This is a genomic window from Geomobilimonas luticola (assembly GCF_018476905.1).
Lineage (GTDB): Bacteria > Desulfobacterota > Desulfuromonadia > Geobacterales > Geobacteraceae > Geomobilimonas > Geomobilimonas luticola.
On the sequence record NZ_JAHCVK010000007.1, the window covers coordinates 57054 to 113318 of the forward strand.

The 56265-nt window shown below is 56.6% G+C and carries 59 protein-coding genes, 1 tRNA gene and 1 pseudogene (2 of these 61 running past the window's edge); 38 read left to right on the plus strand and 23 right to left on the minus strand.

Translation table 11 applies throughout. The features are described from left to right. From trpS to KI810_RS13520, 6 genes are all read left to right on the plus strand, one after another. Nucleotides 1-449: the 3' end of a tryptophan--tRNA ligase gene (trpS, locus tag KI810_RS13495; protein WP_214176090.1), read on the plus strand. The gene continues 535 nt to the left of window position 1, outside the view; 449 of the gene's 984 nt are visible here — the last part of the coding sequence; its start codon lies off the left edge, out of view; it ends in the stop codon at nt 447-449. Between the two features lie 45 nt (nt 450-494). Continuing rightward, nucleotides 495-1298, plus strand: coding sequence for a segregation and condensation protein A (locus KI810_RS13500; protein ID WP_425513903.1), 804 nt, complete (start codon nt 495-497; stop codon nt 1296-1298). A gap of 2 nt (nt 1299-1300) precedes the next feature. Then, nucleotides 1301-1894, plus strand: a complete 594-nt coding sequence (scpB, locus tag KI810_RS13505; protein ID WP_214176092.1) for an SMC-Scp complex subunit ScpB — start codon at nt 1301-1303, stop codon at nt 1892-1894. A gap of 37 nt (nt 1895-1931) precedes the next feature. Continuing rightward, on the plus strand, nt 1932-2735 hold the full coding sequence (gene amrB, locus KI810_RS13510; protein ID WP_214176093.1) for an AmmeMemoRadiSam system protein B: 804 nt from the start codon (nt 1932-1934) through the stop codon (nt 2733-2735). Then, nucleotides 2735-5365 (plus strand): A-adding tRNA nucleotidyltransferase, encoded by a 2631-nt coding sequence (locus KI810_RS13515; RefSeq protein ID WP_214176094.1) that lies wholly within the window; start codon nt 2735-2737, stop codon nt 5363-5365. Before amrB ends, KI810_RS13515 begins: the two co-directional genes overlap by 1 nt. A gap of 258 nt (nt 5366-5623) precedes the next feature. Then, nucleotides 5624-6016, plus strand: a complete 393-nt coding sequence (locus KI810_RS13520; RefSeq protein WP_214176095.1) for a hypothetical protein — start codon at nt 5624-5626, stop codon at nt 6014-6016. Nucleotides 6017-6082: 66 nt separating this feature from the next. Here the strand turns inward: KI810_RS13520 and bioA are convergent, their stop codons facing one another. From bioA to KI810_RS13540, 4 genes are all read right to left on the minus strand, one after another. Beyond that, nucleotides 6083-7447: an adenosylmethionine--8-amino-7-oxononanoate transaminase gene (gene bioA / locus KI810_RS13525; RefSeq protein ID WP_214176096.1), complete on the minus strand. Its 1365-nt coding sequence runs from the start codon at nt 7445-7447 to the stop codon at nt 6083-6085. Beyond that, nucleotides 7440-8165 carry a dethiobiotin synthase gene (bioD, locus tag KI810_RS13530; RefSeq protein ID WP_214176097.1) on the minus strand — a complete coding sequence of 242 codons (726 nt, stop codon included), beginning with the start codon at nt 8163-8165 and terminating at the stop codon, nt 7440-7442. Before bioD ends, bioA begins: the two co-directional genes overlap by 8 nt. 35 nt (nt 8166-8200) lie before the next feature. Beyond that, nucleotides 8201-9190 (minus strand): biotin synthase BioB, encoded by a 990-nt coding sequence (gene bioB, locus KI810_RS13535; RefSeq protein WP_214176098.1) that lies wholly within the window; start codon nt 9188-9190, stop codon nt 8201-8203. A 125-nt stretch (nt 9191-9315) separates the two neighbouring features. Continuing rightward, a complete protein-coding gene (locus KI810_RS13540) occupies nt 9316-11898 on the minus strand; it encodes a coiled-coil domain-containing protein (RefSeq protein WP_214176099.1) in 2583 nt (860 codons plus the stop codon). 255 nt (nt 11899-12153) lie between these two features. On the opposite strand from KI810_RS13540, the gene ettA reads away from it, so the two are divergent. Further along, entirely contained in the window at nt 12154-13839 is a 1686-nt protein-coding gene (ettA, locus tag KI810_RS13545) for an energy-dependent translational throttle protein EttA (RefSeq protein ID WP_214176100.1), read from the plus strand. A gap of 79 nt (nt 13840-13918) precedes the next feature. Here the strand turns inward: ettA and KI810_RS13550 are convergent, their stop codons facing one another. Further along, complete coding sequence (locus tag KI810_RS13550) at nt 13919-14860, minus strand: integron integrase (RefSeq protein ID WP_246525645.1); 942 nt, start codon at nt 14858-14860, stop codon at nt 13919-13921. Nucleotides 14861-15363: 503 nt separating this feature from the next. Between KI810_RS13550 and KI810_RS13555 the strand changes: the two genes are divergently transcribed. Further along, nucleotides 15364-15717 (plus strand): hypothetical protein, encoded by a 354-nt coding sequence (locus tag KI810_RS13555; RefSeq protein ID WP_214176102.1) that lies wholly within the window; start codon nt 15364-15366, stop codon nt 15715-15717. A gap of 840 nt (nt 15718-16557) precedes the next feature. Here the strand turns inward: KI810_RS13555 and KI810_RS13560 are convergent. Both KI810_RS13560 and KI810_RS13565 read right to left on the minus strand, forming a co-directional pair. Next, entirely contained in the window at nt 16558-16884 is a 327-nt protein-coding gene (locus KI810_RS13560) for a type II toxin-antitoxin system RelE family toxin (RefSeq protein WP_246525646.1), read from the minus strand. After that, nucleotides 16871-17128: a type II toxin-antitoxin system prevent-host-death family antitoxin gene (locus tag KI810_RS13565; protein ID WP_214176103.1), complete on the minus strand. Its 258-nt coding sequence runs from the start codon at nt 17126-17128 to the stop codon at nt 16871-16873. Before KI810_RS13565 ends, KI810_RS13560 begins: the two co-directional genes overlap by 14 nt. Nucleotides 17129-17295: 167 nt before the next feature. On the opposite strand from KI810_RS13565, the gene KI810_RS13570 reads away from it, so the two are divergent. The 7 genes and pseudogenes from KI810_RS13570 to KI810_RS13600 all read left to right on the plus strand — a co-directional run. Further along, nucleotides 17296-17589 carry a hypothetical protein gene (locus KI810_RS13570; protein WP_214176104.1) on the plus strand — a complete coding sequence of 98 codons (294 nt, stop codon included), beginning with the start codon at nt 17296-17298 and terminating at the stop codon, nt 17587-17589. Between the two features lie 12 nt (nt 17590-17601). Then, the gene (locus tag KI810_RS13575; protein ID WP_214176105.1) at nt 17602-17970 is read left to right on the plus strand and encodes a hypothetical protein; all 369 of its coding nucleotides are present in this window, start codon (nt 17602-17604) and stop codon (nt 17968-17970) included. Nucleotides 17971-18421: 451 nt separating this feature from the next. After that, on the plus strand, nt 18422-18979 hold the full coding sequence (locus KI810_RS13580; RefSeq protein WP_214176106.1) for a hypothetical protein: 558 nt from the start codon (nt 18422-18424) through the stop codon (nt 18977-18979). Between the two features lie 68 nt (nt 18980-19047). Next, nucleotides 19048-19413 carry a hypothetical protein gene (locus KI810_RS13585; protein ID WP_214176107.1) on the plus strand — a complete coding sequence of 122 codons (366 nt, stop codon included), beginning with the start codon at nt 19048-19050 and terminating at the stop codon, nt 19411-19413. Nucleotides 19414-19496: 83 nt separating this feature from the next. Continuing rightward, nucleotides 19497-19988 (plus strand): hypothetical protein, encoded by a 492-nt coding sequence (locus KI810_RS13590; RefSeq protein ID WP_214176108.1) that lies wholly within the window; start codon nt 19497-19499, stop codon nt 19986-19988. A 297-nt stretch (nt 19989-20285) separates the two neighbouring features. After that, complete coding sequence (locus KI810_RS13595; RefSeq protein WP_214176109.1) at nt 20286-20447, plus strand: hypothetical protein; 162 nt, start codon at nt 20286-20288, stop codon at nt 20445-20447. A gap of 235 nt (nt 20448-20682) precedes the next feature. Next, a pseudogene (locus KI810_RS13600) lies at nt 20683-20913 on the plus strand (IS3 family transposase); the annotation flags it as partial. A 4-nt stretch (nt 20914-20917) separates the two neighbouring features. Here KI810_RS13600 and KI810_RS13605 read toward each other — a convergent pair. Next, on the minus strand, nt 20918-21235 hold the full coding sequence (locus KI810_RS13605; protein ID WP_214176110.1) for an addiction module antidote protein: 318 nt from the start codon (nt 21233-21235) through the stop codon (nt 20918-20920). Continuing rightward, complete coding sequence (locus tag KI810_RS13610; protein WP_214176151.1) at nt 21232-21567, minus strand: type II toxin-antitoxin system RelE/ParE family toxin; 336 nt, start codon at nt 21565-21567, stop codon at nt 21232-21234. The genes KI810_RS13605 and KI810_RS13610 overlap by 4 nt, the downstream gene beginning before the upstream one ends. 136 nt (nt 21568-21703) lie before the next feature. Between KI810_RS13610 and KI810_RS13615 the strand changes: the two genes are divergently transcribed. The 5 genes from KI810_RS13615 to KI810_RS13635 all read left to right on the plus strand — a co-directional run bounded on the left by KI810_RS13615 (nt 21704) and on the right by KI810_RS13635 (nt 25613). Then, the gene (locus KI810_RS13615; RefSeq protein ID WP_214176111.1) at nt 21704-22576 is read left to right on the plus strand and encodes a metallophosphoesterase; all 873 of its coding nucleotides are present in this window, start codon (nt 21704-21706) and stop codon (nt 22574-22576) included. A gap of 68 nt (nt 22577-22644) precedes the next feature. Further along, nucleotides 22645-22902 (plus strand): type II toxin-antitoxin system RelE family toxin, encoded by a 258-nt coding sequence (locus KI810_RS13620; RefSeq protein ID WP_214176112.1) that lies wholly within the window; start codon nt 22645-22647, stop codon nt 22900-22902. Then, nucleotides 22899-23273: a helix-turn-helix domain-containing protein gene (locus KI810_RS13625; RefSeq protein ID WP_214176113.1), complete on the plus strand. Its 375-nt coding sequence runs from the start codon at nt 22899-22901 to the stop codon at nt 23271-23273. Before KI810_RS13620 ends, KI810_RS13625 begins: the two co-directional genes overlap by 4 nt. Before the next feature lie 80 nt (nt 23274-23353). Then, nucleotides 23354-23854, plus strand: a complete 501-nt coding sequence (locus KI810_RS13630) for a DUF3124 domain-containing protein (protein WP_214176114.1) — start codon at nt 23354-23356, stop codon at nt 23852-23854. 13 nt (nt 23855-23867) lie between these two features. Then, the gene (locus KI810_RS13635) at nt 23868-25613 is read left to right on the plus strand and encodes a CBS domain-containing protein (RefSeq protein WP_214176115.1); all 1746 of its coding nucleotides are present in this window, start codon (nt 23868-23870) and stop codon (nt 25611-25613) included. Between the two features lie 84 nt (nt 25614-25697). Here KI810_RS13635 and KI810_RS13640 read toward each other — a convergent pair whose 3' ends face one another. The 3 genes from KI810_RS13640 to KI810_RS13650 are packed head-to-tail and all read right to left on the minus strand — an operon-like array spanning nt 25698 to nt 28060. Next, nucleotides 25698-26513, minus strand: coding sequence for a cytochrome c3 family protein (locus tag KI810_RS13640; protein WP_246525647.1), 816 nt, complete (start codon nt 26511-26513; stop codon nt 25698-25700). After that, a complete protein-coding gene (locus KI810_RS13645) occupies nt 26510-27613 on the minus strand; it encodes a cytochrome b (protein WP_214176116.1) in 1104 nt (367 codons plus the stop codon). The genes KI810_RS13640 and KI810_RS13645 overlap by 4 nt, the downstream gene beginning before the upstream one ends. Nucleotides 27614-27640: 27 nt before the next feature. After that, nucleotides 27641-28060, minus strand: a complete 420-nt coding sequence (locus KI810_RS13650) for a QcrA and Rieske domain-containing protein (RefSeq protein ID WP_214176117.1) — start codon at nt 28058-28060, stop codon at nt 27641-27643. A 191-nt stretch (nt 28061-28251) separates the two neighbouring features. Here KI810_RS13650 and KI810_RS13655 point away from each other — a divergent pair, with 191 nt between their 5' ends. The 4 genes from KI810_RS13655 to KI810_RS13670 all read left to right on the plus strand — a co-directional run bounded on the left by KI810_RS13655 (nt 28252) and on the right by KI810_RS13670 (nt 31703). Then, nucleotides 28252-29196, plus strand: coding sequence for a class 1 fructose-bisphosphatase (locus KI810_RS13655; protein ID WP_214176118.1), 945 nt, complete (start codon nt 28252-28254; stop codon nt 29194-29196). Between the two features lie 17 nt (nt 29197-29213). Beyond that, nucleotides 29214-29477: a hypothetical protein gene (locus tag KI810_RS13660; RefSeq protein WP_214176119.1), complete on the plus strand. Its 264-nt coding sequence runs from the start codon at nt 29214-29216 to the stop codon at nt 29475-29477. A gap of 142 nt (nt 29478-29619) precedes the next feature. Further along, on the plus strand, nt 29620-30201 hold the full coding sequence (locus KI810_RS13665; RefSeq protein ID WP_214176120.1) for a TetR/AcrR family transcriptional regulator: 582 nt from the start codon (nt 29620-29622) through the stop codon (nt 30199-30201). Continuing rightward, the gene (locus KI810_RS13670; RefSeq protein WP_214176121.1) at nt 30198-31703 is read left to right on the plus strand and encodes a TolC family protein; all 1506 of its coding nucleotides are present in this window, start codon (nt 30198-30200) and stop codon (nt 31701-31703) included. The genes KI810_RS13665 and KI810_RS13670 overlap by 4 nt, the downstream gene beginning before the upstream one ends. A gap of 187 nt (nt 31704-31890) precedes the next feature. On the opposite strand, the gene KI810_RS13675 is transcribed toward KI810_RS13670, so the two are convergent. From KI810_RS13675 to gap, 7 genes are all read right to left on the minus strand, one after another. Then, on the minus strand, nt 31891-32142 hold the full coding sequence (locus KI810_RS13675; RefSeq protein WP_214176122.1) for a PEP-CTERM sorting domain-containing protein: 252 nt from the start codon (nt 32140-32142) through the stop codon (nt 31891-31893). Between the two features lie 44 nt (nt 32143-32186). Further along, nucleotides 32187-33083, minus strand: a complete 897-nt coding sequence (locus tag KI810_RS13680; RefSeq protein ID WP_214176123.1) for an exosortase/archaeosortase family protein — start codon at nt 33081-33083, stop codon at nt 32187-32189. A gap of 145 nt (nt 33084-33228) precedes the next feature. Continuing rightward, nucleotides 33229-33315 (minus strand) — tRNA-Leu (locus tag KI810_RS13685). Nucleotides 33316-33393: 78 nt separating this feature from the next. After that, a complete protein-coding gene (gene secG, locus KI810_RS13690) occupies nt 33394-33795 on the minus strand; it encodes a preprotein translocase subunit SecG (protein ID WP_214176124.1) in 402 nt (133 codons plus the stop codon). Between the two features lie 71 nt (nt 33796-33866). Continuing rightward, entirely contained in the window at nt 33867-34622 is a 756-nt protein-coding gene (tpiA, locus tag KI810_RS17360; RefSeq protein ID WP_246525649.1) for a triose-phosphate isomerase, read from the minus strand. A 75-nt stretch (nt 34623-34697) separates the two neighbouring features. Next, nucleotides 34698-35897, minus strand: a complete 1200-nt coding sequence (locus tag KI810_RS17365) for a phosphoglycerate kinase (protein WP_246525651.1) — start codon at nt 35895-35897, stop codon at nt 34698-34700. A gap of 97 nt (nt 35898-35994) precedes the next feature. After that, nucleotides 35995-36993, minus strand: a complete 999-nt coding sequence (gene gap / locus KI810_RS13700; RefSeq protein WP_214176125.1) for a type I glyceraldehyde-3-phosphate dehydrogenase — start codon at nt 36991-36993, stop codon at nt 35995-35997. A gap of 250 nt (nt 36994-37243) precedes the next feature. Between gap and KI810_RS13705 the strand changes: the two genes are divergently transcribed. The 9 genes from KI810_RS13705 (at nt 37244) to KI810_RS13745 (ending at nt 49327) form a co-directional block, all read left to right on the plus strand. After that, complete coding sequence (locus tag KI810_RS13705; RefSeq protein WP_214176126.1) at nt 37244-39316, plus strand: ATP-binding protein; 2073 nt, start codon at nt 37244-37246, stop codon at nt 39314-39316. 159 nt (nt 39317-39475) lie between these two features. Continuing rightward, nucleotides 39476-40246, plus strand: a complete 771-nt coding sequence (locus KI810_RS13710; RefSeq protein WP_214176127.1) for an MBL fold metallo-hydrolase — start codon at nt 39476-39478, stop codon at nt 40244-40246. A 31-nt stretch (nt 40247-40277) separates the two neighbouring features. After that, nucleotides 40278-41573, plus strand: a complete 1296-nt coding sequence (purB, locus tag KI810_RS13715; RefSeq protein ID WP_214176128.1) for an adenylosuccinate lyase — start codon at nt 40278-40280, stop codon at nt 41571-41573. Continuing rightward, complete coding sequence (locus tag KI810_RS13720) at nt 41566-42648, plus strand: mechanosensitive ion channel family protein (protein ID WP_343213505.1); 1083 nt, start codon at nt 41566-41568, stop codon at nt 42646-42648. The genes purB and KI810_RS13720 overlap by 8 nt, the downstream gene beginning before the upstream one ends. After that, entirely contained in the window at nt 42648-45638 is a 2991-nt protein-coding gene (locus KI810_RS13725; protein WP_214176130.1) for a phosphoribosylformylglycinamidine synthase subunit PurS, read from the plus strand. Before KI810_RS13720 ends, KI810_RS13725 begins: the two co-directional genes overlap by 1 nt. Before the next feature lie 40 nt (nt 45639-45678). Beyond that, a complete protein-coding gene (locus tag KI810_RS13730) occupies nt 45679-46506 on the plus strand; it encodes a phosphoribosylformylglycinamidine synthase subunit PurQ (RefSeq protein ID WP_214176131.1) in 828 nt (275 codons plus the stop codon). Nucleotides 46507-46580: 74 nt separating this feature from the next. Next, the gene (gene purF / locus KI810_RS13735; protein ID WP_214176132.1) at nt 46581-47993 is read left to right on the plus strand and encodes an amidophosphoribosyltransferase; all 1413 of its coding nucleotides are present in this window, start codon (nt 46581-46583) and stop codon (nt 47991-47993) included. 1 nt (nt 47994) lies between these two features. Next, the gene (gene pyrE / locus KI810_RS13740) at nt 47995-48543 is read left to right on the plus strand and encodes an orotate phosphoribosyltransferase (protein ID WP_214176133.1); all 549 of its coding nucleotides are present in this window, start codon (nt 47995-47997) and stop codon (nt 48541-48543) included. A 130-nt stretch (nt 48544-48673) separates the two neighbouring features. Then, nucleotides 48674-49327: a YkgJ family cysteine cluster protein gene (locus KI810_RS13745; RefSeq protein ID WP_343213506.1), complete on the plus strand. Its 654-nt coding sequence runs from the start codon at nt 48674-48676 to the stop codon at nt 49325-49327. Here KI810_RS13745 and purN read toward each other — a convergent pair. Both purN and purM read right to left on the minus strand, forming a co-directional pair. After that, the gene (purN, locus tag KI810_RS13750) at nt 49299-49955 is read right to left on the minus strand and encodes a phosphoribosylglycinamide formyltransferase (RefSeq protein ID WP_214176134.1); all 657 of its coding nucleotides are present in this window, start codon (nt 49953-49955) and stop codon (nt 49299-49301) included. The two genes, KI810_RS13745 and purN, sit on opposite strands and share 29 nt — an antisense overlap. An 11-nt stretch (nt 49956-49966) precedes the next feature. Further along, on the minus strand, nt 49967-51016 hold the full coding sequence (purM, locus tag KI810_RS13755) for a phosphoribosylformylglycinamidine cyclo-ligase (protein ID WP_214176135.1): 1050 nt from the start codon (nt 51014-51016) through the stop codon (nt 49967-49969). A 118-nt stretch (nt 51017-51134) separates the two neighbouring features. On the opposite strand from purM, the gene rimI reads away from it, so the two are divergent. From rimI to KI810_RS13775, 4 genes are read left to right on the plus strand one after another with little or no spacing between them, the layout of a single operon-like run. Then, nucleotides 51135-51608, plus strand: a complete 474-nt coding sequence (gene rimI / locus KI810_RS13760) for a ribosomal protein S18-alanine N-acetyltransferase (RefSeq protein ID WP_214176136.1) — start codon at nt 51135-51137, stop codon at nt 51606-51608. After that, entirely contained in the window at nt 51605-52429 is an 825-nt protein-coding gene (locus KI810_RS13765) for a dihydroorotate dehydrogenase electron transfer subunit (protein WP_214176137.1), read from the plus strand. Before rimI ends, KI810_RS13765 begins: the two co-directional genes overlap by 4 nt. 25 nt (nt 52430-52454) lie before the next feature. Then, nucleotides 52455-53372: a dihydroorotate dehydrogenase gene (locus tag KI810_RS13770; RefSeq protein WP_214176138.1), complete on the plus strand. Its 918-nt coding sequence runs from the start codon at nt 52455-52457 to the stop codon at nt 53370-53372. 4 nt (nt 53373-53376) lie between these two features. Then, a complete protein-coding gene (locus KI810_RS13775) occupies nt 53377-54408 on the plus strand; it encodes a KamA family radical SAM protein (RefSeq protein WP_214176139.1) in 1032 nt (343 codons plus the stop codon). Nucleotides 54409-54456: 48 nt separating this feature from the next. Here KI810_RS13775 and epmA read toward each other — a convergent pair whose 3' ends face one another. After that, the gene (gene epmA / locus KI810_RS13780) at nt 54457-55380 is read right to left on the minus strand and encodes an EF-P lysine aminoacylase EpmA (RefSeq protein ID WP_214176140.1); all 924 of its coding nucleotides are present in this window, start codon (nt 55378-55380) and stop codon (nt 54457-54459) included. A gap of 3 nt (nt 55381-55383) precedes the next feature. Then, nucleotides 55384-55947 carry an elongation factor P gene (gene efp, locus KI810_RS13785; RefSeq protein ID WP_214176141.1) on the minus strand — a complete coding sequence of 188 codons (564 nt, stop codon included), beginning with the start codon at nt 55945-55947 and terminating at the stop codon, nt 55384-55386. A gap of 219 nt (nt 55948-56166) precedes the next feature. On the opposite strand from efp, the gene KI810_RS13790 reads away from it, so the two are divergent. Then, a protein-coding gene (locus KI810_RS13790) for an ATP-binding response regulator (RefSeq protein ID WP_246525655.1) crosses the window boundary here: on the plus strand, nt 56167-56265 show its start. 561 nt of this gene lie beyond the right edge of the window; the window shows 99 of its 660 coding nt (coding positions 1-99); it begins with the start codon at nt 56167-56169; its stop codon lies beyond the right edge, outside the window.

The window sequence follows — 56265 nt, forward strand, 5'->3', positions numbered from 1 at the left end:
TGGCGCTCCTGACCGAAACGCCCAAGGTTCTGGGGCTGGACGGCCGGAAGATGAGCAAGTCCTACGGCAACGCCATATTCCTGTCCGAGAACGGCGAAGAGACCCGCAAAAAGGTAATGTCCATGGTGACTGACGTACAGCGTCCCCGCCGTTCCGATCCCGGCGAGCCGGACCGCTGCGTTGCCTATTCCCTCAACCATATGTATCTCCCCGAGGAGAAAAAGGCCGAAATCGTCGTCGCCTGTCGGGGTGCCCAGATCGGCTGCGTGGACTGCAAGAAGATCCAGGCGGAATACCTGGTTGAAACCCTTGCCCCGTTCCGTGCCAAGCGGGAAGAGCTGGCTGCCCGGCCCGGGCTGGTGGGGGAGATCCTCGAGGCGGGGAACCGCCGGGCGACCGCGGAGGCTGCAAGCACCATGGTCGACGTTATGAGCGCCATCAAGCTGTGACCTGGTATGACTGAGCCGGTGTTTGAATCAGTCAGGAGACCAGAAGTGACCAATCCCCCGTCAGAGAGTGCCAATCTCTTCAACGACAACCATGGGTCCGGCTACAATGTGCATGTTGGGGCCTTCGAGGGCCCACTCGATCTTCTTCTCCACCTCATTAAAAAAAATGAGGTGGACATCTACGACATCCCCATCGCGGCCGTAACCCGCCAGTACCTGGAATACCTGGAGCTCATGAAGGAGTTGAACCTCGATGTCGCCGGGGATTTCCTGGTCATGGCGTCGACCCTCCTGCAGATCAAGTCCCGGCTGCTCCTGCCGGTGCAGGTGGACGAGGAGGGGGGGGAGGAAGAGGAAGAGGACCCCCGGGCCGAACTGGTGCGGCGGCTCATCGAATACCAGAAGTACAAGGAAGCCGCCCAGCAGCTGGAGGTGCTCCCGCTTCTGGGGCGTGATGCCTTTGTCCGCTCCAGCGAGCTGCCGGAACTCAAGGAACAGCAGCTTGTCGATGACACCCCGGACGTGGAGCTGTTCGAACTGGTGGAGGCTTTCCGCCGGGTACTGGCAAGCCTTCCGGTCCAGACCTTTCACGAGGTCGGCTCCGAGCAGATCACCATAGCCGACCGGATTAATGATATACTTTCACTGTTGCAGGAACGTGACAGCGTTGCCTTCGAGGAACTCTTTTCGGAAGGGACGACCCGCGACTATCTCATCGCCACCTTCCTGGCCGTTCTGGAGATCTGCAAATTGAAAATGGTGAAGCTCACCCAGGTCAGCAGCTTTGGCACCATCTGGATCACCAGGGCGGTCCAGGACGCTGCCGATGCACACGAAGGGGAGGAATGACCATGACCGGCACCCTCAAGTCGGTGGTCGAAAGCCTCATCTTCGTGGCGGAAACGCCCCTGTCGCTGGACCGCCTCGCGTCGATCCTGGAGGAGCATGAACGGAGCGAACTCCGCGCCGCGCTGGAAGAGTTGCTGGCCGACTATGACCAGCCCGGCCGGGGGATCGCTCTCGTCGAGGTGGCGGGGGGGTACCAGTTTCGCAGCCGGCCCGAACATGCCGACTACCTCAAGCGTCTTTCCAGGACCCGTCCCCCCAAATTCGGACAATCGTCCCTGGAGACCCTGGCGATCATCGCCTACCGCCAGCCCATAACCCGCGCCGAAATCGAATACCTGCGGGGTGTGGACTGCGGGGGGATACTCAAGACGCTTCTGGAAAAGAAACTCATCAAGATCCTCGGCAAGAAGGACGTACCCGGTCGGCCCCTCATCTACGGTACCACGCGGGAATTCCTGGAGCTCTTCAGCCTCAAGAACCTGGCGAGCCTGCCGACGCTCAAGGAGATCCAGGATCTGGCCCAACCGCCGGTCTTCGAGGAGCAGGGGGAGCTTCCGCTGGCTGCTGTGACCGGTGAAGAGGGGACGGGAGAGTAGGGGGGGCGAACTGCCTCCCTGCCGACAAGGAGGGTGTATGCTGCGTCAACCCGCCGTTGCAGGTCAGTTCTACACCGACAACCCCCGGCAACTCCGTGCCGAGCTTGAACGATTGGTTGTCACGGCTGCCGCGAAGGAACGCCCCCTCGGGGTCATCGCCCCCCATGCGGGGTACATGTATTCCGGCGCCGTGGCGGGCGAACTGTACGGTGCGGTCGACGTTCCTGCCACCGTCATCATCCTCGGACCCAACCACCACGGTGCCGGGCGCCGGGCGGCCCTCTCCCCGGCCGCGCAGTGGCAGACCCCCCTCGGCGCCGTAGAGGTTAACTCCCGCCTTTCCGCTCTGGTCCGTCAGCATGCCCCCCTCGTGGAAGAGGACGCGGCCGCCCATCTGTATGAACATTCCCTCGAAGTGCAGGTCCCTTTTCTTCAGTTCGTCCGTCCCGACGTATCCATCGTCCCGCTCTGTCTCGGTTTCGGTGATTTTGCCAGCTGCCGGGCATTGGGGGAGGGGCTTGCTGCGGCCATCCGGGAATACGGCGAGGAGGTCCTGATCGTCGCCAGCTCCGACATGACCCACTACGAATCGGCCACGACGGCGCGCCGCAGGGATGAACCGGCCATGGCCGCGGTTCTCGCCCTCGACCCGCCGGGGCTCCTCCGGGTCTGCCGGCAGGAGGGGATCACCATGTGCGGGGTCGTGCCGGCGACGGTCATGCTCGTTGCCGCCCTGGCGCTGGGGGCCACCGGAGCACGCCTGGTCCGTTACGCCACCAGTGGCGACGTGACGGGCGACAACCGGCAGGTGGTCGCCTATGCGGCATTTACGGTAACCTGATGGACGTCATCACCACCCATGTCAACGCCGATTTCGACTGCCTCGGGGCGATGGTCGCCGCCCGGAAACTTTACCCCGAGGCGCGTCTCGTCTTTTCCGGTTCCCAGGAAAAGAGCATGCGCGATTTCTTCCTCAAGTCCACCAGTTACGCCCTTGACTTTACCCGCCTGAAGGACCTGGAGTTCGACAAGATCACCCGCCTCATCCTCGTCGACTGCCAGCACTCCTCCCGCATCGGCCGCTTTGCCGAGATACTCACCCGGCCGGGCGTGGAGGTCCACATCTACGACCATCATCCCGAATCGTCGGGGGACATTACCCCGGCTGCCGGTATCATCCGCGAGAGCGGCTCCACCTGCACCATCCTGGCAACGCTGCTGCGTGAGCGGGGAATCGAGGTGAACGCCACCGAGGCGACCCTCATGATGCTCGGCATCTACGAGGATACGGGGAGTCTCACCTTTCCCACGATCACGGGTGAAGATTACCAGGCGGCCGCCTGGCTCCTGGAGCAGGGGGCAAACCTCAACACGGTGGCCGATTTCATGACCCAGGAGCTGACCGCCGAACAGGTATCGCTCCTGAACGATCTCCTCAAATCCCTCCAGACCACCACCCTGAACGGGATCGATGTTTCCCTGGCCCATACGTCGGTGGACTACTATATCGGCGACATCGCCGTGCTGGCCCACATGATGCGGGATATGGAGAACCTGGAGGCCCTGTTCCTCGTGGTCGGCATGGGAAACCGGGTGTATATCGTCGCCCGCAGCCGCATACCCGAGGTGAACGTGGGGGATATCCTCCGCGAGTTGGGAGGGGGAGGGCATGCCACCGCCGCATCGGCAACCGTTCGGGAACTGACCCTCATCCAGGTGCTTGAGCGGCTTGAAGAGACTCTCCGGAACAAAGTAAATCCGCGTCGCGTGGCACGGGACATCATGTCCGCGCCGGTCAAGACCATGCCGGCCAGCACAACCCTGACGGAGGCGCGTGAACTGCTGACCCGCTACAACGTGAACGCCATGCCGGTTATGGACGGAAAACGGATGGTCGGCATCATATCCCGGCGCATCGTGGAAAAAGCACTGTACCACGAACTCGGTAGCCTGCCGGTGAGCGAGTACATGCATACGGAATACCTGAAGGGGACACCGGATACGCCCGTCGCCGCCGTACAGGAATACATCGTGGGGCAGAACCGTCGCCTCGTGCCGATTTTTGACGGGGAGGAACTCTGTGCGGTCATAACCCGCACCGACCTGCTCCGCTCCATGTACGCCGGTGAAGCGCTCTATGACCTTGCCCGTGACAGCCTGCCGATTCGGAGCCGGGAGGTGATGCGTCTCATCGACAGACAGCTCGCTCCGGACGTTGTGAAGATGCTCAGGGACCTGGGACAGGTCGGCGAAGAGCTCGATCTGCCGGTCTACGCCGTAGGCGGGTTCGTGCGCGACCTCCTTCTTGGCATCGAGAACTGCGATATCGATGTGACGATCGAAGGGGACGGCATCCTTTTCGCGACGACCTTTGCCGCGAAGTTCGGCTGCCGGGTCAAGAGTCACGTCAAGTTCGGCACCGCGGTCATCGTCTTCCCTGACGGCACCAAGATAGACGTTGCGAGCACGCGACTTGAATATTATGCTTCTCCCGGTGCTCTTCCCACGGTGGAGCGTTCATCACTCAAGATGGACCTCTATCGTCGCGACTTCACCATAAATACCCTGGCCATACGTCTCAACAGCCCGGATTTCGGTGTCCTGATCGATTACTTCGGTGCCCAGCGCGACCTGCAGGAACGCGTTCTCAGGGTCCTCCACAACCTGTCGTTCGTCGAGGACCCGACGCGGGTATTCCGTGCCATCCGTTTCGAACAGCGTCTCGACTTTCATATCGCAAAACATACCGAAAATCTGATAAAGAACGCGGTCAAGATGAATTTTCTTGACAAGCTGGGGGGGAAGCGGCTTCTGTCCGAACTGGTGCACATCCTGACGGAAAACGATCCTCTGCGGGCCGTGGACCGTCTTGCCTCCCTTGGCCTGCTTCGCTTCATTCATCCTGACCTTTTCCTGACGAAACCGGTCCGGCGGAACATGGAAGAGGCGGTCCGTATCGTATCCTGGTTCGAGCTTCTCTTTCTCGATCGTCGTTACGAAAAATGGGCAGTCTATTTCCTCACCCTGACCGGCACGCTTTCCAATGACGAATTCCTGGCCACCTGCAACCGCCTGGCAGTGAACGAGCACTACCGTGAAAAGCTCTTCGAGTCCCGCAGGCAAGCCGGCACGATGCTGGAGATCATGCAGCGGAAAGTGGCGCGCGGTATTCCGGTACTCCGGAGCGACATCTACTTCTGGCTCAAAGCCCTGCCGGTGGAACTGCTTCTGTTCATGATGGCCAGCACCACCAGTGCCGATGTAAAGAAATTCATTTCACTCTACATAACCCAGCTCCAGAACGTGCGCACCATGCTCAACGGCAAAGAGCTGCAGCGGCTCGGTGTGCCGGCAGGCCCGCGGATTCGTGAACTGCTGGATGTACTCCTCACGGCACGCCTCAACAATGAGGTCCTGAGTCGTGAAGATGAAGAGCGCCTGGTCAGGAAGCGGGTCGGCAGAGTGTTGTGATTTTGCAACACTCCGTGAAACGACTGCACTATGGTAACATGCCGATATAACTGATTAAAATTGACTTTGCTGGGATTTGGCGGGCGAAATGGCGTGTATGCTGCCGGCGCCCGTAATGGTCGTAGGGGGCACACCCCGCGTTCTCATGAAAAAACGCGCGTAACGTCAGGAGGTTATGGCACTGCAATATTTTAAGATGATTTTTGGCCCTGGATTTGCATTCCGTTCGGATAGAAAATGAGCGAACCGGGGGGGCACATGAAGGAATTCAAGCGAGCAGTACTGGTTATCGTTTCGGCAGTCCTGCTCACCAGTTGGAGTGTCCCCGCCCACGCCGCTGACGGTGTTTTCAGGGATATTTTCGAAAACGCCTTCTATGGCGGGTTGGCTGGCACCCTGGTGGGTGGAGCGCTTCTCGCATTTACCAAGCGACCGGGCGACCACCTGGACTATCTTTCTGTCGGTGCTGCCACCGGTGTCATTGCCGGCACGGCCTACGGAATCGCAAAGTCCTCACGGGCCCTGGCTGAAATCGACAACGGCAAGGTAAGGCTGGCAATGCCGACCATCATGCCTGAGTTCCAGGAAGCCAGTGCCAAGGGGGGATCGACGGTCATGCTCAAGGCTGAACTCATCAGGGGGAAGTTTTAAGGCTCACCGTTTCGAACCCATATACATGAAAAGGGGTGTCTGCATTGCAGGCACCCCTTTTTTTGTTCAGGGGTCGGTAACGGCCCGGATGGAGGTCTCAATGCCGTCCATGAGGAACTTCAGTTCGTCGAGGGTGATGACGAGGGGGGGGAATACCACGATGGTGTTACCAAGCGGCCTCAGGAACAGACCGTGTTTTTTTGCCTCCTGGCAGACCCGCATGCCGACCCGCTCTTCCCAGGGGTAAGGCTTCTTGTCGGCTTTATTCCGGACCAGTTCGATCCCCCCCAGCATGCCGCATTGCCGGACGTTCCCCACGTGAGAAAGTTCTTCCAGCGCTGTAAGTCGTGCGCGTAAGTAATCGATTTTAGGTGGTAAGGAATCGAGCAGGCGGTCTGTTTCAAACAGGTCGAGGCTTGCCAGCGCCGTGGCGCAGGCGATGGGGTTGCCGGTGAAGGTATGGCCGTGGAAAAAGGTCTTCAATTCGCGGTAGTCGCCAAGGAAGGCGTCGTAGACCTTCTGGGTGGCCATCGTTGCAGCCAGCGGAAGATAGCCGGCGGTAATCCCCTTGGAGAGCGCCATGATGTCGGGCGTGACCCCTTCCTGCTGGCAGGCGAACATGGTGCCGGTCCGCCCGAAGCCGACCGCCACCTCGTCGGCGATCATGAGGATGTCATGGCGGTCACACAACTCCCGCACCCGTTTCAGGAAGCCGGGAGGGTGGACGATCATGCCGCCGGCCCCCTGGACGAGGGGCTCGATCACCAGACCGGCGGTCTCATCGGCATGTGCCGCCATGAGCCGTTCCAGTTCCGCAAGACAGAGACGGCCACACATATCCGAATCCTGTTCCGGGCAGAGTTCGCAGCGGTAACAGTAGGGGGAGGGGGCCAGGATGGTCGGGAAGAGGAGGGGGCGGAACACGCCGTGGAACAGGTCGATGCCGCCGACGCTCACCGCGCCGATGGTGTCGCCGTGATAGGCGTTGACGAAGGAGATGAACTTCGTCTTCCGGGTGGCGCCCCGGTGCTGCTGGTACTGGAACGCCATCTTGATGCCGATCTCCACGGCGGTGGAGCCGTTATCGGAATAGAAAACCTTGCAGAGGCCGGCAGGGGCTATTTCCACCAGGCGTTTGGCGAGGATGGCCGCCTGGTCGTTGGCAAGGCCCAATTGGGTCGAGTGCTCGATACGGTCGACCTGCGCCTTGATGGCGTCGTTGATCTCCCGCCGGCAATGGCCGTGGACATTGGTCCAGATGGATGCCACCCCGTCCAGGTAGCGGTTGCCGTCGCTGTCGACGAGATAGCACCCCTCTCCCCGGGTGATCACGACGGGGGGCTCCGCTTCCCAGTCCCGCATCTGGGTGAACGGGTGCCAGACGTACTTCCGGTCGTACTCCTGCAGGGTTTTCGTGTCCAGGTCAGGCAATGCCGATCTCCTTCAATAGAAACGTGGTGAGGATGTGGTTGCCGACCACCTCGGCGAGCTCCGCAACGAGCTGCTGCTGGTCGGTCGCTTCCCTAGCCGGGAAAACGCCGAGGACGGCTGTGCCGCAGAGTGAACCGAGGAGATGGGGGGCATACTCTTCAGCCGGACCCGGCTGGACCGGGTAGTTGTTGATGACGACCCCTTTGACGGTAAGTCCCATCTGACGGGCAGCGAAGGTGGTCAGCAGGGTGTGGTTTATCGTCCCCAGGTTCGGCCGGGCGACGACGAGAAGCGGCAGCGACAGGTGTGCAGCCAGGTCGGCGATGAGAAGTCCGCCGGCCAGGGGGACCATAAGCCCGCCGGCCCCCTCGACGATGACGAAGTCGTGGCGGGCAGCTAGCCGGTCGTAGGCGGCCTTGATGGTGTGGAAGTCGATCCGTATCCCGTCCCGTTCTGCGGCCATGGAGGGGGCGAGGGGTTCGCGGAGGAGATAGGGGGTCGCGTCCCGGTCATTGGCGTCGGTTCCGGCAGCCCAGCAGAGGAGTTGGGCGTCCTCCGAAACGAGTCGGCCATCCACCTCCCCGCATCCGCTGGTGACCGGTTTTATTACTCCGACATCGATTCCACGCTGCCGCAGAAGACGAGCGATCACCGCCGCTACGACGGTCTTGCCGACCCCCGTGTCGGTGCCGGTTATGAAGATACCTTTAGCTGACATTGAAATCCTCGTAACCCTTCAAGGATGATTCATCGCTATTCGCAGCAGCTGGCCACATCGAGCTCCAGGTCCCTGAGCATCTGCCAGTCCTGTTCAGGCGCGCGGCCGGTGGTGGTGAGGTAGTTGCCGACCATAGTGCCGCTGGCGCCGGCCAGGAACATCCATGACTGGAGGTCGCGCAGGTTCTGCTCCCGGCCACCGCAGACGGAGATCTTCCGGTCCGGCAGGATAAACCGGAACAGGGCGATGGCGTGGAGGCATTCCATGGGGGTGATGTTGCGTGCCCCTGCGAGCCGGGTCCCTTCGATGGGGTTGAGGAAATTGAGCGGTATCGAGTCGACTGCCAGCTCACGCAGGGTGAGGGCCAATTCCACCCGCTGCCGGACATTTTCCCCAAGGCCGAAGATGCCGCCGCAACAGACGTTTAGTCCGGCTCGCTTGGCGACCCGCACCGTCTCCACGTCCTGTTCGTAGTCGTGGGTGGTGCAGACGCTGGGGAAGAAGCTGCGGGAGGTTTCCAGGTTGTGATGGTAGGTCTCCACGCCTGCTTCCTTGAGGGCTGTTGCCGTAGCGTAGTCGATGATGCCGAGGGAACAGGAGGGGGTTATGCCGGTTTCCCGGCGGATCCGCCGCACGGCGCGACAGATCCGTTCCAGCTCATCCCCGGTGCCGATGCTGGTGCCGCTGGTGATGATGCCATAGCAGCTGGAGCCGTTCTGCTCCGCCTCTTTGGCGCAGGAAACGATCTTCTCCTCATCCACCAGGGGGTAGACGGGGGCGGCGGTCGTGTGGTGGGCCGACTGGGCGCAGAAGCTGCAGTTTTCGGGGCAGCGCCCCGATTTCGCGTTGATGATCGAGCAGAGAAAGACCTTGTTTCCGACGAACCGTTCCTTGATCCGGCTTGCAGCGCTGAAAAGGGCATAAAGGCCGGTACCGGTAACATCGCAGAGGCTGAAAGCTTCGGACTCGGCAATCTGTTCTCCGGCAAGGATGCGATCGGTCAAGGCATTGATAGTATGGTGCATGGCACTCCTCCGCAGATTCACTTACCATACTCCGGAGAGAGTTGTCAACCTTGAATGGGTAAATGGTTAACGAACGGCTGTAAGGAATTGCCTGACTGCTACGGGGAGTGGGGCGTCCGGAAGTGTCAGGATGCCGCCTGGGAAAGCCCGGTGATTTTGTTCAGTGCCTTAAGGCGGTGCTGTTCGTCGCCGGGGAGTTCGACCTCGTCCATCATGAAACCGACATGCTCGGAGAACGTGACGGCGTCTTGGACGATCTTCCGGCAATTGGACTCGTCGGTCGGCTGGAAGCTGGGGGCGTAGACGAGGACATGCTTGTCCTCGGAGAGCTGGAGCGCTACATACACTTTCCAGGCTTTGCCTTGATGGAGCGCACACAGAAACGCCGTGCACTTCTGGGCCGAAAAGCCTTCCGGTGTGATCCTGGCATTGTTGATGGATTTGTAGAGCGTGGTGATTTCAGCCGGTGATGTATATGAAATGCAGCTCTGGGAACGGTCTAACTTGAACGTGGTTATGGGATCGTTTGAGTGACCGAAGAAATCCGCGCCACTCCCCTCGGAGGATGAAAACTGCCCAAAACCGGCATTGCCTGAAAGGGCTTCGATGGTTGCCTGGCGCCGCTGTTCGGCTTCCGCAGCAGCGATAGGATCGAAATCCGCTTCCTGCTCGACGGAAGCAGCCTTGTCCTCCGAACGGGACTCTTCATCGGCTTTTTTCGCCGCTTCCCACTCCGCCAGCTGGCGCTCCCATGCCGCTTTCTTTTCGGCCTTGAGCCTCTCCTCCGCGGTCAGCTCGGCTTCCTGCCGCTCTTTCTTTTCCTGCTTGATGGCCCGGTGCGCCCGTTCGGCCGCCGCCAGTTCCGCTTCGGCTTTCTCCTGCTCTGCCTGCTCCGCGGCAGCTTTTTCGGCCGCCGCCTGTTCCGCAGCCCGGCGCTTCTCTTCGATTTTTGCCAGTGAAAGCCGTTCCTGCTCTTTTGTCGCCCGTTCAAGTTCTTCCTGTCCGACATCTTCGGCAGCAGGAATTCCACGGGCAGGCTCGATGTCCGGTTTTGCCGTCGTCCTCTGAATCGACGCAGGAGGGGGTTCAACCGCCTCTTCTTCAAGCATTTCCGGCTCTTCCTCCGCCGGCTGACCGTCCTCCGTCGTGGCGTCCGTCGTGGGGGGAGTGTATCTGCCGCTCAGAACGGCCAGGATCGCCGACCGTTCCTCGTCGGCACGACCCGCGGCCCGTCGCGTGATCTCTGCCTTTTCGGCGGCGGCGGCTGCCATCTCCGTTTTCATTGCCGCCAGCTCTTCTGTGGCCACGCGGATTGCCGCCGTCTTCTCGGCGAGGAGGCGCTCCTCTTCCTCCGTTTCGGCAATCAGCTGCTCCCGCAGGGCCAGGGTCTCCTGAAGCTCCTCCGCTGTGGAGCTTTCCAGGGTGATGCTCTGTTCAAGGAACTGCTGGTTCTCCATCTTTTGGGAGGTCAGGCGCTCGATTTCCTCTTTGAGTTTATCGATTTCCCGGCGTGCCGCCTCACCTGCATCCGCCTTTTCCCTACCAAGCTGCTCCATTTCGGCGTTTTCGGCGGTCAATCGCTCGACCTCGGCGCGCACCTCGGCCACCTGTTCGAAGATGGCCTGTTCCGCAGAAGACGCTTCGTGGAACACTTCTTCATGTTCTGCCGTCACGCCCAAGAGGCGTTCCAGTTCGGCGGTGATGGCGGCGAATTCTTCGGCAGCGGCCTGTTCAGCTGCTCCCTTCTCCGCCGCCAGTTGCTCCATCTCCCTCAGTTCCACGGTCCGGTGCTTCAGGTCGGTCCGGGCCGCTTCAAGTTTCTCGGCCAGCTTCTGCTCGGCAATCTCCCGTTCGGCGATGAGACGCTGCTGTTCCGCCGTCGCCGCCAACAGGCGGTCGAGCTCTTTCGTGATGGCGGTCAGTTCTTTCGAAGCGGCCTTCTCGGCAGCAGCCATCTCTTCCATGTGCCGCGTGTGGTCGGCGCTGATGGAAGATAACCCCGCAGCATCGGCCTGGGCCTGTTTCAACAGTTCCGAGGTCGTGGCAATGGAAGCCTGAACGGCCGCAAGGTCCCGGGCCTGTTCCGCCGCGGCCTTCTCACGTTTCGCCTCGGCGGCTGCCTGCTCGGCAACTGACCGTTCCAGTTCCTTCCGTTCTTCCTCAAGGCGCTTCCGCTCCGATTCGGCAGCCTTCTGTTCCGCGGCGAGCTTTTCCTGTTCCGCTTTTTCCTCGATCCCCTGGTCCGGTTTTGCCGCCGGTTTCGCCTGGGGACCTGCACCGCCACTCCCTTGCGGTTCTGCGGCTGCCGACGGTTTAGGCGCGGTCTTTCTAAGCGAGCCGGGGGGGACGAGGATGCGGACATCCTTGATGATAACTTCCCGCAGGGCCTTGCTGTATTTAAGGTTGATCTCGCTCAGCTGGAATCCCATTTCCTCCACATCGGCGATGACTTCCTTGAGGGTTTTTGCATATGCCGTCATGCTATCCGGCTGTTTCGCAGGGGTATAGATGAAGATCTTGTTGTCCCTCGAAACAAGTCCGACATAGATGCGGGGAGTTTCATCCTGCTTGATCCCGCAGAGAAAAGCGGTGCACGGCTGTTTTGACAACCCCTCCGGCGAAGCTATGGCAGCCGTGGAACGGTGCACTTCCAGTACTTCGTCTTCAGCAGCTTCGATCGCTTGCAACGACTTGTCGAGGGTAAGCATGGTCGCACTCTCTGGAATGGTTGTCAGGGATTCAGCTCCCCATCGTCATGAACGATAGTGAACTGAGCCGCTATTTACTGGAAAAATAGCAAAGTGACGGTGGCAAGTCAATTCGATATTACTCTGTGCATCTTTTCGCTGACACTATGCCGGAACCATTGTTACAGGGGATCCCGCCGGGTCTAATTTTGGCTTGCATCTGTCCGAAGCTGCTGATATTTTGGCGCGACACAATCCAAGGAGGATGCGAGATACATGAGCAACGAAGGAAACAAGGTCATCTACTCCATGATCGGAGTGAGCAAGTTTTATGACAAGAAACCGGTACTGAAGGATATTTATCTCTCCTATTTCTACGGCGCCAAGATCGGCGTGCTGGGGCTCAACGGTTCGGGAAAGAGTTCGCTCCTCCGGATCCTGGCCGGTGTGGATACGGAGTACAACGGCAAGGCGGTCCTGTCGGCCGGCTATACCGTCGGTTTTCTCCCCCAGGAGCCGCTCATGGACGAGGAGAGAACCGTCCGTGAGGTGGTGGAGGAGGGGGTGCAGGAGACCGTCGACCTGGTGAACGAATTCAACGAGATCAACGCCCGCTTCGCCGAGCCCATGTCCGACGACGAGATGGCCAAGCTGTGCGACCGGCAGGCGGCGGTGCAGGAGAAGCTCGACCACCTGGACGCCTGGGACCTGGATGCCCGGCTGGAGATGGCCATGGATGCCCTTCGCTGTCCCCCCGGCGACACGCCGGTCAAGGTTCTCTCCGGTGGCGAGAAGCGGCGGGTGGCCCTCTGCCGCCTTCTCCTCCAGAAGCCTGACATCCTCCTCCTGGACGAACCGACCAACCACCTGGACGCCGAATCGGTCGCCTGGCTGGAGCACCACCTGCAGCGCTACGAGGGGACCATCATCGCCGTCACCCACGACCGCTACTTCCTGGACAACGTGGCGGGGTGGATCCTGGAACTGGACCGGGGGCAGGGTATCCCCTGGCAGGGGAACTACTCTTCCTGGCTGGAGCAGAAACAGGCGCGCCTGTCCCAGGAGGAGAAGACGGAGAGCGAGCGGCAGAAGACCCTGGCCCGGGAGTTGGAGTGGATCAGGATGTCCCCCAAGGGGCGCCACGCCAAGGGGAAGGCGCGCATCGCCTCCTACGAGCAGCTTCTCACCCAGGAGAGCGAACGGCACGCCAAGGATCTGGAGATCTTCATTCCACCCGGGCCGCGGCTGGGTGACGTGGTCATCGAGGCGGCAGACGTGTCCAAGTCCTACGGCGACCGCCTCCTCTTCGAGGGGCTCTCTTTCCGCCTCCCCCCCGGCGGCATCGTCGGGGTCATCGGTCCCAACGGCGCCGGCAAGACCACCCTGTTCCGGATGATCACCGGCCAGGAGACGGCAGACTCGGGCACCTTCAGGACCGGCGAGACGGTCAAGCTTGCCTATGTGGACCAGAGCCGCGATCAGCTCGACCCGGAGAAGTCCATATGGGAAGAGATCTCCGGCGGTCAGGACATGCTCCAGCTCGGCAAGCAGCAGGTCAATTCCCGCGCCTACGTGGCCCGCTTCAACTTCTCCGGCGCCGACCAGCAGAAGAAGGTGGGGCTGCTCTCCGGCGGGGAGCGGAACCGGGTCCATCTGGCCAAGATGCTCAAGGATGGCGGGAACGTCATCCTCCTGGACGAACCGACCAACGACCTGGACGTGAACACCATGCGGGCGCTGGAGGAGGCGCTGGAGAACTTCGCCGGCTGCGCCGTGGTCATCTCACACGATCGCTGGTTCCTCGACCGGATCGCCACCCACATTCTCGCCTTCGAGGGCGAAAGCCAAGTGGTCTGGTTCGACGGCAACTATTCCGAATACGAGGAAGACCGGCGCCAAAGGCTCGGCGCTGCCGCCGACCAGCCCCACCGGATCAAGTACCGGCAGCTGACGCGGGCTTGAGGTGGGCAGACAGTGTGAAGAACAGGGAAGGGGCCGTGCAGGAATGCGCGGCCTTTTTCATTCGGATGCCGGCGATACGTCAGAAATCCAGCGGGCTTCGTGCCTCTTTGATGGTCCTGACCGGCACACAGTGGGTGTAGATCATTGTTGTTTTAAGGCTGGCATGGCCGAGCTTGGTCTGGATGGTGCGGATGTCGTAACCGGCCTGCAGGAGGTGGGTGGCGAAAGAGTGGCGGAAGGTATGGGCCGTAACCCGTTTGGGAATGCCGGCCTTGCGTACTGCGAGGTAGAGCGCCTTCTGCAGCCGTGATTCATGGACATGTGCCCGCCGCCGCTCGCCATTCTCCTCCACCAGCGCCAGCTCCTTCTGCGGAAAGAACCACTGATGCACCAACTCCTTGGGTGCCTTGGGATATTTTTTCTCAACGGCATCATCCAGAAAGACTCCGTCGTACCCCTCTTCCAGATCCTTAGCATGCAGATCGTTCACCCGCTTCATCTGTCTCTGAAGTTCATCCCTGCTCGATTCCGGCAGCGGCACGGTCCGGTCCTTCTTCCCCTTGCCGTGCACCGTCAACACACCCGCATCGAAATTGAAATCCCGAACCCGGAGTTGCAGGCACTCGAACAGTCGAAGGCCGCAGCCGAACAAGAGTTTCACGATGAGGTTGTAGGGATAGTAGAGATGGGCAAGGATGCTGTCGATCTCTTCCCGGGAGAGCACAACCGGAATATAGAGCGACTTCTTCGCCCGTGGTACACCGCGCAGCTCACCGAAGTCGCGCTTCAGGGCATGGCGAAAGAGAAACAGAAGAGAATTGAACGCCTGGTTCTGAGTAGATGCGGCTACATGGCATTTCACCGCCAGAAAGGTGAGGTACTCCTTAACATCATCGGTAGTCAACTCCTCCGGCGACTTGTTCTTCAGGAAGCGCTGGAACTGCCGCGACCATTTGGCGTATGTCTGAAGTGTTTTGCGGGAATAATGGCGCACTTTGATTTCATCCGCCAACTTCGACATGACCTCATCCCACTCGGGTGACGTGGATTTTTCTTGGTAGCCGGCCGTGTTATAGAACGACTTGCCGGGAATAGTCCCTTGCCGAGATTGCTCTGTGACTTCAGTGCGCCGGTTCTGAGGCTGCGCTGTTGTAACATCCAGTGCCGGCGGTTGGCTCGCCGCTCCGCCCCGAACCATAGCCAAAAAGAGTGACACAGCCTTCTTCGCCTGTGTACGCTTCTCCTCCGATTGCCCTTTCTGGTGAAGCTTGTTCAGGAACAAACGAATCCGCTCGTCCTCATCCCCAGTAATCTGGTACTTCTCGCAGAAATCAAGGAAGTAACGCAGCCACTTCAGGCAGTCGGCAAAATCACAGTCTGTGACGCCGTTGATGACACAATACGACCGGTACTGTTTGAAAAGATGGTTCGGTAACAGAATCATCATAATTCCTTGAAATTTTTTAATTCATGTATTACCAGAAATTGAGTATACTTTGCGACACATTTTCGAAAGGGGGCACGATGAAAACTCGCCTCTGCCTCAAACCGGGTCAACGTGGCACCAAGCGTCTAACCGATAAATATGGCGATGCACTTGTGTGCGTCCGCTTCAGATATGATGCAGCAACCCGGCAGCGACTGAAAACCGTAGAACTGATAGTCGAGCGGACAGAATGGCAGCCACCTCCACAGAAATTTACGGCGGACTCACTTGTTGCAGTAAAAATCGAAGGCTATGAAACCGACCTCCGCAAACAAGTCAAAGAAGCCGGTGGGAAATGGAAACCTGATCAGAAACTTTGGTATGTGCGATACGGCAATATTACAGGGACAGCCCTCGAAAAGCATATACATATAGATGCAATGGATAAGTAGCAAAAAACCGAAAAGCATCTACCGGTATATGCAAAAATGTTATATACCTGTAGATGCTTGCATATACATGTAGATGCTTGCGTCTAAATATAGATACACCGGTCTAACCGGTCAATAACGAGTTGGCTGGAGAAAATATGAAATTGTTGCCATACGATACATTTGACCTAGTTGTGCCTGAACCATTGCCACAGGTGAGAGAAAGACTTATGGAGAATGTTGGGCCGCGGAGTTTCTGGAGTATTTTCTCGTCAGCTAAAGAACGGCCATTTACCGGCAAAGTCGAGGAAAACACATTTAAAATCTATAGAATAATCTATACCATTTGGGACAATATCAACGAGCGATTGTATATTTTGACAAATTATTGAAATTAATGCCTGACAGGCAGGCAACAATAGAGTTCAGAAACAAAGCCACTGCGCAACTCAACCTTCAAACAGTAGGTTAAGTACAAATGTCCAACCCGCGGCGGCACGCGGTCTTCGCTACGCTCCGCCGGTGCGCCTTATGACGTTGGCAGGAAAACAAATGAAACCGAAAGAATCAAATCAAAGCGGTATTGCTCTTATCGAGCTATTGCTCATCATTGGAATTGTTCTTACCGTCCTCCGATTCGTTTTTGCACACAAGATAGTAGAATGGGAAGACAACGTAGTTCGGTTTTTCGGTATCGACCCTATAGCATATCGTCTAGCGTTCGGAGCCGGGTTCATCTGCTTCATCGTGTTTGTTGCCGTACAGAGGAGAATGAGTCGAAAGAAAAACAAGCGGATAATTGGAAAAGATTAAAAACGTCTCGTTATGCGGGGGTGTAATGGTCACTGGCAAAACAAAGCATCATTTCCCTAACAATCTAAGCATTGCAGCGTGATAAGCCGCCAAGTCTTCTCTGCGGTCGATTGCCAGCACAAGGACGACAAGGACATCGTCCTCAACCAGATAGACCAAGCGGTATCCTTGTTTGCGCAACTTGATCTTGTAACAGCCACGCAAGTCGCCATGCAACTCCGCACCTGGCATATGAGGTTGCTCCAGACGTTTTTTTAGCGCCTTGCGCAGAGGTTCCTTTATGCTGCCGTCAAGGGTCTGCCATTCCTTGAGAGCATCTGGCACGAATTTGAGGCGGTATATGGTTTCCCCTTTGTCGGCTTTAGACGGTGTCAATGTCTACCTCGACACTCCGATCTTTTTGTGAAAGCCGATGCCGGACAAGCTCTGTCAGATCCCGGTCAGCAAGGGCTTCGACCAACATTTCGAAGATTTTAGGTGTGACCATATAAAATGCCGGTCGGTTATGGTTAAGGATCGCCACCGGTTTTTCTCCGGCGACGCGGAGTACCTGCGACGGATTTTTCTTGAATTCCGACATGCTAATAGAAAAATCGGCGTAAATGGTGTCCATGTTCATAATTGCCTCCTTTGTTCAGCTCTAAATATAGAGCTAATTACAGCGCTTTTCAAGCCATTATTTGTCTATGAAAGGCCATAACTTATACAGAGCAGAAAAAACGATGCCAACAATCGGGAAGACCGGTGAACCCGGTCACCCTCATCACCGTTGGGCGAGGAAAATAAATGCCACCAGAAATTCCAAATCCAGATGATCCGATAACGCCACGAATAGTTAAATGGATCGTTTTCCCTATACTTGTAGCCTTTCTTATTTCAATGGCTTTCGATCTGCAAATCAATCAATGGAAATGCAGTAGAGAAGCAAAAAGGCAAGGATACCTTGAAGGTGAGTATTTCCCGGCATACAGATTCACCCCAGCCAGTTGCGTATGTAGAAAGAAAATCCTGCCAGACGGAACGGTAGATGTTTACGCAAAACTGGTGATTGATCTTCAAAATAAGAAGCTGAGCTGGTAAAGGCGAACTATCATGATTTGTCCACTGTGCAAAACGGAGTACCGAGAAGGTTACTATACCTGCGCTGATTGCTCCGTTCCTCTTGTAGAAAAACCTGAAGAGAATCAACCTAAAAAAAATCAAAAGGAAGAATTTTACGAAGGTGAATTCGTTGAAGTATTTCAGACGACAGATCAATCCGACATTTTATCTGTGAAACTAGCCTTCGACGAAGAACAGATTCCGAACAACTTCTCGGGTGATTTCTTCCTCGGATACCGCCCAGGACTGCTTGCTCGTTTTTTCGTGCCGACTGAGTTTGAGTTGAGGGCTGTGGAGGCCCTTAGAAAGTTGACCCTGAACACGGATGCCCAACGAGACCAGTGGACCCGACCGCGATAAACCCGCGCCGGGTCACCGGCCGAGCCGTTGGGTGAATATAAAAATGACAATCAATGAAACCTTAAATATCGGCAACAAGATCTGCGTCACCGCCGCAACTATTTTCCCATTAACGACGGCATACATGCTTCTGATCCTTCGTCTAAACGGAGAAAATCCTATCCTCATGTTTGCGCGGAGCAAGTACTCCGTAAGCTTTGACCTGAAGCTATTTGGATACATGCGGCAACGATATATTGAAATCAAAAAAGGCAGAGTAATTCCATGTCTGAATCTGATTTCGTGGTACGTCTTCTGGACCGCATTTGTGGTGAACTTCATCTTGCAGGTTATAGCTATGACAAGATGACACCCAACCAGGGCCTTAGACGCCGACCGTGGCTGAGAAGCGCCCCGGCGCGGGTCAAGGCCCGGCCCGTTGGACCACAATAAAATAGATTAGGATTTATAATTGATTGAACTAAGCCCCATAAAGAGAAAAAGAATATTAGCTGAACCTGAATTGTTACGAATTGATATGCAAAGGACAAAGAGTGCAAAGGTGCCACGATCCGTGATGATCGTACTTTCATTGGCATATGCATTGTTTTATTTGTGGGTCATGAATTACGTATTCCGAACTATTTCTGATCTATCCATGGACAATTCATTTTACATATTTGCTACTGTTTTTATCACGTTAAGCTTTGTTTGCATTGGAGCATTTGCAATAGCTTTATCATCACGACAACCGTTGATTTTTACGAGTGTTGGTATTACTGGCTGCGCTTTAATGGCAATCAAGTACGAACAGCTTGATGGATATAATTGGGAGAAATGGGAAAATTCAAAAACCACATTAATTTTGCTTCCCAAAGGAATTTTCAGCGAAGGCTCATGTCGCTCTAGAACAGGAGAATCAACTTTTGGAGCCTATGGGTATTTCTTTGATAATGAACAAATTAGGACAGCAGAGGAAATTTTAGAAAAGGCTGGTGTAGTTAAAGTTAATATCAGGTCATGGAGATAGAAAGACAGGTCCAACACTCGGCGGCACACAGGCGCTGACGCGCTGGTGCGCCTCATAACGTTATGCCAATGAATATGAATAAGACCATTGAAATTCTCAAAAAACCAGCTGTAATCCTTGGCACGTTCATTCTGTTCAAAGGAACCCAGACAGTTTATGCCTATGCCACGGGAGTGAGACCCGGCAGGCTTCCAACTCTCCATCTACTGGCCTTTGTGGTTATGGCAGCCGTTTCTTATTTTGCCATCAAAGGAAAGAAGACGGCAGAGTGGATTATGGGATTATACCTTCTAGCTCAGATAATCACTGTGTTTTGGGCGGTATTTCTTATTCCAACAGAGCAGTTATTACTAAAGGTTACGGCCATTATTTTAAGCACATACTTTGTTTATGGTGGGTGGATAATAGTCAAAATTGCCAAGGACAAAACCTGAGGCATAACCAGGCCCTTGGACGCCGACCGGGGCTGAGAATCGCCCCGGTGCGGGTCAAGGGCCGGCCCGTTGGCTGAGGAATAATGAAAGACGGAATTTTTAAAAAAGAAGCAAAGTTCATGGTTGGCATGTATGTCCTGATTCCAGTTGTCGGAATCATTGCAGCCATTGCCATCCCATTTCTGAAAAAGAATACCGCTTGCGATAACTCAATTGTTTCTATTTACACATCTCCTGATGGATCGAAAAAGGCCATTCTCTTTGCGCGGGACTGCGGAGCAACAACGGATTTTAGTACCCAAATTTCTATACTTCCATCCAAAGAAGAACTGCCAAATGAAGGCGGAAATGTATTTGTTGCTGACTCGGACCACGGAAAAGCTGCAACTGGGCAGTGGGGAGGTCCAAAAGTGACTGTATCTTGGCAAAACGGAAATAATATCCTTGTGAATTATGCCGACAAGACGAGAATTTTTAAAAAACAAGAGCAAGTTGAAGGCGTCCACGTTACATATTCAGAGGGAATCTCAGCAGCCAACCAGAAAGATACACCTGACCATAAACCCGTCAGGTGATCTTCCGCCCCCGTTGGCATGACTTGGAATGAAGAAAAATGAAGAAGAGTGAAAAACGACAATTTGCCTCCAAGCAGGAGGCGTTTTCTAGTATTTATTTGTGGGTCACTATACCTGTTGCATCTATCTTTTTTGGATTCTTTGCAGTCAGTAGAGCTAGCCACGCATAACCACGTCCTTGGACCTGCCCGATGGCAGGTCAAGGCCGACCCCGTTACCAAGAGAGGCGAGATGGAAGGCAATACTCCAACGATCTGTCAGACATGTGGCAGCATCGAAATCGCAAGGAATATCACGGTGTCACAATCCGTCGAGGTTGGGGGCACGGGGCTGGAGTACAAGACCGGCATGATAATCAGAAATACCGAGCCACTGCTTGCCGATTTGTGCAAGAACTGCGGCACCGTGGTGCGGTTCCACGTCAAAAACCCCGACAGGAACTGGATCACCAAGACCTGACCTTGTTACCCAAGTGGAGGCGTATCCATCTGAAATTCAAAAAGATTGAAGCGAAGTTCAACAACTCGGCGGCAGACGGTCAGCACAACTAACACCGCACATCCGCTGCGTCTCAGTCCCGTTGGCAGAGGGGAAAATGCCAAAAAAATAAAATTTTTGCTACTGATCTCAGGTGCCGTTGCTATCTTATTTCATCCCACTCTCGCGATATACGTTGATGGGATTACAATAAAAACTGAGCCGTCGAGGAAACTGCTATGATAACGCCGTCGCGGAAAGTTTTTTCCAACTGCTTAAGCGCGAGCGGATCAAGCGTAAGACATACAAAGATCGAGAAGAAGCAAGACAGGATATTTTCAACTACATCGAGATGTTCTACAATCCAATCCGGCGCCATAGTTACACCGATGACCTTTCACCGGTGGAGTTTGAAAGACGCCATTTTCTGAAAACCTCGAGTGTCTAAAAAACTAGGGGCGATTCAATGCCCCGACCTCATGCATCGGTTGAATGGTAATGGTCAGACCCATGCCATGAAGAACATTAAAAAGACTGGTTAGCTCCGGATTGCCACGTTTGGAAAGCATCTGGTACAGACTTTCGCGTTTTACATGTGATTTTTCAGCCACTGCCGCCATGCCGCCATGTGCCTGAGCCACTTCCCGCAAGGCTAGCAACATCGCTGACTTATCACCCTCTTCCAAAACTGCATTCAGATATGCAGCGGCATTTTCGGGAGATTTCAGCCACTCATGAAGATCGGATTCGTAGTCGGTCATATGTTTCATTTTCGTTGCTCCTGATGGTTTTTCCAAAACCGTTGGGCGCTTTCTATGTCGCGCTGTTGAGTCCGTTTGTCTCCGCCGCACAGAAGGAGAACAACCGTTCCATTGTCAATCGCGTAATAAACACGGTAACCGGGGCCATGATCTATCTTCAGTTCCACAACACCATCACCGACGTTGCGGACTGAACCAAAATTTCCTGCTCTTACCCGCGTCAAGCGAGCGCGGATGCGTACGGCAGCGACTTGATCACGCAAATCATTTAGCCATTCTCGGAATGGTTTGTTCCCGTGTTCGTCGGTGTAATACGCTATTCTGAATGGCTCTGTTTGCATTGCCAATAATGTAAGTTATATCTTACAGCATGTCAAATGATAAATAGGCGGGGTTTCCAACCATCGGCACGACCGCCCCAAAAAAACGGGCGGTCAGCCTCAGCCCCGTTAGCCAGAACTCAAATAAGAGAAGAATTTGAACCGACGTAATTTTTTAAAATATTCATTACGAGGCTTGATTGTCGCCACGCTTGGAAAGGGGTATTACAATTCCACGGCAGCGCAGGTCGAACTTGTGCGAGTTCCGGTAAGAATCAAGCAGTTGCCGACTCCGCTTCAAGGGCTCAAGATCGGCCTTTTGACAGACTTTCATTCATCATTCATCGTATCTGACGGGCTGATAAAGGCCTCTGCCGACTTGGTGATGTCGGAACGCCCTGACGTTATTGTACTTGCGGGGGATTTCATCTCAGGTTCCACCAAATTCCTTTCAGGTTCCATCGGTGAGTTTAAACCCCGGTACCTGGAACGCTGTGCAGCCGCACTCTCTCATTTGAAAGCTCCTCTCGGAATTTATGGCGTTTTGGGAAATCACGACTTTTGGAGCGGTTTGGCGGCGGTCGGGGCAATCTGTGATACACTCAGCAAGCGTGTTGGCGTGACGTGGCTCAGGAACACCAGTGTCGAGCTGAATAAGGCGGGAGCGACCTTTCACCTTCTCGGTGTCGACGATTATTGGGAGTCAAGCTGCTCCCTTGCGGCAGCATGCAAGGGAATTAACGGAGATTCGATCAAGATTCTTCTCAGTCACAACCCCGACATCAACGATGATATTTCACTTTCGAATGAGCGTATTGATTTAGTGTTGTCAGGCCACACTCATGGCGGCCAGATTGTTGTACCGTTTCTTGGCCAGCCTGTTATGCCTTCGAAGTTCGGACAGAAATATCGCCAAGGGTTGGCAAGGGACGGAGAACGACAGACGTACGTATCCCGAGGCGTGGGATGTTTACTTGCGCCGATCAGGCTGAACTGCATGCCCGAGGCAACGGTGTTGACGCTATTCTAAGGCAACCAGCGCCAAGATCGGCCGGAAAATAAGTTTGCTGATATGTTAGCAATATGTTAACATAAATCATGTTCTCCATTGAATACTCAAGAGCCGCCCGAAAGGCGTTAAAAGCCATGCCACGCAACACAGCGCGGCTTATCCTGGAGAAGATCGAGTCATTGGCGATCGACCCAATGGCGCCGAATAACAATGTCAAGAAACTTACCAATCATCCCGGCTACCGGTTGCGGGTAGGAGACTGGCGGATTGTCTATACGATTCACGAACAGGCCCTGTTGATAGCCGTAGTGCGAATCGCGCCAAGAGGAGATGTTTACCAATGAAAGCACAGATTATTGAAAAGAATGGCCACCCTGAGTTTGCCGTGATTCCTTACGAAGATTACCAACATTTTCTTGAACTGCTTGAGGATGAAGCCGACGCACATTCAGTTGCCGAATTTCATGAAGCATATACCGCCGGACGGGAATTCACGGTGCCCGACGAGATCCTGCGTGCTGAGCTTGCAGGAGAATCACCGATTAAACTCTGGCGTGAACATCGCGGCCTGACCCAGCAGGAACTTGCAAATCGGGCAGGAATAAGCAAGCCATACTTATCGCAGATCGAAACGGGCAAGCGGCAGGGTACGGTTGAAACGCTCTCGGCAATAGCTCGTTCCCTGGACGTCCCACTTGATATCTTGACGGACTGAAGAGCAGTAAAGGGTCAGTGCAGGAATCCCGGGTAAACGCAAGGATGATGCTCCCTGTAAGCTTTTTAAAGGAGGAATTCATGATATCCCGTCACCTTTCTGGAAAAATACTCGTTGCGGCACTTTTCTGTCTTTCGCTCGGCTTTTCGTGGTCCCGACCGTCCTCCGCCGCCTCGGAATACCGACTTGCCAAGGGGCAGACCCTCTATGTGCCGGTCTACTCCAACATCTTCAGCGCCCCCCGAAAAATCCCGTTCAACCTGGCGACGATGCTGAGTATCCGGAATACGGATATGTCCAACTCCATCACCCTTCAGTCAGCCGACTATTACGACACCAAGGGGAAGCTGGTGCGACGCTACTACCAGCAGCCCGTTACCCTCGCTCCGCTGGAGTCCACGTCCATTTACCTACCCGAGGATGATACCGTCGGCGGCACCGGCGCGAATTTCATCGTGCGCTGGTCGGCGAGCCGCGAGGTGAACGTCCCCATCGTGGAATGCGTTATGATCGGCATGAAATCGGGGCAGGGGATTTCCTTCGTGAGCCCCGCCCAGGAAATCAGGGAAACCGTCAGGTAAAGGATCGATACGAATGTCCATTGCGCTTCATAAGACGAAGATCAGCCAGATAGTCTCCCGCGACGTCATCACCGTCCCCCCCGACACACCGCTTGTCGAGGCCGTCACCATCATGGCGAGCTCGCGCATCAGCTGCCTCGTCGTGGCGGCCAGGAAAAGGCCGCTCGGCATCTTTACGGAACGGGACCTGGTGCGGGTGGCCAACCGGCGGGTACGTATCGGCAGCCAGCCGATCGGCGACCTCATGACCAGCCCGGTGGTAACCATCCATGGGAACCTGAATGTGTACGAGGCATACAACCTCATGCTCTCCAACAAAATCCGCCACCACGTGGTGGTGGACCACGGGGGGAGACTGCTGGGGGTGATGAGCCAGTCGGACCTGATCAATATCCTGGGGCTCGAGTACTTCATGGAGATGCGGAAGGTCGAGCAGGTGATGACGCGGAAGGTGGTAACCGTCAGTCGAGAGGTGACCCTGGCCCACATCCTGGAGCGGATGGCGGGGCCGGGAATCAGCTGCGTGGTGGTGGTCGATGATAATTCCCCGGTCGGTATCGTGACGGAGCGGGATATGGTCAGGCTGGTTGCCGATGGCGTGGCACTGGATACCACCCCGGTCGGCATGGTCATGAACAGCCCGGTGATGTCCGTCCCGATCGGAACGACAGTCCACAAGGCCGCAACGGTCATGAAACAGAACCGGTTCCGCCGGATACTGGTGCTCGACCCCGCGGGGAGGATCGAAGGGATCATCACCCAGTCCGATATCATCAAGGGGCTGGAAGGGAAATACGTCGAATCCCTGAAGGAGATCATCCGGGAGAAGGAGGACATTTTCCAGCAGACTGCCCGGGATCTCCTGGACAAGACCATCTACCTGGACAACATCCTCAGCTCGTCCATCGACATGGCGATTGTCGCCACGGACAGCGAGTTCAGGATCAAGTACTTCAACCCGGTGGCGGAAAAGGTGTTCAACTGCAGCGCCAGCCACGCCATCGGCCGGACCGCCATGGAACTCCACGAACTGGAGGGGGTCGCCCCGAACCGCCTGTTCAAGGCCCAGGAGATCATACGGAAGAAGGGGAAGCATCTCTTCCCCATGGAAATGAACCGGAATGGCCACTCCCGCTACTACGACGGCAGCCTCTCCAGTATCCTGGACAAGCAGAAGAAGCTGGTCGGATTCGTGCTCATGCTCCGGGATGTGACGGAGAAGCGGGAACAGGAGAAGACCATACACCATCTGGCCTACCACGACGCCCTGACCGGCCTTCCCAACCGGGTCCTCCTCAACGACCGCCTCTCCCAGGCACTGACCGGTTCGAAACGCAACGGTACCCGGGGCGCGCTGATGATTCTCGACCTGGATCGCTTCAAGGATATCAACGACACATTGGGGCACGGGACGGGGGACATGCTGCTCAAGGCGGTGAGCGGCCGGCTGCAGAACATCCTGCGCAAGAGTGATACGGTGTCGAGGATGGGGGGAGACGAGTTCGTGCTCCTGCTGCCGGCCATCGCTTCGGCAGCCAGCGCGGACGTGATTGCCGCTAAGATCGTCAAGGCGTTCCGCAAGCCGTTCGTCTGCGACGGTCATACGCTCAAGGTGACCGCAAGCGTGGGGATCGCCGATTTCCCCGACGACGGCGAAGACGAAGAAACCTTGATGAAGAACGCGGATATCGCCCTGTACCGGGTCAAGGAGCAGGGGCGGAACAACTACCAGAGGTACATGATGGTGCGGAAGAAATAGCGCGGACGCGAAGGGATTCCTGCGGTGAACGAACCGGGGTCGCCGGCAGTGCCGTCCGACCCCGGTTTCGTGCTGCTACCTGCGTCAGTCGCAGGTTTTGCGCAGCAGATGGAAGAGAAGAGCCGCCACAAGGGCGGCGGCGACAACGAAGGCGCCGGCGATTTTCCGTTTGGCGCGCTGCTCGTCGATCTTTTGCAGTGTCTGGTCCAATTTCCCCAGTTCCCCCTGGAGCTTCGCCGACTCGTTCGTCACCCGGGCCGTGTTGACTTCATGGAACAGGCGGTGGTACGTGTTCCGAAGGGCGAACAGACTCTTGTCCGTCGCTTCCGTATCCACTCCTTCCCCTTTGAACCGGGCGAGCCGCTCCTCGATCGCCACGATCAGCCGTTCGGTCTTTTCCATGGCAGCCTTGATGTTCGCCGCCCGTTCGTAGGGGTGGCAGCGACTGCAGCTCTTTTCGTTGATCAGGTCCAGGGTGACTTTTTTGATGTCATGGGCACCATGGCAGGTGACGCAGGTCGGACCCCCTTTGCCCAGAGCTCGTCCGTGGGCGCTCTGCAGGTAGTCGTCACGGATGCCGACGTGACAACGGCCGCAGAAGGCGGGGACGTCGGTCTCTTTCGGCACGCCGAGGAATCCCCGGGCAGGACTCATGGCGTTGGCGGCATCCTTCGGGTCGCCGCCATGGCAGTCGTGGCAGGAGATGCCATTCTCGGCATGGATGCTGGCCTGCCAAGGCTTCACTGCCTTGCTTCCGGGGCCGGTCTGGGCTGAGTGGCACTGCAGACAGACGGTTTCCTGGGCTCCCCCCGGCAGGGGGAAGGCAAGCATGAAGCAAAGGACCAGGGCGAAACGGAGGGGAGGGGGGACGTTGCCCACCTTCGGGGAAGTACGGTTCATGAGTAGTGCCCCCAGATCATAAGAGCGATATAGAGCACGATGCCGCCGATGGCGCAGGCTAGGAAGAGAGGACGCTTCAGGGGATGCTTTTCCTGTCCCCGGTCGATGAAGGGGAGAAGGGCCAGAAAGGTCATGGCTGCCCCCTGGACTGCAATGCCGAGAAATTCGCTCGGGAAGAGTTTCAGGGTCTGGTAATTGGGGAGGAAGTACCACTCCGGCTTGATGTGGGCCGGGGTCTGGAAGGGATCGGCCGGCACGAAGGCGGTGGCGGGGAAGAATATGTACGGATCAAAGAACACTACGCCGAGAAAGAGGGCGCAGTAGACAGCGATGGAGGTCAGGTCCTGGAGCGCGTAATGGGGGAAGAACGGAATCCCTCCCGGATGGCTTTCGTAGCGGTAGCGATCCCCAAGCCACCTGTTGGTGGTCTCCTGCAGGCCGAATGGCGGCGTGGAGACGCCGGTGCGCTGGAGGAAGAAGATATGCGCGCCGACGAGGGCCGCGATGGTAATGGGGATGACCGCCACGTGGAGGGCGAAAAAGCGCCCCAGGGTCGGCGGTCCGACAAGTTTCCCCCCCCGCAGGAATTCCACCAGGTACGGCCCGACCACCGGTACGGCCCCCACGCTGTTGGTCGCCACGGTGGTTGCCCAGAAGGAGAGCTGGCTCCAGGGGAGGAGGTAGCCGGTGAGGGATATCCCCATGACCAGGTTGAGGAGGATGAAGCCTGAAAGCCAGTTCATCTCACGCGGACTTTTGTAGCTCCCCATGAAGAGGACCGACAGCATGTGGAAGAGGAGGATGAGGACCATCATGTTGGAGCCAACAGCGTGGCACATCCGGATCAGCCAGCCGAACGGCACCTCGTTCATGATGAAGGTGACGCTCTTGAACGCCTTGTCGGCGTCGGGGACGTAGTAGATGAGCAGGAGCATCCCGGTCACCACCTGCATGGCGAAGATGAAGAGGAGGATGCTCCCCATGGAGTACCAGACGTTGATGTTGGTGGGGAGGAGGTAGCCGGTCAGCTCCTTTTCCACCAGTGCCCCGGCGCCGATACGGACGTCGACCCAGGTATAGATGCGTTTCGCGAGATTCATGCATCCTCCGCGTTAATGACTTTGAATTCAGCCGACGGTGATGGTGCCGTTGGCAGCGGTGACGGGAATCGTTTCGAGGGGTTTGGGAGGGGGGCCTCCCAAGACCTGGCCGGCGGCGCTGAACCTGCCGGCGTGGCAGGGGCAGAGAAACTCTTCTTTTTCCTTCTGCCACTGCACCACGCAGCCGAGATGGGTGCAGACTGCGGAAAGTGCGACCAGCGCGCCGTTCTTCTGCCGGATTACCACGGCGGTCTTGCCGTTGTATTCAAAGAACTTGGCCGCTCCTTCGGGAACTTCGGCAGCGGGGAAGGTTACGGTGCGCCGGGCACTGCCATCCCTGCGAGGTGCCAGATACCGGATGAGAGGGTAGAGAACAGCCCCGCCTGCGCCTGCAAGCAGGCCCCCCAGGCACAGGCCGAGAAATTTCCTTCTGCTGCGTGCATCCATGTCTGCTCCTCTGCTGATTGACCTGACAAGTGCGGCAGAATGGCGATCGACAACTGCCGTCCTGTTATTGAATATCATGCGGGTCCATGAAGTCAAGTCAGACGCCGTATTTGCGGCAGTTTTTGCTTGCGTTGGCCGGCCATTTACTTTAATTTTACGGTCACTATAATTTTATCGGGGAGGGATTACGAATGCCGTACAGCGAACCGGGCAAGACCAAGTTTCAGACCGATCTCAGGCGCCATCTGCGCGCAAAGAACATAGAGGACAATCTCGTCCATCTCATCTGCGAGATAGCCGAGGCGAGCAAGTACGTCATCAACGCTGTCCGGACCGGTGACCTGGGGGTGGCGGGTACGTCGAACCTCTACGGTGAGGAACAACTGGCCCTCGACGTTCTGTCGGACCGGATCATGCGCAAGCGGCTGATCCACTCCGGCGTGGTCTGCAAGATCGCCTCCGAGGAGATGGACGAGATCTACGAAGTGACGACCGATTCCGACGGCATGTATTCCGTGGCCTATGATCCCCTGGACGGATCCTCCCTGGTGGACGTCAACCTTGCGGTCGGGACCATCGTCGGTATCTATGCAGGTTGCGACCTGCTGCAGGAAGGACGCAAGCAGGTGGCCGCCATGTACATCCTCTATGGACCGCGGGTTTCCATGGTATACTCGGTAGGGGATGGTGTTCACGAATTTACTATGAACCACCTGATGGAATTCACCCTGACCCGGGAAAATATCAGGATGCAGCCGGAAGGGAACATCTATTCTCCCGGCGGATTGCGGAACAAGTACAGCGAGGGGAACGAAAAGTTCATTCGCTACCTGGAAGCGAAGGGGGCAAAGCTCCGCTATTCCGGAGGATTTGTTCCGGACATCAACCAGGTATTGCTGAAAGGGAAGGGGATTTTCATGTATCCCGCCCTCAATGGTTCCCCCAATGGCAAGCTGCGCCTGCTGTTCGAGCTCAATCCCATGGCGTACCTGGTGGAGAATGCCGGTGGCGCGGCCAGTGACGGCAAGCGGGCGATTCTCGACATCAAGCCGGAAAGCCTCGACCAGCGCGCTCCGATCTACATCGGCTGTTCAGAAGATGTGAGCAAGGCTATGGAATACGCCAACGGCAATTGATTGCAGGGAGGTGACCCATGGAAAAGGAACAGGCTCCGCAGCGGCTCTGCAGCGAAATTCAGCTCTTCGACCTGTGCGACAGGGATGTATGTGCCCACAAGGATGGCCGCTATTGCACCAAAGGCGACATCCTCGCCAAATTCGAAGCGATACGGGAGGAGGACGACCGTTCTCCCGAGCAGTTTATGGCGGACGAGCTGGACGAGGTGGAAGGGGCTGACGATCTTGGGTACGACGAAGCCTATGGTGTGGACGAATATGGCGAAGAGGATGAAGAATAAGGGGACGGAACGGTTCCCGGCACTTCCAGCGGTCGGATCGTAACAAAAAAATGGCACCCCTTGGAGGGTAGCCATTTTTTTGTTAGAAGGGGAGAGGGAAAAGAGCTTGACATCGAAACCGATTGACTGAACAATCGTTCACATGAACGAGCGTTCAAGAGAATCTACGCGCCAGCGCATCCTGTCGGCAAGCCAGAAGGTGTTTGCCGAGCATGGCTACACTGGTGCCAACATGCGGCTCATTGCCCAGGGTGCAGCGGTAAGTGTCGGTTGCGTCTATCTGTACTTCAAATGCAAGGACGAGCTCTACCTGACCCTGCTTGAAAGCTGGATGAATGAGCTTGATGCCCGGACTACCGATGCGTTGGAAAACATCGTGGAACCGGCGGAGGCTCTTGCTGCGTTCATCACCACCGGGATTGTTTATGCCCGGGAGCACAAGGAAATGGTATTATTGCAGGGTCGCGATCTCGGTTTTGCCCGTGGTCTCGAAATGAAGCAGCAGTTCCTGAGAAAGCGACGCTCCCTGATCGAGGATATCGTCAGAAAGGGGGTCGCGACCGGCATATTTTGCGACTGCGATCCCGGTGAAGCGGCGAAGCTCATCTTCTGCAGCATGCGGGGTTTCATCGTCACCATGATGATGGGCGAAGAAGCGCTCTACTCTCCCGAAGCGGGAGTTGAACTGTTGCTGAACGGATTATTGAGGAGGGATACGCCGTGAATAAATATATCGTGACCGTACTCTGCCTGGCATTCATGTGCGGGGTTGCCGGGGCCGACGAGACGCCATACCCGTTGGGACTGAAGGAGGCGCTGCGTCTGGCGGTAGAGCGGAACCTCGACCTGCGGGCCCAGCTTTACACGCCGGCCATGAACGAGGCGGACGTGCGGTTCAACAGGGGCATCTACGATCCCCACATTCTCCTTACCACGGGGTACACCGACGAGCGCACCATTCCGGTCAGTACGGTTACAACGGGAAGCATCGACAAACTCCACCAGCGGACATTTACCGTCGATCCGGGAATAAGTCAGCTGTTTCCCACCGGCGCCACCCTGGGGCTGACCTTCAGCAATTATTACTCGAATACGAACAGTCAGTCTTCGTTTACCAGAAACAGTTACTGGCAGTCGGCGCTTACCCTGAATGCCACCCAACCGCTCCTCAGGAACTTCGGCCGGGAAGCGACCGAGGTCGGCATTGCCGTTGCCCTGGGGACGAAGGAAGGGTCGGTGTACCGCTACCAGAGCCAGGTACTTGCAACGGTCCTTCAGGTAATAACCGAGTATTACAGGCTTTACTACGACTACGAGAATCTTGAATCCAAGAGAGTTTCCCTCAAGGATGCCCAGAGACTCCTGTCCGACACCAAGGCACGGGTCAAGGCCGGGGTTCTGCCGGCCATGGAGGTCCTCAATGCCGAGTTTGGCGTTGCCTCCCGGGAGAAGGATCTGAATGACGCCGAGCGGGCGGTACAGGACGAATCGGATGTGCTCCGTCTCCTTCTTCAGCTGAATGTCACTACCGTCATTCAACCCACGGACAGACCGGTCAGCGGGCAGATCGCCATTAGCGAGAGCGATGCGGTCCAAAAGGCCCTGGCCAATCGTCCCGAACTCAAGGAGGCGCGAACCGGGATTAAGACCAGCGAAATCCAGGCGCGGGTGGCAAGGAACAACACCCTGCCCAACCTTAATCTGGCCGCGAGTGCCGGTCTCAATGGACTGGGGAGCGGTTACGGCAGAGACATGGACAGGCTGTCAAGTGGCGACTATCCTGCCTGGAGTGTTTCGCTCCAGTTCGATTATCCCCTGGGAAATACCGCAGCCGAGAATGCTTACATAAAAAGCAGGCTCAGGGTAAACCAAGGCGAAGCCCAGCTCCAGAGCCAGCAGGAGTCCATAACCAACGAAGTGCGAGCAGCGATTCGCGCCCTGGCATCCACCCATAAGCAGATCGAGGTCACCGAGCGTGCCCAGGCCTACGCCGAAGAGAACCTGCGAGCCTATATCCGCCGGAACGAGGTGGGGCTCGCTACCATCAAGGATGTTCTCGATGTGGAGACGACGCTGGCAACGGCTCGCAGCAACCACAACAGGGCGCTGGCCGACTATAACATCGCCATGAATCAGTACTGGAAGGCGACCGGCGAACTGCTTGAGCGGGAAGGTATTATCGTGACCGACAATCATGCCAACGGGTTGTACGATAGCGCGCGATAGGAACGCCTCGAGTACAAACTGAGAGGTTAATGGTTATGGTGAATGGAAATCTACTGTTTCAGGACGATCATGCCTGTGGTTTGACAGGTAATTGCAGTTTGGCTGATAGGCAATAATTCAAGCAAAGAACACGAAAAGGCCGGCAACTCCGGCCTTTTCGTGTTCTTATTCATGTTGATCAAAACTACTATTTTCGTCTTTTAAGAGCGTAGAATATACCGGCACCAGCAATACCAAGCCCCAAAAGTGAAAGAGTAGCGGGCTCGGGCACCTGGTATCCGCCGCCACTGTTCCTTCCGATATTGTTATTCCCTGGAGGAAGACGTCCCATGGCATAAGCCTCCATCGTTGTGTCAATGTTCAACAATGGCACAAACCCTCCTCCCATAACCATCATGAATACGCCACCCGTCAGACAAGCATTCAATAATTTTCTCATGACTACACCTCCTGTCCTCATAGTACGATAGTGGTTGGTAAGCCCTAGGCGCATTTTCTTAGTATTTTGTATGTATTCTCACCCCCTTGTGATAAACGTGCTTTTTCCGTTTTCCTCAGCAGCCATAACACAACTGACATAAGAAGAAGAGCCGTTGCAAAGAAGACAATCCCTCCGCTTCTGTGCAGCCATCCATCGACAAGTATGCTTTTGTCCAGATATACTCCCATAACAGAGAGAACAGAAATACGCAGGCCATTTTTTATTATGCTGATAGGCACGACGGAGAGCACAAGAATGATACGCTGCCAGGATTTGTCGAGAAAAAGATACGCTGCCAGAGCAGTGGTAACGAGAAGGGCGAGGGTGGAACGAATGCCGCTACACTGTTGTGCTACCTCGACACTCAATGTCGGCAAGTGGAAAACGAATCCATCCCGTATATGGGGAACGCCGATGAGTTTGAAGATACCCTCGACCGTCTCGCAGGAACCAGCTTGTAGCAGGTAAACGGCCTTGTCCATTGCCGGTGACGGCACCGGGATCATAAGGAGGAAAAATAGCAGAGGTGCTGCTGCGTGTCGAATAGAGTTGAAGCCGAAAAAGAGAGCAAATCCCCCGATCCAGCATGTAATAGCCGATAGCGAAGCCAGTGAAAGTGCGTTGTTTGTGGTGAGATGGGGAGAATAATGAATACGGATAGCGTGAATAAGGATGCCTGCCATGATAATTATGGCACCTGCCACGAGCGAATAGTCCCGCGATAAAGGTTGAGTTTTTCTTTTTGCGTAGACCAGATAGGCGCTTATAAACGGAATGCATGCAATGTGGGAATAGTACTCTGCCCTCAGGGGGGTGCCCAGAAGAGCTTTTAACGCGGCATAAAAAAGCAGAAAAACCGCAATGCTATAGATTGTAAAAACTACATTTCGTGTATGCATGAGATTAACCCCTGCATGGCTGGGCCCAGATTAACGCTTTCTAAAACATTGTATCACCTGATTTCCGATGGTCAACCGATAGAGATGGCTACAAAACTAGAAAAAAAGAAGGGGTTACGGTTTTCCGTAACCCCTTCTTTTTTATTGGTGCGGTAGAATGGACTCGAACCATCACGGGGTAACCCCCGCCAGCCCCTCAAGCTGGTGCGTCTACCAATTCCGCCACTACCGCAAACAAATTTTTTTGATTCACAATACCGCCAAGAGTTGTTTTTAATACCATTAAGATGCGACTGCTGTCAAGTGTAAATTACTTATTGGGTGCCTGCGGCGCCACAGTCCCTTGGGGATTCTGCGGTGTACCCTGGGGTGCAGGGGGGGCAGACGGTTGTTTTGTCTGCTGAGGAGTCTGTGCAGGTGCGGCAGGAGCCTGTGGAGCAGCTTTCTGGGCAGCTTTCGAGGACATGATGGAAGAACTGCCGGTATGACCGCCACGATATGCCAGTACAAGCGAGGTGAGCATAAAAATAATTGCAGCACCGGTTGTCATCTTGCTCATGAAAGTGCTGCCACCACCGGCGCCGAAAACCGATTGGCTTCCGCTGGCACCGAACGATGCACCCATCTCAGCACCCTTGCCGGACTGGAGAAGGACGACGGCGATCAAGGCGATGCAGACAGTGATGTGAATGATAACAAGAAAAATGGTCATATGCTCTTTCCCTTACGATTGATGTGCGACTTTTCTTTCTATCATAGTACATCCTAAATTAAAAGCTAATTTTAGGCCTGATGGTTGACAATGGCGGCAAACGACTCGGCATTAAGGCTCGCACCGCCGACCAGGGCACCGTCGATATCGGGCTGGGCCATGAGCCCCTTGATGTTGTCCGGCTTGACGCTGCCGCCATACAGGATCCTCATGGCGTCAGACACTGCAGTCCCATAAAGCCCTCCCACAACGCCTCGGATGAACGAATGCGCATCCTGGGCCTGATCGTTTGTGGCGGTTTTGCCGGTACCTATTGCCCAGACCGGTTCGTAGGCAATGACGACCTTGGCGAGCTGTTCGCCACTCAATCCTTCAAGACCGCCGCATAGTTGTGTTTTCAGGACGTCGAGCGTCTGCTCCGCTTCACGTTCAGCCAAGGTTTCACCGATACAGAAGAGGACAGTCAGTCCCGCGTTAAGGGACGCTTTTATTTTTTTATTGACGGTAGCATCGGTTTCACCGAAATACTGCCGTCGTTCGGAATGGCCGATAATGACATGGGTGCAACCGGCATCGACCAGCATCTTGGGAGAGACTTCGCCGGTAAAGGCGCCTTCCTCTTCCCAGTAGCAGTTCTGGGCGGCAAGGCTGACCGGGGAGCCTGCAATGGCTTGTTTGACGCTCGCGAGCACGGTGAAAACCGGCGCAACGACAATTTCCACACGGCTATTATTTACCACCAGCGGCTTGAGACCGTTGACCAGTTCAAGGGCTTCCGGCGTGGTTTTATAGAGCTTCCAGTTACCCGCAATCACAGGTTTTCTCATGGTTCCTCCCGTTAGTGAGTCGTATGGCACGGAAAAAGAAGGAGCTGAGTCGCTCGCTTCCCGCAACAGTTCAATCTATTTGTGGCCGTTTTCTTCCAGCACTTTGATCCCCGGAAGTTTTTTCCCTTCCAGCAATTCCAGGAAGGCGCCACCCCCTGTGGAAATGTAGCTGATCTTGGCATATTCGCCGGCGCGATGCACGGCCGAGTCCGTATCGCCGCCGCCGACGATTGTGAGGGCATAGGCATTTGCCACTGCGGAGACCATGGCAAACGTGCCGCGGGAGAATGCGTCCATTTCAAAGACCCCCATGGGGCCATTCCAGATGATGGTCTTGGCATTCTGCAGGGCTTCGGTGAAAAGAGTTACCGTGGCCGGGCCGATATCGAGCCCCATCCATCCCTCGGGAATTTCCTGGACCGGTGTGACCTTGGTCTCCGCTTCGGGCTTGAACTGGTCGGCAGCCACGCAGTCAACGGGAAGGTAGAATTTGGTCCCGGATTCACGGGCCTTGGCGAGGACACGGGTGGCCGTTTCGAGGAGTTCCTCTTCCACCAGTGACTTCCCTACGTTGTAGCCGAGGGCTTTGAGAAAGGTAAAAGCCATGCCGCCGCCAATGATGATTTTGTCGACCTTCCCGAGCAGGTTTTCCAGCACTTCCAGCTTGCCGGACACCTTCGCCCCGCCGAGGATGGCGACGAGAGGGCGAATCGGGTTCTTCATCGCCTTGTCGAAGTAGTTCATCTCGTTCTTCATGAGAAAGCCGGCCGCTACTACCGGAAAGAAGCGGGTGATCGCTTCAACAGATGCATGGGCGCGGTGGGAGACGGCAAAAGCGTCGTTAACGTAAATTTCGCAGCCGTTGGCAAGGGCGCGGGCAAAATCCGCGTCATTTTTCTCTTCCCCTTCGTAGAAGCGCACGTTCTCCAGCATGAGGACATCACCCGGTTGCATGGCATCGATCATCGTCTTGACCTCATCGCCGATGCAGTCGGAAGCGAGCTTCACCTCTTTGTCGAGAAGCCTGGATAGGCGCTTGGCCGTGGGGGCCATAGAATACTTGGCTTTGCGTTCCCCTTTGGGGCGGCCGAGGTGGGAAGCGAGAATGACCTTAGCGTTGGCGTCAAGTGCGTAATTGATAGAAGGGAGAACTGCCCGTATACGGGTGTCCTCCGTGATGTTCTGATGTTCGTCGAGGGGGACGTTGAAGTCCACTCGCATGAACACTTTTTTCCCCGCGAGATTTTCAATTTCATCGAGATAGCGTATTGACATAAGTCCCTCCTGGAATGTGTGGGATAGAGTACATCGATGGTAGCGGACAAAAAGAAAGGGGGGAGCTGTTAGCTCCCCCCGTCTTTGCTCGGCAATGCTAACCGTTTATGAGTTTAAGAAGATCAACGACCCGCTGAGAGAAGCCGGCCTCGTTGTCGTACCAGGAGAGGACCTTGACCATGTTGCCGTCGAGAACCTTGGTGCAGCTGGCATCGACGATGGAGGAGAGGGAATTGCCGTTGAAATCGATAGAAACGAGCGGTGCTTCCTCAAATCCTAGGATTCCCTTGAGAGCACCCTTGGAAGCCTTTTTCAAAGCCGCGTTCACTTTTTCCACATCGGTCTTTTTCTTCAGAGTGACGACCAGGTCCACAACAGAAACATTGGGGGTCGGGACGCGAATTGCCATGCCGTCCAGTTTCCCTTTCAATTCGGGAAGCACCAGGGATACCGCCTTGGCGGCACCGGTTGTGGTGGGGATCATGGACATGGCGGCTGCCCGTGCACGGCGCAGGTCCTTGTGGGGAAGATCGAGTATGTTCTGGTCGTTGGTGTAGGAGTGAACCGTGGTCACCAGACCTTTTTCGATACCGAAAGTTTCATGGAGGACCTTGGCTACGGGAGCAAGGCAGTTGGTGGTGCAGGAGGCATTGGATATGATGTTGTGCTTCTTGGGATCGTAGAGGTTGTGGTTTACCCCCATGACGACGGTGATGTCCTCGCCGGTGGCGGGGGCAGAGATGATGACTTTCTTGGCACCTGCCTTGAGGTGAAGTTCGGCCTTCTCTCGGGCAGTGAATAGCCCCGTGGATTCGAGGACTACGTCAACCTTCATCTTTTTCCAAGGGAGTTCTTCCGGGTTCCTGACCGCGAGTATCTTGATCGGCTTGCCGTTGATCACCAGTTCATCGCCTTTGGCTTCGACCTTGGCATTCAGGATGCCGTGGACAGAGTCATACTTCAGCAGGTGGGCAAGGGTTTTTGCATCGGTCAGATCGTTTATGGCGACGATCTCGATGCTCTTTTCCTTGAGTGCTGCGCGGAACACCATCCTCCCAATCCTGCCGAAACCGTTGATCGCTACTTTCAAAGCCATTACTGCCTCCTTCTGTTAGTATTTGCACTGAAACATAATGCCAACTAAAACAATCAGGTACGCATAACCAAGGCATAATAAACAAATTGGTCTTTCTAGGTCAAGATTTTTTAAGGCACGGTGAAAAATTGGTTAAATGCCCATATATTTTTCGTCATTATGGATAGTTGGGCAAATTTAGTTGCCATTTGGCAAAAAATTTATGTTAAGATTCTCTTTCAGTCTAGATGCGGAGCCAGTCTTTTCATACATGAAGAATTCCCTCGAAAAACGTATCATCCTGTTTTCCTTCATCATTCTGTTCCTGACAATCCTTGCCGAGTCGGGCATGGGGATAGCCGGGGCGCGGCGTGATTACGTGAATTCCCTCGTGCTCAGAAGTGCGACCATTGGCAATTCTCTCAAGGGCAATGTGGAAAAGGTTCTGGGGCTTGGTCTCGATATCAAGGACATGGTCGGCATATCCGAAAAGTGCCAGGAGTATGTGCAGGATAACACCGAGATAGCCTACTGCATCATTACCGATATGGATGCAACCCCTCTTTTCCTCAGTGACCCGGCGTTCAAGTCCCTCCGTCTCAACCTTATTCACAATTATTTTGTTTCCAAAGATGGCAGGCAAGTCAATGTCATCGGTCAGAACGCGTATTATTTCGATACGGTAACCCATATCAACACTCCCGATGGCAAGCCCGTGGCCCAGGTGCACGTGGGATTCAAGCAAAGCGTGGTATCGGACAGGGTCAGTGCCAGCATACTTCGCTCCCTCTTCATTTTTCTCATATTTTTTCTTCTCTCCTTTTCACTGGTTGTTCTTTTCGTCAAACGGAGCATTATGCAGCCGATTTCAACGCTCCTTTCCGGTGTGAAGAAGATCTCCGACGGTGACCTGAGCACCCGTGTTAACGAAATCCCCATCTATGAATTCAATGAATTGGCGAAAAATGTCAATTCCATGGCCGAGTCTCTCAAAAACCGTGAAGAAGAAATACAGAAAGGCTACCTGGAGCTTGAGAGCACCCACAATAAACTGCACACGTCCTATCTCAGGCTGGAAAGTCTCAGCCTTGAACTGGAGCGCTCGGAGGAACTCTACAAATCCCTGATGGAAGATTCGGGAGATGCAATCGTTGTCGTTGGCGGTGATGAATCGGTCAAGATAGTCAACAAAATGGCGGAGGAATTCTTCGGCTATTCGTCCCAGGAACTCGAGGGGCTCCCGTTGACCAAATTCTTCCTCCTCATCGGTATCGGCGACATTCCCCGGGTGCACAGGCTCTTCAAGGATTCTCTCAGTGGCAGGCCGATGGATGTGGAAGTGAATCTGGTCAGGAAAGAAGGGTACCAGGTCGTTGGCAGGATCCACGTAAGCAGTGTCAAAAGCGGAGGGGAGCAACTTGTCCAGGCCACCTTCCGCGATGTGACCAGGGAACGGGAAACCATGCAGAATCTGGAAAAGAGCGCCGCAGACCTGGCCAAGCTCAACAAAATGAAAGACTCATTCCTTGGCCTTGCTTCCCACGAGCTGAAAACACCCCTTACGGTCATTATGGGCTATTCCGAACTGATAATGACCGACATGGTTGACAAGGCTGACAAGACCGTGATCGAAATGGTCGGCAATATTGCCAATGCCGCCACTCGTCTCGACAATATCATCAAGGACATGGTTGACGTATCTCTCATCGACGAACGGCGTCTCCAGTTGAAGCTTGAAGACGTCAATGTGAACCGTCTGGTGGAAGCGTCCCTCAATGAAATGCGTTTTTTCTTCTCCATGCGCAAGCAGGAGCTGGTAGTGAACTTTGACGAATCGATACCGACCATCAAAGGGGACGGGCTTCGCCTCATGCAGCTGCTCTCCAATGTTCTGGGGAATGCCATCAAGTTCACTCCCGATGGGGGTAAGGTGATCATTTCCACCAGCGCCAAGTTTCTGCTGAGGAGCAAGCAGTCGGCCTCCGCCGAGGGACAGGCTCCCGTGGTCAATATTGGCAAGGAGCGCCACCTCTATGTGGAAATCATCATCGAGGATACGGGCATCGGTATCGACCGGGATGACCAGTTGCGTATTTTCGACAAGTTCTACGAAGTCGGGAACATCGAAGAGCACAGTACGGGCAAAGTTGCCTTCAAGTCCAAGGGTGCCGGACTCGGTCTTGCCATAGCCAAGGGAATCGTAGAGATGCACGGCGGCGAGATATGGGTCGAATCCTCTGGTTGCAACCCTACGTCCTTCCCCGGTTCTTCGTTCCACATACTTCTTCCCCTCAATCCGGTCGTTGGCGATGCCACTCTCGACTACCTGAATCTTCTCCGCTGATTCCCAAGATTAGCCTTGAATCTCCCCTCGCTTTCCTGTATAAAAATGGGCTGGCTCATTAAGTTCACATCGGTGGCCCCAGTGCTGCTAACTCAGCGTCGTTAGCGGCTAGAGCGGGATTTATGCAAGCGGTCTGGTCGTCAGTTCATCGGAGGGGTCGTGCAGGTTTGCCTGCTTGCCAGTGGCAGTAAGGGAAATGCCATTTTTATCGCTGCCGGCGCCAGCAAGCTGCTTGTTGATTGCGGGCTCTCCGCCACCGAAACCTTGAATCGGCTTGCAGCAATAGGGGTCGAGGGTTGCGAACTCGATGCCGTTCTCGTCAGTCACGAGCACACGGACCATGTCAGAGGCGCCGGCACTCTCGCACGCAAACTGAAAATCCCCCTGTTAGTCAGTTACCCAACCTGCCGGGAAATCCATACATCGTTACGTAAAACCGAAGTCATCGAATTCGAAGCGGGTTATCAATTTACCTTCAGGGATATCCTCATTGATCCGTTTCCCATTACCCATGACGCCTGCGACCCGGTCGGATTTCTCATCGAAGCTGCGGCTGGAAGGGTGGGGGTGGCAACCGATCTGGGCATTGCGACACGCCTCGTAAAAGACAAACTACAGGGGTGCCGGGCGCTGGTCGTCGAATCGAATCACGACGAAGAGATGCTCCTCAACGGTCCCTATCCGTGGCATCTCAAGCAGCGTATCAAGTCACGCCACGGGCACCTTTCCAACAACGATTCGTCCGAACTTCTCGCGGATCTGCTTCATTCCCGGCTGGAAGCGGTGTTTCTCGCCCATCTTTCCGAAGTCAATAACGATCCGTCCGTGGCGCTTGACGTTGCGACAAGGCTGATCGACTCGCAGAATCTCTGCGCACCCCGGATCGTCGTGGGGGAGCAGCACCGTCCCAGCGACATCTGGGCGGCATAGTCATATTTTACCCGCATAAAGGAGAGCACCCGTGATAGAACGTTACAGCCGTCCCGAAATGACCCGCATCTGGGAAGCCCAGAACCGCTACCAGAAATGGCTGGATGTCGAGATTTATGCCTGCGAGGCCCATGTCCAACTGGGGAACATTCCGGCAGACGCGGTAGAGAGGATCAAGGCCAAGGCGCGATTCGATGTGCCCCGTATCGACGAGATCGAAAAAACGGTCAAGCACGATGTCATCGCCTTCCTTACCTCGGTTGCCGACTATATCGGCGACGATTCCCGCTTCGTCCACCTCGGCCTTACCTCCTCGGACGTGCTCGATACCTCTTTTGCCATGCTTCTCCAGGAGGCGAGCGACCTTATCATCGACGACATACGCCGCCTCATGGAAACCATCAAGAAGCGCGCCTACGAGCACCGGAACACCCCGATGATCGGCCGTTCCCACGGCATCCATGCCGAACCGGTCACCTTCGGCATCAAGATGGCCCTCTGGTACGATGAAATGCGGCGCAACCTCCGGCGGATGGAGGCTGCGAGGGAGACAATCTCCTATGGCAAGATTTCCGGAGCGGTCGGTACCTTCGCCAATATCGACCCCCGTGTTGAGGAATATGTCTGTGCCCGGGCAGGACTCAAGCCGGCTCCCTGTTCGACCCAGGTGATTCAGCGTGACCGCCACGCCGAGTTCTTCTCCACCCTGGCGATCATCGCTTCCTCCATCGAGAAATTCGCCGTAGAGATCCGCCACCTGCAGCGAACCGAGGTTCTGGAGGCGGAGGAGTTTTTCAGCAAGGGGCAAAAGGGCTCATCCGCCATGCCCCACAAGCGTAACCCGGTCCTATCCGAAAATCTGACCGGTCTGGCCCGCCTCATCCGCGGCTATGCGGTATCCGCCTTCGAGAACGTTCCTCTCTGGCACGAGCGCGACATCTCCCATTCGTCGGTGGAACGGATTATCGGACCCGATGCAACCATCCTCATGGATTTCATGCTCAACCGCACCATCGGCCTCATCGGCAACCTGGTGGTCTATCCTGACAACATGATGAAGAACCTCAATCTCATGGGGGGACTTTTCAATTCCCAGCGCGTCCTTCTCAAGCTGGCGACAGCCGGGGCCTCGCGTGAGCGGGCCTATGAACTGGTCCAGCGCAACGCCATGAAAGTCTGGGAACAGAAGAAGGACCTCCAGGAAGAGCTTCTCAACGATCCGGACGTACGGGGATTTCTCTCCGAGTCGGACATCCGCGACTCCTTCGATCTGAGTTACCATCTCAAGCATGTGGATACCATTTTCACGAGGGTGTTTGGTGAATAGAATTCTCGATTTCTATCGACTGCAGGAGACCGACGGCCTGTACCTGTACTGGCTCAAGGAACTCCTCGTGGCCGTCGTCATCTTCACGCTGTTCTACGGCCTGTCCTGCCTGGTCCGTTTTATTCTGGCATCGGTGCTGCCACGGCTGACGGCTGCGACCAATACCGATCTGGACGACCGGATTCTGGAACGGGTCAGTCCGCCACTGACACTCTTCGTGGTCTGTACCGGCGCCTATTATGCCGTACGCTATTTGCAACTCCCGGCAAAGGTGCAGATGATTGCCTCCGGTGCCATATTCGTCGTCAATGTAATCATTTTCACCAATATTGCCTATCGTGTTATCGACGAAATAATGAACTGGTATGCCACCACCCTCGCCGAAAAGGGGAGAGAGGGGCTGGATCGGCAGCTTATCCCCCTTGCTGAAAAAATACTGGTCATATTTCTCGTCGGCACGGCCCTCATCATAACCCTCAAGCACTTCAATTACGACGTCCTCTCCCTGGTGACCGCACTCGGCATCGGTTCGCTGGCCATCGGGATGGCGGCCAAGGACACGCTTGCCCACGTGATTTCCGGGTTTACCCTGATGATCGACCGCCCGTTCCGGATAGGGGACCGTATCCAGCTCTCCGGTGGCCAGATGGGCGATGTTGCGGATATCGGCCTGCGGAGCACCAAGATCCGGACCCTCGACAATACGCTGCTCATCATCCCCAACTCGGACCTCTGCAACACTATTCTACTCAACCAGGCATTTCCCGACATCCGCGCCAAGGGGCGAGTGTCGCTCGGCGTCTCCTACGGCAGTGATGTGGAGCTGGTAAAGCAGCTTCTGGTTGAAATAGCCCTTGAGATTCAGGACGTCCTCCGTGACCCGGCCCCGGAGGCATTTTTCGTTTCCTTCGGAGACAGTGCCCTCAACATGGCGCTCTTTTTCTGGGTCGACGATTACGGTAAGCTCTTTGCCACTTCCGACAAAATCAACTCGCTCATACTGCAACGTTTCCGCGACAGGGGGATCGTCATACCGTTTCCGACGCGGACGGTCCATATGGAAAAGGGAGAATAATGACCAGACGAATTGAAATCGCCCTCAGGGTGCAGGTTCGCGACCCCCGTGGTGAACGGATCAAGCGGGAGATCGAGCATTTTCTCCACCTGCCGGTTGAGCGGGTGCGTACCATTGACGTGTATACGGTGGATGCCGCGCTGAGCGATGCCGAACTGCAACAGGCCGCCGCCGGCCCTTTCTGCGACCAGGTGATCCAGGAGTGGCATCTCGACACTCCCGCAGCCAGGGACTTTGATTACCTGGTGGAGGTCGGTTTGCGACCCGGCGTCACCGATAATGTGGGACGAACCGCACGGGAAGCGGTGGAATACCTGACGGGGAGGCCATTCCAGCCGGGTGAGGGGGTCTACACCTCGGTACAGTACCTCCTGAGCGGAAAGATTACCCATGCCGACGTGGAGCGTATCACCACGGGGCTCCTCTGTAATACCCTCATCCAGCGCTATACCATTCTCGATGCGGCGACGTTCGCAGCCCAAAGGGGAGTGCCCGTTTTTGTCCCGAAAGTACTGGGGGAAATAAAGACCGAGGTCAGGGAGATCAATCTCGAGGTCACCGACCAGGAACTCATGCGTATCAGCAAGGACGGCGTCCTTGCCCTGACCCTGGAAGAGATGCAGATCATCCAGGCCCATTTCCGTGATGTGCAGGTTCTGGCGGCGCGGCAGAAGATGGGCCTCGGTCCGCGACCGACCGATGTGGAACTGGAGGCACTTGCCCAGACATGGTCGGAGCACTGCAAACACAAGATATTCGCCGGTACGGTGCAGTACGAGGATGAAGAGGGAAACCGCCAGGAGATCAAGTCCCTCTTCAAGTCGTTCATCCAGCGGACAACGAAGGATGTGCGGGAGAAGCTGGGAGACAGGGATTTCTGCCTGTCGGTATTCAAGGACAACGCGGGGGTCATTCGGTTCAATGACGACTGGTCGCTGGTGTTCAAGGTGGAGACCCACAACTCGCCATCGGCCCTGGATCCCTACGGCGGGGCGCTAACCGGGATCGTCGGCGTCAACCGTGACCCGTTCGGTACCGGGCAGGGGGCGAAGCTCATTTTCAACACCGATGTATTTTGTTTTGCCGACCCGTTCTACGACAAGCCGCTGCCGTCCCGCCTGCTGCATCCCCGGCGCATTTACGAAGGGGTTGTGGAAGGTGTGGAGCACGGCGGCAACAAGAGCGGCATTCCGACGGTCAACGGTTCGCTGGTCTTCGACGGGCGTTTTGCCGGCAAACCCCTCGTCTTCTGCGGGACGGCCGGTATCATGCCGGCCACCATCAACGGCAAGCCGAGTCACGAGAAACATATCGAGCCGGGGGACCTGATCGTCATGGCAGGGGGGAGGATCGGCAAGGACGGCATCCATGGTGCCACCTTTTCCTCCGAGGAACTGAACGAAAACTCGCCCGTATCCGCCGTGCAGATCGGCGACCCCATAACCCAGAAGCGGATGTTCGACTTCCTCATCCGGGCGCGGGACAAGGGGTTGTACAACTTCATCACCGACAACGGGGCGGGGGGGCTTTCCTCGTCCATCGGAGAGATGTCCGGTGAGTGCGGCGGCTGCAGAATGGATCTAGCCAAGGCTCCCCTCAAGTATGCCGGTCTCAATCCTTGGGAGATTCTCATCTCCGAAGCCCAGGAACGGATGAGTCTCGCCGTGCCGCCGGCCAAGATCGACGAGTTCACAGAGATGGCCAGACGGTTCGGCGTGGAGGTGTCGGTGCTTGGCGAATTCACCGACTCGGGGTATTTCCACATCCTGCATGGCGAGCGGACCGTAGCCTACCTGCCGGTCGCTTTCATGCACGAGGGGCTTCCCCCCATGCAGCTTCCCGCCAAATGGGTTCCGCCACGGCACGAAGAGCCGCGCGTCGTGATTCAAAATGATTACACCGCCGACCTCAAGCAGCTTCTCGCCTCTCTCAACGTCTGCTCCAAGGAGTCGGTGGTGCGTCGCTACGACCATGAAGTCCAGGGGGGGAGCGTGGTCAAGCCGTTCACCGGCGCAGCCAATGATGGCCCTTCCGATGCCGCTGTGGTCCGGCCGGTTCTCGATTCCTTCGAAGGGGTTGTGGTCGCTCACGGGATATGCCCCCGCTACAGCGATATAGACACCTATCACATGACCGCCAACGCCGTCGACGAGGCCCTGCGCAATTATGTGGCGGTGGGGGGCTCTCTTGACCTGGTGGCCGGTCTCGACAACTTCTGCTGGTGCGATCCCGTCCTGTCGGAGAAGACGCCCGACGGGGATTACAAGATGGCACAGCTGGTACGGTCAAACCAGGCGCTCTACGACGTCTGCATGGCCTATAACCTGCCGCTCATTTCCGGCAAGGATTCCATGAAGAACGACTTCTACGACGGGTCGGTAAAGATATCCATCCCCCCCACGCTTCTCTTTTCGGTAATCGGCCGGATCGAGGATGCCCGCAAGGCTGTCACCATGGACGTAAAGCGCCCCGGCGACATCGTTTACCTGCTCGGCAAGACGGGGAACGAACTGGGGGCATCGGAATATCTGGCCCTCAAGGGGTTCGTCGGCAACCGGGTGCCACAGGTGGATACGGCAAAGGCCTATAAACGCTACCGTGCCTACCATGAAGCGGTCATGGCTGGTCTCGTGGCGTCCTGTCATGACCTTTCCGACGGCGGACTGGCGGTAGCTGCCGCGGAATCCGCCTTTGCCGGCGCCTGCGGCATGAATCTCGACCTCACCAGGGTTCTCTGGACGGGTGACGACGGGGAGCGAAACGACGTGACACTCCTCTTTGCCGAATCGGCCTCCCGTCACCTGGTCACCGTACGTCCCGAGAATCGTGGGGCATTCGAGGCGGCCATGGGGGGGAACTGCTTTGCCTCCATCGGTGTCGTGACAGCCGAGCCGGTTCTGACCATAACCGGCATCGACGGCGGGACCGTGGTAAGGGCGGGTCTTGCGGAGCTCAAGGAAGCCTGGCAAAGGACGCTTAAGGACCTGTAACAATCCTTTTTATTCAAGGATTAAACGTGTGGGGTATTTCATGGTAAAGACGAGAGCGATAGTCATAACCGGCAACGGGACCAACTGCGAGGTGGAAGCGGCCCACGCCTGCCGTCTCGGGGGATTCGATGAGGCGGTCATCGCCCACATATCTGATCTTCTTTCCGGCGACCTGCGGCTGGACGACTTCCATTTTCTCAATCTGACCGGCGGGTTCCTCGACGGTGACGACCTGGGGAGCGCCAAGGCTCAAGCCAACCGCTTCAAGTACGCACGGGTGGACGACCTGAGCGAGCACCTCATCGATCAGCTGCTCCGCTTCATACAGGCAGGTAAACCGATCCTCGGCGTCTGCAACGGCTTCCAGCTCATGGTGAAAATGGGGCTCCTCCCCGCATTCGACGGCAACCTCCTGCAGCAGGTGGCGACACTCACCTTCAATGACTGCGGCCGGTTTCAGGACCGCTGGGTCTACCTGAAGAACAACCCTGCATCCCCGAGCATCTTCACCCGCGGCATAGACCGCGGCATATATCTTCCGATCCGCCACGGCGAAGGAAAATTCGTCGCGGCATCGTCAGAGATCATGGACCGCATCGAGGCGAACAATCTGGCGGTCCTCAGGTATTCCGGTCCGGACTACGAAGAGCCGACCATGGCGTTCCCGGAGAATCCCAACGGTTCCGAGCACGCCATTGCCGCCATCTGCGACGAAAGCGGACTCCTCATGGGGCTCATGCCTCATCCCGAGGCGTTCGTGCACCGGACCAACCACCCTCGCTGGACCAGGGAAGAACTTCCCGAAGAAGGGGACGGTCTGATACTGTTCCGGAACGCGGCGGAGTACGTGCGCAGCAAGCTGGTGTAGCCTGAGTTTTTCGAGAAGCTCGTCTGTCACTGTAGGATGAGTCTGATTGTTTCCCTGAACAAACGGAGTGAGCAATGAAACTGTACTGTCCCGAAGAGGAATGTGGAATTTTCGGAATCTTCGGCCATCCTGAAGCGGCCAACCTGACGTACCTCGGGCTTTATGCGCTCCAGCACCGCGGCCAGGAGTCCTGCGGCATCGTTTCGTCCGATGGAGCCAGTCTCCATGCCCACAAGGGGATGGGGCTGGTTGCCGACGTGTTCGGCAACCAGGAGATATTCAAGCAGCTCCCCGGTGAGGGGGCGATCGGTCATGTCCGGTACTCCACAACCGGTTCTTCGGTGATCAAGAACGTTCAGCCGATCATGGTCGATTATTCCCGGGGTTCCATTGCCGTTGCCCACAACGGCAACATTGTCAACGCGCAGATCATAAAGGACGAACTGGAGGCGTGGGGGTCGATCTTCCAGACCACCATGGATACGGAGATCATTGTCCACCTCCTTGCAACCTCCAAGACCAGTTCGCTTCTGGAGCGGATTGCCGACGCTCTGCAGCGGATAAGGGGAGCCTACTGTCTCCTCTTCCAGACGGAAACGCGCATGATCGCTGTCCGTGATCCCCATGGCTACCGTCCCCTCTGTCTGGGTAAACTGGGAAATGCCTACGTGGTCGCCTCCGAAAGCTGCGCCCTCGACCTGATCGAAGCGGAATTCATCCGGGAGATAGAGCCGGGAGAAATCGTCGAGATTACGAAGAATGGCATGACATCCCATTTCCCCTTCAAAAAGGTTGCCCCCGCTCCCTGTATCTTCGAATTCGTTTACTTTGCCCGCCCCGATTCCACCATTTTCGGCAAGAATGTCTATCTGGTGCGCAAGGAACTGGGCCGTCAGCTGGCACGGGAGTTCCGCATAGAGGCGGACATGGTCATCCCGGTTCCCGATTCCGGTGTGCCGGCTGCCATGGGATACGCCGAAGAGTCGGGAATCCCCTTCGAGCTCGGGCTTATCCGTAACCATTACGTGGGGCGCACGTTCATCGAGCCCCAGCAGGCAATCCGCCATTTCGGCGTCAAAATAAAGCTCAACCCGGTACGGGAACTCATCAAGGGGAAACGGGTGATTGTCATTGACGATTCCATCGTGCGCGGCACCACGTCGCGCAAGATCGTCAAGATGGTCCGCAATGCAGGGGCCAGCGAAGTGCACGTCCTGATATCCTCGCCTCCCACCAGTTATCCCTGCTACTACGGTATCGACACACCAAACCGGAAGGAACTGATCTCCTCGTCCCATACCGTTGACGAAATCCGGCGATACATCACCGCCGATTCCCTCGGGTATCTGACACCGGAGGGGCTGACCCAGGCGGTCGGAACGGAGAACACCAGCTACTGCCGTGCCTGTTTCACCGGCGATTATCCCATAAAATTCCCGCAACTGCGGCCCGAGCCGCAACTGGGGCTATTCGAAAAGGAGTCATGAGATGACGGAACGGGAAAAACTCAAGAGCATCATCAAGGAACTGTCCTACGAGAAGCGGAAGGTGACACTGGCATCGGGCCGCGAGTCCGATTTCTACTTCGACGGCAAGCAGACCACCCTCCACGCCGAAGGGGGGTTTCTGGTCGGCAGGCTGTTCTACGAGGCGATAAAGGATGTCGACGGCGTCCAGGCGGTTGGTGGCATCACCATGGGGGCCGACCCCATCGCTACCGCCACCTCTGTCGCTGCGCTCCTGGACAAGAAACCGCTCCATGCCTTCATTATCCGCAAGGAGCCCAAGGGGCACGGTACCGGTCAGTGGCTCGAAGGACGCAAGAATCTTCCCAAGGGAACGAAGGTAGTTATCGTTGAAGACGTAGTCACCACCGGCGGTTCTTCCATGAAGGCTGTGCGCAGGGCCGAAGAGGAAGGGCTTACCGTTCTCGGTATCGTTACACTGGTGGACCGGGAAGAGGGTGGACGGGAGAACATCGAAAAGGAAGGGTACTGGCTCAAGGCGATCTTCACCAAGAGCGAGGTCCTTGCGTAATATCAGGTAAAGGTTGAGGAAAAGGTAAAGGAGAGGCGGCCAGTATGGTCGCCTCTTTTTATGGTGCCAACATAGTATGAATGCAACCATTGACAATATATTAGTACGTTATGGATTGCTCCTTCGAGAAGTGGATGAATGGTTCGGGCGCTGTCATGCTGCCCGACCCGAGGCCGTTGCCTGCCGGCGGGGCTGCGCAGAATGCTGCCGGTCTTTGTTCGACATTACGCTGCTCGATGCCTGTTACCTTAAGAAGGGGTTCGACGGACTTCCCGTTAACGTCCGGGAAACCGTGCTGATCGAGGCGCGGAAGCAGTTGCAGCGTCTGCGGGATGTCTGGCCGGACCTGGATGTACCTTACATTCTCAATTATCGTCCGGAGGAAGCATGGGAAGAACTCATGCCCGACGACGACGAAACCCCCTGCCTCCTCCTTGGCGCCGACGGCCGCTGCCTGGTATACGACCATCGCCCCATGACCTGCCGGCTCCACGGACTGCCGCTGATTGACACTTCCGGCGAGGTGATGCACGACGAGTGGTGCACCCTCAACTTCGTCGGCCTTGATCCGCTGGCGATGCCGGAACTGCAGTGGGAGTTCCGACGTCATTTCGAGGCGGAACTCTCCCTGTTCCGGGCGTTCACCGACGAATTGCTGGGGAAGCGGGTGAGCGAACTTGATACCTTCATCCCGTTGGCACTGCTTCAGGATTTTACGGGATTTGACTGGCGCGGGTGGTGGGGGAAAGGTTTTGTTAAGCTGCCGGATTTTCCAGGCTGGTAGCGGATGCCGGGACAGGTGGGGTGATGATGACCCGGCGTCCTTCGACGGAGAGGCGTCCTTCCGCGTAGAGCTGGATGGCCCTGGGATAGACACGGTGTTCTTCTACCTGGATGCGGGCGGAAAGGCTTTCTTCCGTATCATCATCCAGGACCGGAACGGCCGCCTGGATGATGATGGGGCCGGTATCGGTACCGGCGTCCACGAAATGGACGGTACAGCCCGATATCCGTGCACCGTGGTCGAGAGCCTGCCGCTGTGCGTGGAGACCGGGGAAGGCGGGGAGAATGGCGGGGTGTATGTTCATGATTGCATGGGGAAAGGCGTCGATGAGCACCGGTGTTATGATCCGCATGAAACCGGCCAGAATGACCAGTTCAACGCCATACTGCTGAAGGGTTTCCACCAGGGCGGCGTCATAGGCGGAGCGGCCGGCAAACTGCCGGTGGTCCATGTGCAGGGCGGGGATAGTGTGCTTGCGGGCCCGTTCCAGGCCGAAGGCTCCGGCGTTATTGCTGATAACGCAGACGATATCGGCAGACAGGCTCCCATCCTCGATCCGGTCGATGATCGACTGCAGGTTCGAACCACTTCCGGAAATCAACACACCAACTTTTATGCGTCGTCCCATACCTCTCCCGCCTATACCATCTCGACGCATTCTTTGCCCGGTTCGCATTTCGCCACTTCACCGATGACGACAGCCTGTTCGCTAAGGCCGGAAAGGCGGATCAGCACCTCTTCGGCGTCTTTTTCCGGAACCGCCAGGACCATTCCGATGCCGCAGTTGAAGGTGCGGAGCAGTTCGTCGTCGTCGATGTTTCCCCCCTCCTGAAGGAGTCGGAAGAGGGGAGGGAGTTGCCAGCTGTTCCTGTCGAGCATTGCCTTGCAACCGTGGGGAAGTACGCGGGGAATGTTTTCCAGCAGGCCGCCGCCGGTGATGTGGGCGATGCCGTTGATCTGGAAGTCCCGGAGCAGGTTGAGGATGCTCTTCACGTAGATGCGGGTGGGGGTGAGGAGTTCGTCTGCCACGCTTCTGCCGAGACCGGGAAGCTGGTCGTTGATGCCGAGTCCCATCCGCTCGAAGATGACCTTGCGTGCCAGGGAGTAACCGTTGCTGTGCAGGCCGCTGGAGGCGAGGCCGATGAGACGGTTGCCGACGGTGATGCTGGAACCGTCGATGAGATTGTCCCGTTCCACGACACCGACGGTGAATCCGGCCATGTCATACTCGCCGTCGGCGTAGAAACCGGGCATCTCGGCGGTTTCTCCGCCGATGAGGGCGCAGCCGGCCTGTACGCATCCCTCGGCGATACCCTTGACGATGGCTGCACCCTTTTCCGGATCCAGTTTCCCCGTGGCGAGGTAATCGAGGAAAAAGAGCGGTTCGGCCCCCTGGACGATGATGTCATTTACGCACATGGCCACCAGGTCGATCCCCACGGTATCATGACGGTCGGCCATGAACGCAAGCTTGAGCTTGGTGCCGACACCGTCGGTGCCGGAAACGAGAACAGGGTTCCTGTACTTGCCGGTATTGAGGGAAAAGAGGCCGCCGAAGCCGCCGATGTCCGCCAGGACCTCGGGGCGGGTAGTCGCCTTTACCAAAGGCTTGATCATTTTGACAAAGGTATTGCCGGCGTCGATGTCTACACCGGCGTCCTTATAGGTGGTTTTCGTGGTGCTCACCATGGTTCCTCCGCTGAAGTGGAGTTAATTTATTACCCCAACGCAGGGGAAATGTCAAACCGATTCTCGGCGCGAAAAAAGAGTTTACAAACCCACGGGCGTTTGCTTAGAATGCGTGGAAATGAGCGACGGACTGCACGATATCACCATCTGTCCGATGCAGGAGCAGGACCTGCCCGAGGTCCTGGCGATCGAAAAAGTCGCGTACCCCCGCCCCTGGAGCAGAACCCATTTCCTGGACGAGCTAGCGTCACCCCACGCATTCCCCCTGGCCGCCTTCGACCATGACGGTCGTCTGGTGGGCTATATCTGTCCCATGTTGCTTCTGGATGAGGGGCACATATACAATGTGGCCGTTCACCCCGACTGCCGCGGCCGGAGGATAGGGGAGCTCCTGGTCCGGCGGGTGCTCGGGGACTGTCAGCTGGGAGGGGCGGAAATTGTCACCCTGGAAGTGCGCACCTCCAATGCTGCCGCGCGTTCCCTTTACCGCCGGATCGGTTTTACGGAAACCGGCCTGCGCAATCGCTACTATGAAAATGGCGAAGACGCGATCCTGATGGAATACCGCTTCGACAACGAGGACAGGGCATGAATTTTAAAGCGACGGTCATCACCAATGTTGAGGTTTCGCCCGGTTATTTCCGGTTGCGCCTGACCGCCCCGCAGTTTTTCGTAACCGCCGCATCTCCCGGCCAGTTCGTCATGGTGCGGGTGAGCGCCTCCATCGACCCTCTGTTGCGTCGTCCCTTCGGCATCTTCGATGTCGGGGTCATGGCAACCGAATATCCCGACGTCCAGCAACCCTTTCTCGATATCCTCTACAAGGTGGTGGGGAAGGGTACGGCAATGCTGGCCGGTTTCCACCATGGTGACCAGATGGAAGTGCTCGGCCCCCTCGGCAAGGGGTTCGGTACCGGTGAGCCGTCGGAGGGTAAAGTGCTGGTTGGAGGCGGAGTTGGCCTCGCTCCCCTCTACTATCTGGCGAGGGAACTGGTGAAAGAGTCCCGGGTGCATCTGTTCGCTGGTGGACGGGGGAGGGACGACGTTCTGTGCATCACCGAATTCGAGCGGCTGGGGGTGGAGACCTACGTGTCAACTGACGACGGCACCTTGGGAGAACGGGGACTGGTGACCGAGGTACTGGAGCGGTACCTGGCGAACGGCACTGGCGCAAAGACCATCTACGCCTGCGGACCGTTCCCCATGCTCAAGGCAGTGGCCGAGATAGCCGGCCGGACCGGCATCCCCTGCCAGGTCTCTTTGGAGGCGTACATGGCCTGCGGGGTGGGGGCGTGTCTCGGCTGTGTGGTGAAAGGGCGCGACCATTCGGAAGCGACCCCCGATTACCGTTGCGTCTGCAAGGACGGGCCGGTGTTCGACCACACGGAACTCTCATGGGAACAGCGTCTGTAGGACGAGGATTCAGCAAGGAGCTGCGATGAACACGCCTGATCTGTCAGTTGAAATAGCCGGCATCAAGCTGAGGAACCCGGTGATGACCGCTTCCGGGACTTTCGGTTACGGCGCCGAGTTTGCCCGGTACATGGACCTGGAAAGCATCGGGGCCATCATAACCAAGGGACTCTCCATCCGCCCCAAGGCGGGGAACGCCACTCCCCGCATCGTGGAGACGCCGGGGGGGATGCTCAACGCCATCGGCCTGCAGAACGTGGGGATCGATGCCTTTATCGCCGACAAGGTGCCGTTCCTGCGCACCATTTCCACCCCGGTTATTGTCAATGTTTACGGCAACACCCTGGATGAGTACGGGGAACTGGCGGGACGGCTCGACCGGATCCCGGAAGTGGCTGGTCTGGAGGTGAACATCTCCTGCCCCAACGTGAAGCAGGGGGGGATCGTGTTCGGCACCGACCCGGCCGCCGCCTACGAGGTCGTGAAAATGGTGCGTGACGCGACCATCAAGCCGGTCATCGTCAAGCTCTCCCCCAACGTCACCGACGTGGTGACCATGGCCCACTCCTGTGCCGATGCGGGTGCAGACGCCCTTTCTCTCATCAATACCCTCACTGGCATGGCCATCGATCTCGCCAAACGGAAGCCGGTGCTTGCCAATATCACCGGCGGCCTGTCGGGTCCGGCCATCAAGCCGGTGGCACTGCGCATGGTATGGCAGGTGGCGCGTGCCGTGAAGCTTCCCATCATCGGTATCGGCGGCATCATGTCTGCCACCGACGCTCTGGAATTCATGCTGGCCGGGGCGACCGCCATCCAGGTGGGCACTGCCAACTTCCTCGACCCCACCGCTGCCCAGACCATCGCCCGGGATATGGAGCGCTACCTGGCGGAGCAGGGGATCGCCGATGTCAAGGAACTGATTGGCGCCCTCCGGTCCTGAGGCGATGGACGCCTGGCAAAAACAGCTGGCGGCCGCCATCACCGAGCCCGGAGAGATTTCCGCACGTTTCGGTGTGGACGTTGAACCGCTGCGGGAAGTGGTTGCCCGCTATCCCCTTCGGATCACCCCCCATTACCTCTCCCTCATCGAGGCGCCTGGGGACCCCATCTGGCGCCAATGCATCCCCGATCCCCAGGAGCTTTCCGATCACCGGCAGGCCCCCGATCCGCTCAACGAGGAGGGGCTAAGCCCGGTCCCCGGTCTCATCCATCGCTACCCGGACCGGGTTGTGCTCCTGGTGTCCAACGCCTGTGCCGTCTACTGCCGATTCTGCATGCGCAAGCGCCAGGTCGGCTGCGGCTCCCGGAATACCAACCGTGCAGCAGCCCTTGACTATATTGCCAAAACACCTGCCATTCGGGACGTCATCCTGTCGGGCGGGGATCCGCTGCTCCTCTCCGATGACGAACTGGCAGACATCCTCTCCCGTCTCCGCACCATACCCCACGTGGAGATGATCCGGATCGGCAGCCGGGTACCGGTGACCCTGCCGTCCCGCATCACTTCCCGGCTCTGTCGCCTTCTCAAGCGCTTCCATCCCCTTTACCTCAACACCCACTTCAACCACCCCCGCGAGCTTACTCCCCATGCAGCGGCAGCGTGCGGTCGGCTGGCTGACGCGGGCATTCCCCTGGGGAACCAGACGGTGCTGCTCAAGGGGGTCAACGACGACCCGGCTGTCATGAAACGGCTCATGCAGGGGCTTCTTGCCATCCGGGTACGCCCCTACTATATTCACCAGCTCGATCTCGTACGGGGGACCGGTCATTTCCGCACCGGCGTGCGACGGGGGCTTGAGATCATGGAAGGTCTGCGGGGATATACGTCGGGACTGGCAACCCCTTACTATGTCATCGATCTGCCGGGGGGAAAGGGGAAGGTTCCACTTCTTCCCGATAATGGCGAATGGCGGGGAAACAGGCTGCTGCTGCGGAACTACCATGGGGAATGCATCGAATACGAAGACCTGGGCTGAGGCAGCTAACTTTAACTTTTCACTGATTACTTTTCACTTTTCACCGATTCACAGTTCTTCCGGCGTGAAGGCCACCACATCGTCTATTCGCGCCGCGTCGAGGAGCACCATGACAAGCCGGTCCACACCCAGGGCAATTCCTGCAGACGGTGGCATTGTCGCCAGTTCGGCAAGAAACGGTTCGGAGAGGGGATAAACCTGTCGTCGCAATTCTCCGCGTAATGCAGCCTCTTGTTCGAACCTTCTGCGCTGCTCGACCGGGTCGTTCAGCTCTGAAAAGGCGTTGGCCAGTTCCAACCCTCCGATATACAGCTCGAACCGCTCCGCAACACTGCTGTCGTCGGCTTTGAGACGTGCAAGGGCGCCGCGGGAGGCGGGATAGTCATGGATGAACGTGGGTCGTTCCATTCCAAGCTTCGGCTCTATTGACTCCACCATGATCTCGTCGAACCGGTCAAGGGCAAGAGCTTCCTCCATGGATATTTCACTGTAGCGATCAAATGCCTCCCGTACCGTCAACCGTTCCCACTCTCCTGCAAGCTCAATGGTGTTCCCCCGGTAACGGATAGCATTCCCCCTTGCCAGGGAAGCTGCCAGCGCCCGGACCAGCCCTTCGCAGTCGGTCATGATATCCCGGTAATCCGCATTGGCCCGGTACCACTCCAGCATGGTAAATTCGGAGAGGTGGAGACGACCTCGCTCTTCGGCGCGCCAGCAGCGGCATACCTGGAACAGCCGGTCGTAGCCGGCCGCCAGCATGCGCTTCATACAGAGTTCGGGTGAAGTCTGGAGGAACCAGCCGTCCGCCGGAATGGCGTCGATGTGGGCTTCGGGGGCAGGGGCGGGAATGCGAAGGGGGGTCTCGACTTCGAGATACCCCCCTTCCACAAAAAACCGCCTGATTTCCTGGATGATGGCCGCCCTGGCGGTGAGCGCGTTGCGCCGGGCCGCAAGGCTCCAGTTACCATTCATGGGCTAACCTTTGACTCTCGTGGAATATTCCCCGGTCCGGGTGTCAATGGTAATCAGTTCTCCCTCTTCGATGAAGGGGGGGACGCGCAGCACGTAGCCGGTTTCCACCGTAGCCGGTTTGGAGTCGCTCCCCGAGGTGTCTCCCTTGGCCCACGGGTCGGTCTGGGTCACCCGCAGGTTGACGAAGTTGGGGATATCCACGCCGATTGCCTTTTCCCTGAAGAGGAGGATGCTGACCGGAAGGTTGTCGGTCAGGTAGTTCTTGGCGTCCCCCATGGCTGCTTCGCTCACATGGACCTGTTCGTAGGTCTGGTTGTCCATGAAGCAGTAGTGGTCGTCCTCCTTGTAGAGGAACTGCATCTTCCGCTCTTCAAGGCTGGCCGGCTCGAAGGTTTCTCCCGAACGGTAGGTCCGGTCGAGAATGACGCCGGTAATCATGTTGCGCAGCTTGGTGCGGTAGAGGGCCTGCCCCTTGCCGGGTTTTGCGAAATCGAAGGCGATGACGAGGTAAGGGTCGCCGTCCAGGGTGACTTTCAATCCTTTTCTCAGGTCTGCTACGGTATACATGGGTTTCGGTCCTTTGCCGTGTGAAATTTGAACTCTTTTTTCTACACTAAATATGCGCGTTTGTTAAGAAAAAAATGTACAAACGGCACACGACGTACCTTATTCTCATTTTTGTCATAACTTCCGCATTTTCCGGTGTTTTGCGGGCAAATAGCAATTGACAAACCCGCCAGAAGCCGGCTACGATTGGGCCGTTTTAAAGCTCCCGGGGAGTGCTTGATGCCGGCATTGGAAAAGATTCTCGTCATAGACGACAGCAAGGTCACCCAGATGCTGGTGAGGGATATCCTTGTCGGCTGCTACGAACTCACGTTCAGG

Coding starts and splice junctions, on each gene's coding strand:
- scpB (WP_214176092.1), top strand. CDS start 1,301: ATGACCGGCACCCTCAAGTCGGTGGTCGAAAGCCTCATCTTCGTGGCG.
- amrB (WP_214176093.1), top strand. CDS start 1,932: ATGCTGCGTCAACCCGCCGTTGCAGGTCAGTTCTACACCGACAACCCC.
- KI810_RS13515 (WP_214176094.1), top strand. CDS start 2,735: ATGGACGTCATCACCACCCATGTCAACGCCGATTTCGACTGCCTCGGG.
- KI810_RS13520 (WP_214176095.1), top strand. CDS start 5,624: ATGAAGGAATTCAAGCGAGCAGTACTGGTTATCGTTTCGGCAGTCCTG.
- bioD (WP_214176097.1), bottom strand. CDS start 8,165: ATGTCAGCTAAAGGTATCTTCATAACCGGCACCGACACGGGGGTCGGC.
- bioB (WP_214176098.1), bottom strand. CDS start 9,190: ATGCACCATACTATCAATGCCTTGACCGATCGCATCCTTGCCGGAGAA.
- KI810_RS13540 (WP_214176099.1), bottom strand. CDS start 11,898: ATGCTTACCCTCGACAAGTCGTTGCAAGCGATCGAAGCTGCTGAAGAC.
- ettA (WP_214176100.1), top strand. CDS start 12,154: ATGAGCAACGAAGGAAACAAGGTCATCTACTCCATGATCGGAGTGAGC.
- KI810_RS13550 (WP_246525645.1), bottom strand. CDS start 14,860: ATGTCGAAGTTGGCGGATGAAATCAAAGTGCGCCATTATTCCCGCAAA.
- KI810_RS13555 (WP_214176102.1), top strand. CDS start 15,364: ATGAAAACTCGCCTCTGCCTCAAACCGGGTCAACGTGGCACCAAGCGT.
- KI810_RS13565 (WP_214176103.1), bottom strand. CDS start 17,128: ATGAACATGGACACCATTTACGCCGATTTTTCTATTAGCATGTCGGAA.
- KI810_RS13570 (WP_214176104.1), top strand. CDS start 17,296: ATGCCACCAGAAATTCCAAATCCAGATGATCCGATAACGCCACGAATA.
- KI810_RS13575 (WP_214176105.1), top strand. CDS start 17,602: ATGATTTGTCCACTGTGCAAAACGGAGTACCGAGAAGGTTACTATACC.
- KI810_RS13585 (WP_214176107.1), top strand. CDS start 19,048: ATGAATATGAATAAGACCATTGAAATTCTCAAAAAACCAGCTGTAATC.
- KI810_RS13590 (WP_214176108.1), top strand. CDS start 19,497: ATGAAAGACGGAATTTTTAAAAAAGAAGCAAAGTTCATGGTTGGCATG.
- KI810_RS13605 (WP_214176110.1), bottom strand. CDS start 21,235: ATGAAACATATGACCGACTACGAATCCGATCTTCATGAGTGGCTGAAA.
- KI810_RS13610 (WP_214176151.1), bottom strand. CDS start 21,567: ATGCAAACAGAGCCATTCAGAATAGCGTATTACACCGACGAACACGGG.
- KI810_RS13620 (WP_214176112.1), top strand. CDS start 22,645: ATGTTCTCCATTGAATACTCAAGAGCCGCCCGAAAGGCGTTAAAAGCC.
- KI810_RS13625 (WP_214176113.1), top strand. CDS start 22,899: ATGAAAGCACAGATTATTGAAAAGAATGGCCACCCTGAGTTTGCCGTG.
- KI810_RS13630 (WP_214176114.1), top strand. CDS start 23,354: ATGATATCCCGTCACCTTTCTGGAAAAATACTCGTTGCGGCACTTTTC.
- KI810_RS13635 (WP_214176115.1), top strand. CDS start 23,868: ATGTCCATTGCGCTTCATAAGACGAAGATCAGCCAGATAGTCTCCCGC.
- KI810_RS13640 (WP_246525647.1), bottom strand. CDS start 26,513: ATGAACCGTACTTCCCCGAAGGTGGGCAACGTCCCCCCTCCCCTCCGT.
- KI810_RS13645 (WP_214176116.1), bottom strand. CDS start 27,613: ATGAATCTCGCGAAACGCATCTATACCTGGGTCGACGTCCGTATCGGC.
- KI810_RS13650 (WP_214176117.1), bottom strand. CDS start 28,060: ATGGATGCACGCAGCAGAAGGAAATTTCTCGGCCTGTGCCTGGGGGGC.
- KI810_RS13655 (WP_214176118.1), top strand. CDS start 28,252: ATGCCGTACAGCGAACCGGGCAAGACCAAGTTTCAGACCGATCTCAGG.
- KI810_RS13660 (WP_214176119.1), top strand. CDS start 29,214: ATGGAAAAGGAACAGGCTCCGCAGCGGCTCTGCAGCGAAATTCAGCTC.
- KI810_RS13665 (WP_214176120.1), top strand. CDS start 29,620: ATGAACGAGCGTTCAAGAGAATCTACGCGCCAGCGCATCCTGTCGGCA.
- KI810_RS13675 (WP_214176122.1), bottom strand. CDS start 32,142: ATGAGAAAATTATTGAATGCTTGTCTGACGGGTGGCGTATTCATGATG.
- KI810_RS13680 (WP_214176123.1), bottom strand. CDS start 33,083: ATGCATACACGAAATGTAGTTTTTACAATCTATAGCATTGCGGTTTTT.
- secG (WP_214176124.1), bottom strand. CDS start 33,795: ATGACCATTTTTCTTGTTATCATTCACATCACTGTCTGCATCGCCTTG.
- tpiA (WP_246525649.1), bottom strand. CDS start 34,622: ATGAGAAAACCTGTGATTGCGGGTAACTGGAAGCTCTATAAAACCACG.
- KI810_RS17365 (WP_246525651.1), bottom strand. CDS start 35,897: ATGTCAATACGCTATCTCGATGAAATTGAAAATCTCGCGGGGAAAAAA.
- gap (WP_214176125.1), bottom strand. CDS start 36,993: ATGGCTTTGAAAGTAGCGATCAACGGTTTCGGCAGGATTGGGAGGATG.
- KI810_RS13705 (WP_214176126.1), top strand. CDS start 37,244: ATGAAGAATTCCCTCGAAAAACGTATCATCCTGTTTTCCTTCATCATT.
- KI810_RS13725 (WP_214176130.1), top strand. CDS start 42,648: ATGACCAGACGAATTGAAATCGCCCTCAGGGTGCAGGTTCGCGACCCC.
- KI810_RS13730 (WP_214176131.1), top strand. CDS start 45,679: ATGGTAAAGACGAGAGCGATAGTCATAACCGGCAACGGGACCAACTGC.
- purF (WP_214176132.1), top strand. CDS start 46,581: ATGAAACTGTACTGTCCCGAAGAGGAATGTGGAATTTTCGGAATCTTC.
- pyrE (WP_214176133.1), top strand. CDS start 47,995: ATGACGGAACGGGAAAAACTCAAGAGCATCATCAAGGAACTGTCCTAC.
- purN (WP_214176134.1), bottom strand. CDS start 49,955: ATGGGACGACGCATAAAAGTTGGTGTGTTGATTTCCGGAAGTGGTTCG.
- purM (WP_214176135.1), bottom strand. CDS start 51,016: ATGGTGAGCACCACGAAAACCACCTATAAGGACGCCGGTGTAGACATC.
- rimI (WP_214176136.1), top strand. CDS start 51,135: ATGAGCGACGGACTGCACGATATCACCATCTGTCCGATGCAGGAGCAG.
- KI810_RS13765 (WP_214176137.1), top strand. CDS start 51,605: ATGAATTTTAAAGCGACGGTCATCACCAATGTTGAGGTTTCGCCCGGT.
- KI810_RS13770 (WP_214176138.1), top strand. CDS start 52,455: ATGAACACGCCTGATCTGTCAGTTGAAATAGCCGGCATCAAGCTGAGG.
- KI810_RS13775 (WP_214176139.1), top strand. CDS start 53,377: ATGGACGCCTGGCAAAAACAGCTGGCGGCCGCCATCACCGAGCCCGGA.
- epmA (WP_214176140.1), bottom strand. CDS start 55,380: ATGAATGGTAACTGGAGCCTTGCGGCCCGGCGCAACGCGCTCACCGCC.
- efp (WP_214176141.1), bottom strand. CDS start 55,947: ATGTATACCGTAGCAGACCTGAGAAAAGGATTGAAAGTCACCCTGGAC.